The organism is Anaerobacillus sp. (assembly GCF_046314235.1).
Lineage (GTDB): Bacteria > Bacillota > Bacilli > Bacillales > Anaerobacillaceae > Anaerobacillus.
The window spans coordinates 57672-115342 of record NZ_JBKBWN010000005.1 but is presented as its reverse complement, the minus strand read 5'-3'; the positions used below and the strand labels follow the sequence as shown (position 1 = coordinate 115342).

At 36.2% G+C, this 57671-nt stretch carries 52 protein-coding genes and 2 pseudogenes (1 of these 54 only partly in view); 53 read left to right on the top strand and 1 reads right to left on the bottom strand.

Annotation, left to right across the window (positions count from 1 at the left end; translation table 11 throughout):
• The 32 genes and pseudogenes from ACK4M9_RS08510 to ACK4M9_RS08355 all read left to right on the top strand — a co-directional run.
• A protein-coding gene (locus ACK4M9_RS08510; protein ID WP_409849376.1) for a hypothetical protein crosses the window boundary here: on the top strand, nucleotides 1-252 show its 3' portion. 63 nt of this gene lie to the left of the window's left edge; only the last 252 of its 315 coding nucleotides appear in the window; its start codon lies off the left edge, out of view; its stop codon occupies nucleotides 250-252.
• A gap of 11 nt (nucleotides 253-263) precedes the next feature.
• Entirely contained in the window at nucleotides 264-1034 is a 771-nt protein-coding gene (locus ACK4M9_RS08505) for a FliA/WhiG family RNA polymerase sigma factor (RefSeq protein ID WP_409849374.1), read from the top strand.
• 49 nt (nucleotides 1035-1083) lie between these two features.
• Complete coding sequence (locus ACK4M9_RS08500) at nucleotides 1084-2463, top strand: flagellar assembly protein A (RefSeq protein ID WP_409849372.1); 1380 nt, start codon at nucleotides 1084-1086, stop codon at nucleotides 2461-2463.
• Nucleotides 2464-2512: 49 nt separating this feature from the next.
• Complete coding sequence (locus tag ACK4M9_RS08495) at nucleotides 2513-2836, top strand: hypothetical protein (protein ID WP_409849370.1); 324 nt, start codon at nucleotides 2513-2515, stop codon at nucleotides 2834-2836.
• Between the two features lie 181 nt (nucleotides 2837-3017).
• Complete coding sequence (locus ACK4M9_RS08490) at nucleotides 3018-3530, top strand: DUF6115 domain-containing protein (protein WP_409849368.1); 513 nt, start codon at nucleotides 3018-3020, stop codon at nucleotides 3528-3530.
• 161 nt (nucleotides 3531-3691) lie between these two features.
• Nucleotides 3692-4390, top strand: a complete 699-nt coding sequence (rpsB, locus tag ACK4M9_RS08485) for a 30S ribosomal protein S2 (protein ID WP_409849366.1) — start codon at nucleotides 3692-3694, stop codon at nucleotides 4388-4390.
• Between the two features lie 191 nt (nucleotides 4391-4581).
• Nucleotides 4582-5460 (top strand): translation elongation factor Ts, encoded by an 879-nt coding sequence (tsf, locus tag ACK4M9_RS08480; RefSeq protein WP_409849364.1) that lies wholly within the window; start codon nucleotides 4582-4584, stop codon nucleotides 5458-5460.
• Nucleotides 5461-5539: 79 nt separating this feature from the next.
• Complete coding sequence (pyrH, locus tag ACK4M9_RS08475; protein ID WP_409849362.1) at nucleotides 5540-6262, top strand: UMP kinase; 723 nt, start codon at nucleotides 5540-5542, stop codon at nucleotides 6260-6262.
• Nucleotides 6263-6264: 2 nt separating this feature from the next.
• Entirely contained in the window at nucleotides 6265-6822 is a 558-nt protein-coding gene (gene frr / locus ACK4M9_RS08470) for a ribosome recycling factor (protein WP_409849360.1), read from the top strand.
• Between the two features lie 209 nt (nucleotides 6823-7031).
• Nucleotides 7032-7796 carry an undecaprenyl pyrophosphate synthase gene (uppS, locus tag ACK4M9_RS08465; protein WP_409849358.1) on the top strand — a complete coding sequence of 255 codons (765 nt, stop codon included), beginning with the start codon at nucleotides 7032-7034 and terminating at the stop codon, nucleotides 7794-7796.
• A gap of 15 nt (nucleotides 7797-7811) precedes the next feature.
• The gene (locus ACK4M9_RS08460) at nucleotides 7812-8606 is read left to right on the top strand and encodes a phosphatidate cytidylyltransferase (protein ID WP_409849356.1); all 795 of its coding nucleotides are present in this window, start codon (nucleotides 7812-7814) and stop codon (nucleotides 8604-8606) included.
• A 51-nt stretch (nucleotides 8607-8657) separates the two neighbouring features.
• Nucleotides 8658-9809 (top strand): 1-deoxy-D-xylulose-5-phosphate reductoisomerase, encoded by a 1152-nt coding sequence (gene dxr / locus ACK4M9_RS08455; RefSeq protein WP_409849354.1) that lies wholly within the window; start codon nucleotides 8658-8660, stop codon nucleotides 9807-9809.
• 94 nt (nucleotides 9810-9903) lie between these two features.
• On the top strand, nucleotides 9904-11160 hold the full coding sequence (rseP, locus tag ACK4M9_RS08450) for an RIP metalloprotease RseP (RefSeq protein WP_409849352.1): 1257 nt from the start codon (nucleotides 9904-9906) through the stop codon (nucleotides 11158-11160).
• A 105-nt stretch (nucleotides 11161-11265) separates the two neighbouring features.
• Nucleotides 11266-12975 carry a proline--tRNA ligase gene (locus ACK4M9_RS08445; RefSeq protein WP_409849350.1) on the top strand — a complete coding sequence of 570 codons (1710 nt, stop codon included), beginning with the start codon at nucleotides 11266-11268 and terminating at the stop codon, nucleotides 12973-12975.
• 138 nt (nucleotides 12976-13113) lie between these two features.
• On the top strand, nucleotides 13114-17418 hold the full coding sequence (locus tag ACK4M9_RS08440) for a PolC-type DNA polymerase III (RefSeq protein ID WP_409849348.1): 4305 nt from the start codon (nucleotides 13114-13116) through the stop codon (nucleotides 17416-17418).
• Between the two features lie 310 nt (nucleotides 17419-17728).
• Nucleotides 17729-18199: a ribosome maturation factor RimP gene (gene rimP / locus ACK4M9_RS08435; protein WP_409849346.1), complete on the top strand. Its 471-nt coding sequence runs from the start codon at nucleotides 17729-17731 to the stop codon at nucleotides 18197-18199.
• A 133-nt stretch (nucleotides 18200-18332) separates the two neighbouring features.
• Nucleotides 18333-19463 (top strand): transcription termination factor NusA, encoded by a 1131-nt coding sequence (gene nusA / locus ACK4M9_RS08430; RefSeq protein ID WP_409849344.1) that lies wholly within the window; start codon nucleotides 18333-18335, stop codon nucleotides 19461-19463.
• 19 nt (nucleotides 19464-19482) lie between these two features.
• Complete coding sequence (rnpM, locus tag ACK4M9_RS08425) at nucleotides 19483-19758, top strand: RNase P modulator RnpM (protein WP_409849848.1); 276 nt, start codon at nucleotides 19483-19485, stop codon at nucleotides 19756-19758.
• On the top strand, nucleotides 19755-20054 hold the full coding sequence (locus ACK4M9_RS08420; protein ID WP_409849342.1) for a YlxQ family RNA-binding protein: 300 nt from the start codon (nucleotides 19755-19757) through the stop codon (nucleotides 20052-20054). The genes rnpM and ACK4M9_RS08420 overlap by 4 nt, the downstream gene beginning before the upstream one ends.
• Nucleotides 20055-20106: 52 nt before the next feature.
• Nucleotides 20107-22251, top strand: a complete 2145-nt coding sequence (infB, locus tag ACK4M9_RS08415; RefSeq protein ID WP_409849340.1) for a translation initiation factor IF-2 — start codon at nucleotides 20107-20109, stop codon at nucleotides 22249-22251.
• The gene (locus ACK4M9_RS08410; protein WP_409849338.1) at nucleotides 22248-22526 is read left to right on the top strand and encodes a DUF503 domain-containing protein; all 279 of its coding nucleotides are present in this window, start codon (nucleotides 22248-22250) and stop codon (nucleotides 22524-22526) included. The genes infB and ACK4M9_RS08410 overlap by 4 nt, the downstream gene beginning before the upstream one ends.
• Nucleotides 22527-22688: 162 nt before the next feature.
• Nucleotides 22689-23042: a 30S ribosome-binding factor RbfA gene (gene rbfA, locus ACK4M9_RS08405; protein WP_409849336.1), complete on the top strand. Its 354-nt coding sequence runs from the start codon at nucleotides 22689-22691 to the stop codon at nucleotides 23040-23042.
• A gap of 78 nt (nucleotides 23043-23120) precedes the next feature.
• Nucleotides 23121-24038, top strand: coding sequence for a tRNA pseudouridine(55) synthase TruB (truB, locus tag ACK4M9_RS08400; protein ID WP_409849846.1), 918 nt, complete (start codon nucleotides 23121-23123; stop codon nucleotides 24036-24038).
• A 38-nt stretch (nucleotides 24039-24076) separates the two neighbouring features.
• The gene (gene ribF / locus ACK4M9_RS08395) at nucleotides 24077-25039 is read left to right on the top strand and encodes a bifunctional riboflavin kinase/FAD synthetase (RefSeq protein ID WP_409849334.1); all 963 of its coding nucleotides are present in this window, start codon (nucleotides 24077-24079) and stop codon (nucleotides 25037-25039) included.
• A 111-nt stretch (nucleotides 25040-25150) separates the two neighbouring features.
• A complete protein-coding gene (gene rpsO, locus ACK4M9_RS08390) occupies nucleotides 25151-25420 on the top strand; it encodes a 30S ribosomal protein S15 (protein WP_129079326.1) in 270 nt (89 codons plus the stop codon).
• A 236-nt stretch (nucleotides 25421-25656) separates the two neighbouring features.
• Nucleotides 25657-27759, top strand: a complete 2103-nt coding sequence (locus ACK4M9_RS08385; RefSeq protein ID WP_409849332.1) for a polyribonucleotide nucleotidyltransferase — start codon at nucleotides 25657-25659, stop codon at nucleotides 27757-27759.
• Nucleotides 27760-27913: 154 nt separating this feature from the next.
• Entirely contained in the window at nucleotides 27914-28900 is a 987-nt protein-coding gene (locus ACK4M9_RS08380; RefSeq protein ID WP_409849330.1) for a polysaccharide deacetylase family protein, read from the top strand.
• 17 nt (nucleotides 28901-28917) lie between these two features.
• Entirely contained in the window at nucleotides 28918-30159 is a 1242-nt protein-coding gene (locus ACK4M9_RS08375) for a M16 family metallopeptidase (protein WP_409849328.1), read from the top strand.
• Between the two features lie 153 nt (nucleotides 30160-30312).
• A complete protein-coding gene (locus ACK4M9_RS08370; protein WP_409849326.1) occupies nucleotides 30313-30552 on the top strand; it encodes a YlmC/YmxH family sporulation protein in 240 nt (79 codons plus the stop codon).
• Nucleotides 30553-30765: 213 nt separating this feature from the next.
• Nucleotides 30766-31668 (top strand): dipicolinic acid synthetase subunit A, encoded by a 903-nt coding sequence (gene dpaA / locus ACK4M9_RS08365; RefSeq protein ID WP_409849324.1) that lies wholly within the window; start codon nucleotides 30766-30768, stop codon nucleotides 31666-31668.
• Nucleotides 31665-31931 (top strand): annotated as a pseudogene (locus tag ACK4M9_RS08360) (flavoprotein); the annotation flags it as partial. The gene dpaA and the pseudogene ACK4M9_RS08360, both read left to right, overlap by 4 nt.
• Nucleotides 31932-31996: 65 nt before the next feature.
• Nucleotides 31997-33508 carry a recombinase family protein gene (locus ACK4M9_RS08355; protein WP_409849322.1) on the top strand — a complete coding sequence of 504 codons (1512 nt, stop codon included), beginning with the start codon at nucleotides 31997-31999 and terminating at the stop codon, nucleotides 33506-33508.
• Between the two features lie 38 nt (nucleotides 33509-33546).
• On the opposite strand, the gene ACK4M9_RS08350 is transcribed toward ACK4M9_RS08355, so the two are convergent.
• Nucleotides 33547-34815, bottom strand: a complete 1269-nt coding sequence (locus tag ACK4M9_RS08350) for an L-lactate MFS transporter (RefSeq protein WP_409849844.1) — start codon at nucleotides 34813-34815, stop codon at nucleotides 33547-33549.
• Between the two features lie 365 nt (nucleotides 34816-35180).
• On the opposite strand from ACK4M9_RS08350, the gene ACK4M9_RS08345 reads away from it, so the two are divergent.
• The 21 genes and pseudogenes from ACK4M9_RS08345 to recA all read left to right on the top strand — a co-directional run bounded on the left by ACK4M9_RS08345 (nucleotide 35181) and on the right by recA (nucleotide 57626).
• The gene (locus ACK4M9_RS08345; protein ID WP_409849320.1) at nucleotides 35181-35378 is read left to right on the top strand and encodes a hypothetical protein; all 198 of its coding nucleotides are present in this window, start codon (nucleotides 35181-35183) and stop codon (nucleotides 35376-35378) included.
• 43 nt (nucleotides 35379-35421) lie between these two features.
• Nucleotides 35422-35766, top strand: a pseudogene (locus ACK4M9_RS08340) (dipicolinate synthase subunit B); the annotation flags it as partial.
• A 364-nt stretch (nucleotides 35767-36130) separates the two neighbouring features.
• The gene (locus ACK4M9_RS08335; protein ID WP_409849842.1) at nucleotides 36131-37174 is read left to right on the top strand and encodes an aspartate-semialdehyde dehydrogenase; all 1044 of its coding nucleotides are present in this window, start codon (nucleotides 36131-36133) and stop codon (nucleotides 37172-37174) included.
• A 374-nt stretch (nucleotides 37175-37548) separates the two neighbouring features.
• On the top strand, nucleotides 37549-38772 hold the full coding sequence (gene dapG / locus ACK4M9_RS08330; RefSeq protein ID WP_409849318.1) for an aspartate kinase: 1224 nt from the start codon (nucleotides 37549-37551) through the stop codon (nucleotides 38770-38772).
• Nucleotides 38773-38836: 64 nt separating this feature from the next.
• The gene (dapA, locus tag ACK4M9_RS08325) at nucleotides 38837-39715 is read left to right on the top strand and encodes a 4-hydroxy-tetrahydrodipicolinate synthase (RefSeq protein ID WP_409849316.1); all 879 of its coding nucleotides are present in this window, start codon (nucleotides 38837-38839) and stop codon (nucleotides 39713-39715) included.
• Nucleotides 39716-40027: 312 nt separating this feature from the next.
• The gene (locus ACK4M9_RS08320; protein WP_409849314.1) at nucleotides 40028-41701 is read left to right on the top strand and encodes a ribonuclease J; all 1674 of its coding nucleotides are present in this window, start codon (nucleotides 40028-40030) and stop codon (nucleotides 41699-41701) included.
• A 201-nt stretch (nucleotides 41702-41902) separates the two neighbouring features.
• Nucleotides 41903-42634, top strand: a complete 732-nt coding sequence (locus ACK4M9_RS08315) for a ClpP family protease (protein ID WP_409849313.1) — start codon at nucleotides 41903-41905, stop codon at nucleotides 42632-42634.
• The gene (locus tag ACK4M9_RS08310; RefSeq protein WP_409849311.1) at nucleotides 42631-42840 is read left to right on the top strand and encodes a YlzJ-like family protein; all 210 of its coding nucleotides are present in this window, start codon (nucleotides 42631-42633) and stop codon (nucleotides 42838-42840) included. The genes ACK4M9_RS08315 and ACK4M9_RS08310 overlap by 4 nt, the downstream gene beginning before the upstream one ends.
• Nucleotides 42841-43044: 204 nt before the next feature.
• On the top strand, nucleotides 43045-45363 hold the full coding sequence (locus ACK4M9_RS08305) for a DNA translocase FtsK (RefSeq protein ID WP_409849309.1): 2319 nt from the start codon (nucleotides 43045-43047) through the stop codon (nucleotides 45361-45363).
• Nucleotides 45364-45450: 87 nt separating this feature from the next.
• Nucleotides 45451-46173, top strand: coding sequence for a GntR family transcriptional regulator (locus ACK4M9_RS08300; RefSeq protein ID WP_409849840.1), 723 nt, complete (start codon nucleotides 45451-45453; stop codon nucleotides 46171-46173).
• A 172-nt stretch (nucleotides 46174-46345) separates the two neighbouring features.
• Nucleotides 46346-47623 carry an EF-P 5-aminopentanol modification-associated protein YfmF gene (yfmF, locus tag ACK4M9_RS08295; protein ID WP_409849307.1) on the top strand — a complete coding sequence of 426 codons (1278 nt, stop codon included), beginning with the start codon at nucleotides 46346-46348 and terminating at the stop codon, nucleotides 47621-47623.
• A 4-nt stretch (nucleotides 47624-47627) separates the two neighbouring features.
• Complete coding sequence (gene yfmH, locus ACK4M9_RS08290; protein WP_409849305.1) at nucleotides 47628-48911, top strand: EF-P 5-aminopentanol modification-associated protein YfmH; 1284 nt, start codon at nucleotides 47628-47630, stop codon at nucleotides 48909-48911.
• A 21-nt stretch (nucleotides 48912-48932) separates the two neighbouring features.
• Nucleotides 48933-49649 (top strand): elongation factor P 5-aminopentanone reductase, encoded by a 717-nt coding sequence (ymfI, locus tag ACK4M9_RS08285; protein ID WP_409849303.1) that lies wholly within the window; start codon nucleotides 48933-48935, stop codon nucleotides 49647-49649.
• A 96-nt stretch (nucleotides 49650-49745) separates the two neighbouring features.
• The gene (locus tag ACK4M9_RS08280) at nucleotides 49746-50003 is read left to right on the top strand and encodes a DUF3243 domain-containing protein (RefSeq protein ID WP_409849301.1); all 258 of its coding nucleotides are present in this window, start codon (nucleotides 49746-49748) and stop codon (nucleotides 50001-50003) included.
• A gap of 235 nt (nucleotides 50004-50238) precedes the next feature.
• Nucleotides 50239-51012, top strand: coding sequence for a DUF3388 domain-containing protein (locus ACK4M9_RS08275; protein WP_409849838.1), 774 nt, complete (start codon nucleotides 50239-50241; stop codon nucleotides 51010-51012).
• Between the two features lie 18 nt (nucleotides 51013-51030).
• A complete protein-coding gene (locus tag ACK4M9_RS08270) occupies nucleotides 51031-51897 on the top strand; it encodes a helix-turn-helix domain-containing protein (protein WP_409849299.1) in 867 nt (288 codons plus the stop codon).
• A gap of 172 nt (nucleotides 51898-52069) precedes the next feature.
• Entirely contained in the window at nucleotides 52070-52564 is a 495-nt protein-coding gene (locus tag ACK4M9_RS08265) for a YajQ family cyclic di-GMP-binding protein (RefSeq protein WP_409849298.1), read from the top strand.
• A gap of 118 nt (nucleotides 52565-52682) precedes the next feature.
• On the top strand, nucleotides 52683-53261 hold the full coding sequence (pgsA, locus tag ACK4M9_RS08260; RefSeq protein WP_409849296.1) for a CDP-diacylglycerol--glycerol-3-phosphate 3-phosphatidyltransferase: 579 nt from the start codon (nucleotides 52683-52685) through the stop codon (nucleotides 53259-53261).
• 13 nt (nucleotides 53262-53274) lie between these two features.
• Entirely contained in the window at nucleotides 53275-54510 is a 1236-nt protein-coding gene (locus tag ACK4M9_RS08255; protein WP_409849294.1) for a competence/damage-inducible protein A, read from the top strand.
• Nucleotides 54511-54523: 13 nt separating this feature from the next.
• Complete coding sequence (locus ACK4M9_RS08250; protein WP_409849292.1) at nucleotides 54524-56119, top strand: DEAD/DEAH box helicase; 1596 nt, start codon at nucleotides 54524-54526, stop codon at nucleotides 56117-56119.
• Between the two features lie 457 nt (nucleotides 56120-56576).
• Complete coding sequence (gene recA / locus ACK4M9_RS08245) at nucleotides 56577-57626, top strand: recombinase RecA (RefSeq protein ID WP_409849290.1); 1050 nt, start codon at nucleotides 56577-56579, stop codon at nucleotides 57624-57626.
• Nucleotides 57627-57671: the final 45 nt, after the last annotated feature.

Below are 57671 nucleotides of genomic sequence, written 5' to 3'. Positions count from 1 at the left end.
ATAGGATCTTTCTCAATGAACGGACTACCAACCTCTTTATTACGTGCTTGCCTTGCATTTTTGTTCTTTTATATTGTTTCATATTTTGTACGTTGGCTTTGGGCATTAGCTTCTAAGGATAATGCTCTAAAAACAAAAGAAAAATTAGATATAGAAGAAAGTGAACAAGGAGAAGCTAGAAAAGAGGAACAATATTCAGAAGCTGATATTGAAAAAACGAGTCAATATGTTAAAGATCTTATAAATAATTAAGGAGGATGAGAATGCCTCAAACAAAGGAAGTAGAAAGTCTAATTTGGAAAAAGTGGATTGAGCACCGAGATAATGAAGCTTGCGATGAACTTATTCGACTATATCTACCGCTTGTGGATTATCATGTACAAAGAATTTCAGTTGGATTACCACGTAATGTTAATAAAGAGGATTTAAAAAGCCATGCGCTAATAGGACTGTACGATGCTCTCGAAAAATTTGACTATTCTAGAGAACTCAAATTTGACACGTACGCTTCTTTTCGAATTAGAGGATCGATAATTGATGGTTTAAGGCAAGAAGATTGGCTGCCACGCTCATTAAGAGAACGTACAAAGAAGGTAGAGACAACTACTGAAAAATTAGAGCAAACATATGGACGTTATGTAACAGCCAAAGAAGTTGCAGATCAATTAGAGTTGACAGAAGATGAAGTCTTACAAGTGATGAGTGAAAGCTTTGTCGCAAACTTACTGTCAATAGATGAAAAGACGAGCGACTCAAATCGGGATGAAACGTTTAAAAGTACACTTATCGATAAAAGTACTTTAAATCCCGAAGAACAACTGGTGAAAAAAAACACCCACGAAGAGCTTGTACGAATCATCGAAAGTTTAAATGATAAAGAACAGCTTGTCATCAGTTTATTTTACTTTGAAGAATTAACTTTAACAGAAATTGGTCAAATCATGGGTCTTTCAACATCAAGAATATCACAAATTCATTCAAAAGCCCTTTTTCGACTGAAACAAGTGTTCACAAAAGGGAAGGCGCTAAAGTAAAATAGTGGGCTTCCCTTCTTGTTAGTTAATGGTGAGGAGATTTGATGAAATGATTCCAGTTGATGAAGTTTTCGCAATAAAAGTTGATAATGATAAAATGAAAGCTACAATTATCCAAAAAATGCGTCTAGATGAAGAGACTACTTTTACGGTTGAAGATATAATGTCTTTGATAAAAGAATATGGCATTATTTATGGGATAAAAGAAGAACTACTGTATAAAGTGTTAACAGACGAAAATGCTTTACCCTTAGTCATAGCCGAGGGCAACCGCCCTATTAATGGCGAAAATGGATTTTTAAAACCAATATTCCCAAACACAATGGAAGTTACTAATAAAGATGATCTTCGTAAAGTAGATCTAAAACAAGTTATTAACATACCTTCAGTGACACATGGGCAATTAATTGGTGAGAAAATATCCGCTACACAAGGAACCCCGGGTAAAAATATTTTTGGTGAGGAACTTCCAGCAAAACCTGGAAAAGACTTTCGTCTCCGGCCTGGTAAAAATACACGAATTGATGAAAGCGGTTTTAAGCTATATTCGACGATCGATGGACAAATGTCAGTAGAACCTAAGGTTATTCATGTTTACCCTCTTTATGAAGTTAATGGCGATCTAGACCTTAAAACAGGTAATATCAATTTTGTCGGTTGTGTGAATATCCGTGGGAATGTCCCAGCAGGGTTTGAAATCCATTCAAAAGGCGATATAAAAATCCATGGTACTGTAGAAAGTGCTGTACTAATTTCAGAAGGTTCTATTTTTGTTTCAGCGGGAATCGTCGGTCAGGGTAAAGGATTAATTAAGGCTAAAGGTGATCTTCATACATCATTTATTAATCAAGGTGTTGTCGAAGTAGAAGGGGATGTAAATGTTACCCAATCGATTTTACATAGCAAGGTACAGGCCGGGGGTAATGTGTATTGTCATAAAGGAAATGGCAATATCGTTGGAGGTAATATATCGGCCGCGAAAAATATTATCGTTAAAGACGTTGGTAATGCCCACAATACCAAGACAACTCTCTATTTAGGCGTAAATCAGGATTTAATGATGAAAGAAAAGATTTATAGTGAAAACTTACAAAAAGCTGAAGACGATATGAAAAAATTAACAAAACTACTAAGTAACTTGAATGAAAAAGAGAAAACGTCCGGTTTGGCAGCAAATGAAAAAATAATGAAGTTACGAGTACGCAATACTGTTATCTTAACGAATGAAACTATGCTACAAGCAAAAGAGAAATTAGAGGATTTCAAAGAGACTTTTACTGAATTTGGAAACTCGATGATTTCTATCGAAAAGCAAATTTTTCCTAACGTAGACGTACATTTTGGAAAGTACCGCAGAAAAATTAGCACGCCACATCAATATGTCAATATCTATTTAGAAAACGGGGAAATAATTATCGGCCATAAGTGATATAAACATGCACATACATATAATAAAAGTCTTATCTGGAGGCGATTATATGAGTTTAAAAGCGATCGAGTTGCAAGTGGCCATACCAAGAACCCAAATGGCTGGAAAAATTCAAGATCAATTACAGCAAAGGGGTCAGGTCGTCCAGGATCATCTAGCTAATGAACAGCAAAAAACCGATGAAAAAAATCGTAAGCAAGTGTTAGAAACGAATGAGACTGAAAAAAAGCGTCTCAACAATGACGATGAGAGCCAAAAACAAAATAGTTCCAACCATGAGAGGCATACTAATAAAAATGAAAAACAACAAAAAGAAGAGATAACTTTTGCAAAGCATCCTTATAAAGGTAACTTTGTTGATTTTTCAGGCTAGTTAGATCTCAGTGTGAGCATTTATTGCTCTAATGGTATTATTTCTCTATATTTAATTTATTAAATAATAAAATTGACAGGAATTGCCCAAAATTAGGTCAATTCCTTTGGTTTTATCTCGGGCCTTAATTGGTAATGTCTAGCTTGAGGCAGGGGCAAAAATCTCTATAAGGAGGGGTTTGATGACTTATTTAATAGCGATGAGCTTTATCTTGCACTTTATTTCATTCTTTCTTATTGTCATCTTAGTACAAAAGATTAACGGGAAGAATACGTTAGGAGAAACGAATGATCAGGAAAAGCTAAAGCGTGAAATCGAAGACCTTTTAGTAGCTTATACAGCAGAAATGAAAGAAGAAAATGACAAGCTTGTTAATAAAATTGTTTTCACACGAAAAACAAGTGATCAGAACCAAGCCAAAACGATAAAAGACTATGAGAGCCAACGACTTGAAATGACAACTAAAAAAGCACCGTTACCACCTTACCCCAAAAAAACAGAAGCAACAAGAGCAGAGGTGGTAGAGGAAGAGTTTGCGCCACCTATACTAGTAGAAAGTACAGATATAGTTGAACAGTCTTCCACTGCTCAAGTTTTATCATTAGCAACTCAAGGGTTCTCAGCCATAGAGATTGCACAACGTCTCGGCCTCGGTGCTGGTGAAGTAGAATTATTATTGAAATTTCGTAAATAACTAAACAACTACTTGCCATCAAAACATCATTATGGTATAGTAAATCTCGGTGTTAATCACACACGTTCGTTGATTTAAATGAAGGTGCTACGATGTAGTCTTATTTAAAGAGGATGCGAACGGAGGATAAAAAAAAACCATTTTAAAAGGAGGTGTGAAGAATGGGCGTAATCTCCATGAAACAATTACTAGAAGCAGGAGTTCACTTCGGTCACCAGACTCGTCGTTGGAATCCTAAAATGGACCGCTACATCTTCACCGAAAGAAACGGAATTTATATTATTGATCTTCAAAAGACGGTCAAAAAAGTTGAGGAAGCTTACTATTTCGTAAGAGACTTAGCTGCACAAGGTGGTAAAGTACTATTTGTTGGTACGAAAAAACAAGCACAAGATTCTGTAAAAGAAGAAGCGATCCGTTCTGGAATGTACTTCATTAACCAACGTTGGTTAGGTGGTACATTAACAAACTTCGAAACAATTCAAAAACGTATTTCTCGCTTAAAGCAATTAGAGAAAATGCAAGAAGATGGTACATTCGAAGTTCTTCCTAAAAAAGAAGTTATTATTCTTAAAAAGGAAATGGACCGTCTAGAAAAATTCTTAGGTGGAATTAAAGATATGAAAGGTATCCCTGATGCTTTATTCATTATCGATCCACGTAAAGAGCGTATTGCTATCGCTGAAGCGCGTAAATTAAATATTCCGATCGTTGCAATTGTAGATACAAACTGTGATCCGGATGAAATTGATTACGTAATTCCTGGAAATGACGATGCAATTCGTGCGGTAAAACTTCTTACTGCTAAAATGGCAGATGCAATTATCGAAGCTAACCAAGGCGAAGAAACATCTGCTTAATATGATAGAGCTCTAAAAAAGGGTGGTAAAGGGTTTTACCCTTTATCACCTTTTATACTATCAAATTTCATTTTATGATATTTGAAATATCAACAAATTAACCAAGTTAAAAACGAAAAAAAGTGTCAATACTAAGTGAATGGAACAAATTTGCTAAGTGTTAAGTTGTACATACTGAAGGAGGAAAAAGAATGGCAATTTCAGCAAGTATGGTAAAAGAACTGCGTGAAAGAACTGGCGCAGGAATGATGGATTGTAAAAAGGCATTAACAGAAACTGATGGTGATATGGAAAAAGCAATTGATCTTCTTCGTGAGAAGGGGATTGCAAAGGCAGCAAATAAAGCTGATCGTATCGCAGCTGAAGGTTTAACATTTGTAGAAGTTCAAGGTAATAAAGCTGTAATCGTTGAAATAAATTCAGAAACTGACTTTGTTTCAAAAAATGAAAACTTCAAAAACTTAGTGGCTAACGTTGCTAAAGTTGTTCTTGCTAACAGTCCTGTTGATGTAGAAGCAGCTTTGGCTTTAAGTCATGAAGGCGCTACTCTTGCAGAGTATATCAACACTCAAATCGCAAAAATCGGCGAAAAAATCTCTTTACGTCGCTTTGAAATTGTTGAAAAAACTGACGCTGATACTTTTGGGGCTTACCTACACATGGGTGGTAGAATTGGTGTCCTTTCAGTTTTAACAGGAACTCAAGATGAAGAACTTGCTAAGGACGTTGCGATGCATGTTGCGGCAATTAACCCGAAGTATGTTTCACGTGATGAAGTATCGCAAGAAGAAGTAATACGTGAGCGTGAAGTATTAACGCAACAAGCTCTAAACGAAGGGAAACCTGAAAATATTGTTGCTAAAATGGTTGAAGGTCGCTTAAGTAAATACTTCGAAGACATTTGCTTACTAGATCAGCCTTTCGTTAAAGATGGCGATCAAAAAGTTGGCAAGTATGTTAGCGCTAAAGGTGCTGCAGTGAAATCATTTACACGTTATGAAGTGGGCGAAGGTATGGAAAAACGTGAAGATAACTTTGCTGAGGAAGTAATGTCTCAAGTTAAAAAGTAAGCTATAATTGAGGGGCACTTAGTGTCCCTTTTTCCAAATAGCCAAAATGATAAATTCAATTAAAGCACTGGAGGTTAACATGGAAAAGCCTAAATATAAAAGAATCGTCCTTAAATTAAGCGGTGAGGCACTAGCTGGAGAAGTTGGATATGGGATTGATCCTACAGTCATTCAGTCAATCGCTCAGCAGATTAAAGAGATTGTAGCCCTTGAAGTAGAAGTTGCAATTATAGTCGGAGGCGGCAATATTTGGCGAGGAATGGCTGGTAGTGCCAAAGGGATGGATCGTGCAACTGCTGATTACATGGGTATGTTAGCGACCGTGATGAACTCATTAGCATTACAAGATAGCCTCGAAAATCTTGAAGTTCCAACAAGAGTTCAAACCTCTATTGAAATGAGACAAATTGCAGAACCGTACATAAGAAGAAGAGCGATTCGTCATCTAGAAAAAAGCCGTGTAGTTATTTTTGCTGGTGGTACTGGGAACCCTTATTTCTCTACAGATACTACTGCAGCGCTTCGAGCAGCTGAAATTGAAGCCGAGGTTATTTTAATGGCGAAAAACAAAGTTGATGGGGTTTATACAGCAGATCCATCTGTTGATGTAAACGCTAAAAAGTATGAAACATTAACTTATTTAGATGTGTTAAAGGAAGGCTTAGCTGTCATGGATTCAACGGCTTCCTCATTATGTATGGACAATGATATCCCACTTATTGTATTTTCAATTATGGAAGAAGGAAATATTAAACGTGCCGTATTAGGTGAAAATATTGGAACAATTGTTAGGGGGAATTAAGAATGAGTAAAGAAGTTATTAAAATGTCAGAAGAAAAAATGAACAAGGCAGTAGAGGCATTAAAGCGTGAACTTGTTACACTGCGAGCTGGTAGAGCAAACCCGGCAATCTTAGACAAGATACAAGTGGAGTACTATGGTGCAATCACTCCATTAAATCAATTAGCTTCGATAACTGTACCTGAAGCTAGGCTATTAGTCATTCAACCATTTGACAAAACGATTATTAATGATATCGATCGTGCGATTCAAAAGTCAGATTTAGGTTTAAGTCCTTCTAATGATGGAACTGTTATTAGAATAATGATTCCACCATTAACAGAAGAAAGACGTCGTGATCTTGTAAAATTAGTAAAAAAATATTCAGAAGAAGCTAAAGTAGCTATTCGAAATATTCGTCGCGATGTTAATGATGACCTAAAGAAAATGCAAAAAGACGGCGAATTGACGGAAGATGATCTACGTCGTAGTACAGACGAAGTTCAAAAAATTACTGATAAAGAAATTGTAAAAGTCGATGAAGTAGCAGTTGCTAAAGAAAAAGAAATCATGGAAGTGTAACTCCTTTCAAGGTAAAATAGAATAATGAATAGAACCCTCTATTTGCATAAGGGGGTTTTTTTATACGAAACATTGTGATGTGCTATTTTTTCATATACAATTGGTAAAGTGTGTAGTTTTGGTAAATAAGGTACTGGTATTCACAGTTTAAACTTCTCATTAGCAAGGCAAAAAAATAGAAACTATTGTTTATTGTGGGGGACATAAATATGCTTGAAAAGTTCTCAAACTGGAAAGCGAAATTGCAAAATAAAAAAGTAGAAACAAATAATATCGAAAACGTTCCAAAGCATGTAGCAATTATTATGGATGGTAATGGACGTTGGGCAAAAAGACGTGGTTTGCCAAGGATCGCAGGTCATCGTGAAGGTATGAATGTTATTAACAAAGTAGTTAAACAGGCGAACTTACTCGGTGTAGAAGTTTTAACTCTGTATGCTTTTTCTACAGAAAATTGGAAGAGGCCAAAAAATGAAGTAGACTTTTTAATGAGATTACCTGAGCGCTATTTAAGTGTCGAATTACCAAAGCTTGTCGAAGAAAATGTTAGAGTCCGTTTAATGGGGTGTAAAGATAGCCTTCCTTCCCATACAATTGCTGCAGTAGATGATGCAATAGAAAAAACTAAGCATAATACTGGTTTAGTACTTAATTTCGCTTTAAATTATGGAAGTCGTGATGAAATTGTCACTGCTATTCAAAACATTGCTCAAGAAGCAGTTAATGGTAATATTAAACCTAACGAAATAACAGATACAATTATTGCTCAGCATTTAATGACAAAAGAACTTCGTGATCCTGACTTGTTAATCCGTACAAGTGGTGAAATTCGTTTAAGTAATTTTATGCTATGGCAGCTTGCTTATACTGAATTTTGGTTCACAGATGTACTTTGGCCTGATTTCAATGAACAGCATTTCTTAGAGGCTATCAACATCTATCAACAACGAGCTCGACGCTATGGGGGTATTTAGAAAGGAGTCACTGCAATGAAAGAAAGAATTATTACTGGTGTAATAGGAGCAGCTATATTTATCCTATTAATTGTAATTGGGCAACTGCCATTTACATTAACGATTATTTTACTCGCATCTATTGCGTTAATTGAGCTATTAAGGATGAAAAAAATTGCCACAGGGTCAATCCTTGGACTAGTGGGTTTATTATTATTATGGACAATCGTAGTGCCTAATCAGTGGTTTGAACTAAATCTTCTGTCTTATTTATCGCGGACTGATTTAATCATTGCGTTTACTATTCTTTTTTTAGCTATTACCGTATTAACAAAAAACTCTATTACTTACGATGATATTGGATTCGTGATTTTGTCTGCTTTATATGTAGGCATGGGCTTTCGTTTTCTTATTGAAGCGAGACTATCGGAACATGGATTATCGCTAGTATTTTTAATTTTATTTTTAATTTGGGCAACAGATTCAGGGGCTTATTTTCTAGGAAGAGCGTTCGGAAAAAGAAAACTTTGGCCTGAAATTAGTCCGAAAAAAACAATCGAAGGCTCACTAGGTGGAACTTTTTGTGCACTAATTATCGGTCTTGTTTATCATTATTATGTACCGATTTTCGATAATATCATTACTGTAGTTATTATGATCGTTGTAGTTTCTATCGTTGGTCAGCTCGGTGATCTCGTTGAATCTGCCTTAAAACGACATTTTGCCGTTAAAGATTCTGGTAACGTTTTGCCAGGGCATGGTGGGATATTAGATCGTTTTGATAGTTTAATTTTTGTAATGCCTGTTCTATACTTATTACATTTTATATAACAATATACATATGTAGCAGAAAGTCTATTAAATGTTATGAGGAGTTTTTTTATGAAAAAAATAAGTTTGTTGGGAGCGACAGGTTCTATTGGAACGCAAACATTAGAAGTTATCAATAGTCATCCGGACAAGTTTAGTCTTGAAGCGATTTCGATCGGTAGAAATATTGAACTTGGTCTAAAACAAATTAATGAGTATAAACCAAGGCTTGTTTCCGTACAATTTAGAGAAGATTATGATAAACTTTTGAATAAGATTCCTGACAATGTAAAGTTAGTATATGGAGAAGTAGGTTTAGAAGAAGTAGCGGCGAATAATGATGCTGACATCTTAGTAAATGCAGTATTAGGAAGTGTTGGGCTTAAACCTACTTTATCAGCGATTAAAGCCGGTAAGACGATTGCGATTGCAAATAAAGAAACGCTGGTCACCGCTGGACATATTGTAACTGCCGAAGCGAACAAGTATAATGTCGAAGTACTACCTGTCGATAGTGAGCATTCAGCTATTTTTCAGTGTTTACAAGGAGAAAGTATACAAGAGGTAGAGAAATTAATCTTAACTGCCTCTGGAGGAAGTTTTCGAAATTTAGAACGATCGCAGTTAGAAAATGTCACTGTAGAAGATGCCTTAAATCATCCGAATTGGTCGATGGGTGCTAAAATAACAATAGATTCTGCCACGATGATGAATAAGGGGCTTGAAGTCATTGAAGCTCATTGGCTGTTTAACTTGCCTTATGAAAAAATAGAAGTATTATTGCACCAAGAAAGTATTATTCATTCTATGGTTGAATTTATTGATGGCAGTGTTATTGCACAACTAGGCACACCAGATATGAAAGTGCCGATTCAATATGCCTTAACGTATCCAAACCGAATTGAACTAAAAGAGAAAAAACGCCTGAAACTATGGGAAGTTGGTAAACTCCACTTTTCAAAGCCATCATTTGAACGTTATCGTTGTCTTAGTTTTGCTTTTGAGGCTGGGAAAAGTGGGGGGACAATGCCAACGGTATTAAATGCAGCAAATGAGGAAGCTGTATCGCTATTTCTGAATGGGGCCATTTCTTTCTTAGGAATTGAAGAAGCAATTGAGAGGGCACTTAACGAGCACAAAATCGTTAAACTTCCAACTCTTGAACAAATCGACGAAATTGACAAACAAACAAGAGATTTCGTTAAGAAAATTATGGTGAAATAAATTCAACATCGGTTGTTAGCTCTTAAAAAGTACACATAGTTTCATTTTGACGTTTCTAAAATGAAGCTAAATAACGTAAAAAGGTTGTGATTTGATGAATACATTTATTTCTATCATCATCATTTTTGGATTGCTCGTATTCATCCATGAGCTAGGACATTTAATTTTTGCGAAACGAGCGGGAATTTTATGTCGAGAATTTGCTATTGGGTTCGGGCCTAAGCTTTTTTCTTTTAAGAAAGCTGAGACAGTTTATACGATACGCCTATTGCCGTTAGGTGGATTTGTGAGGATGGCTGGGGAAGATCCTGAGATGATCGAAATTAAACCAGGTTTCCAAATAGGCTTAGGTTTTTTGGAAAATGGAAAAGTAAAAGATATTATTATTAACAATAAGTCAAAGCATCCAAATGCTAAAGTTATTACCGTTGAAAAGATTGATATCGAAAAACAGTTGTACATTCAAGGCTATGATGAAAATGATGACTTACAAACGTATTACATTGATGCTAAAGCAGATTACATTTACGATGAGCAACGAACGCAAATTGCCCCTTACAATCGTCAATTTGGTTCAAAAACGTTATCACAAAGGGCAGTTGCAATTTTTGCTGGTCCATTCATGAACTTTGCATTAGCTGCTGTTATCTTAATAACGTTTGCCTTAATACAAGGATTGCCTGTTGATAAACCAATTGTTGGTGATGTAATTCCAGATGGAGCTGCAATCGAGGCTGGACTTAAAAAAGGTGATTATGTTGTTTCTATTGATGGAAAGTCCTTAGAAACTTGGGGAGATTTAACGACTATCATTCAAGCAAGTCCAAATAAAGAGCTGCTCTTTAACGTTAAACGAAATAATGAAGTATTTGAGGTAGCTATTGTACCTGAAACAAGAACAGGTCCTAATGAGCAAACTGATGGCTTTATCGGCATATACCCACCAACCGAATTTTCATTGATAGGGTCTTTAATTTTTGGCTTTAAACAGACTTGGGAATATATAGTCCTTATTATTCAGAGTTTAGGAATGTTAGTTACCGGTCAATTTACGTTGGATCATTTATCTGGTCCAGTTGGCATTTACAACTATACAGGGCAAGCTGCCCAAATGGGGATTTTAGTCTTAATGCAATGGGCTGCAATTTTAAGTGTTAACTTGGGAATTATCAATCTGTTGCCACTCCCTGCTTTAGATGGCGGAAGACTAATGTTTATAGGATTAGAAGCTGTTCGAGGAAAACCTATCGATCCGCAAAAGGAAGGGATTGTTCATTTCGTTGGTTTTGCTTTATTAATGCTTTTGATGTTAGTTGTTACATGGAACGATATTAATAAATTCTTTTTATAATTCATTATCGTATCCTAGGAATACCCTGTTTAATCGAGATCATTTTTAGATGAGACTGGTTTAGTCGTCATACATTCAATAGAAAAATAATAGAGGTGTTAAGAAATGCGTCAAAATCATTATTTAAGTCCAACGCTTCGTGATATTCCTTCTGATGCAGAAGTAACAAGTCATCAATTAATGCTCCGTGCCGGACTAATTAGACAAACGGCATCTGGAGTATATTCTTTTTTGCCACTAGGGTTACGCGCCTTAAAGAAGGTTGAAAATATTGTCAGATCAGAAATGGACATGGCTGGTGCTCAAGAGGTTCTAATGCCAGCTATTCAGCCTGCTGAGCTCTGGCAAGAAAGTGGGCGCTGGGAAGCATACGGACCAGAATTAATGCGGTTCTTTGATCGACATAATCGTGAATTTGCCTTAGGTCCAACCCATGAAGAAGTAATTACTACTTTGGTAAGAGATGATGTGAAATCTTATAAAAAACTACCAATGACGTTATATCAAATCCAAACGAAGTTTAGAGATGAACGACGTCCGCGTTTTGGTGTCCTTAGATCACGTGAATTCATTATGAAAGATGCTTATTCTTTCGACACAAACCAAGAGGGATTAGATATTAGCTATGATAAAATGTACGATGCATATACAAACGTATTTACACGTTGTGGACTAGATTTCCGTGCTGTTGTAGCGGATTCGGGCGCTATGGGTGGGAAAGATACACATGAATTCATGGTGCTATCTAGCGTTGGTGAAGATACAATTGCTTATTCAGATGTTAGTAACTATGCGGCAAATATTGAAATTGCGCCTGTTATAGCTAACTATGAAAAAAGTAATGATCCAATGTTTGAAATCGAGAAATTTGCTACACCAAATCTAAAAACGATTGAAGAGCTTGAAACTTCATTAGCGATTAGTAAAGAAAGGCTAATTAAAGCAGTTCTGTTTATGGTGGATGAAAAGCCGGTTTTAGCGCTAGTTCGTGGTGATCACGACGTGAATGACGTGAAAATTAAGCACTTTTATGAGGCTAAAGTAGTTGAATTAGCATCACAAGAACAAACCTTACAATTTATGAACTGTGAGCCAGGGTTTATTGGCCCAATTGAAGTATCTACCAATGTTGAAGTCATAGCCGATTTTGCCGTTGAAACAATTGTAAATGGTGTTTGTGGCGCTAATGAAAAAGATATGCATCTTAAAAATGTAAATCCTGATCGAGATTTCTCTGTTAAAGCTTATATCGATCTTCGTTTTATTAAAGAAGGTGATTTATCACCAGATGGACAAGGTACGATTCGTTTTGCAGAGGGAATTGAAGTAGGTCATGTTTTTAAATTAGGAACAAGATATAGTGAAGCAATGGGAGCTTTATTCCTGGACGAAAATGGAAAAACACAACCAATGATCATGGGTTGTTATGGAATTGGTGTCACTAGAACAGTAGCAGCAGTGATTGAGCAACATCACGATGAAAGAGGAATTGTTTGGCCAAAAGCAGTTGCACCGTTTGATCTTCACCTGATTGCTGTTAACATGAAGGATAGCGAACAAAAAGGACTTTCGGAAGATTTATATAAATTACTTATGAGAGCTGGCTATGATGTTCTTTTTGATGATCGTGCAGAAAGACCAGGTGTTAAATTTACTGATGCAGATCTTATTGGCTTACCAATAAGAATTACTGTAGGTAAAAAAGCAATTGAAGGAATTGTAGAAGTGAAAATTCGTAAAACAGGTGAACTGATAGAAGTTCAGCAAGATCAATTAATTTCAACAATCGCTGATTTACTAGCAAACTTAAATTAATTCACAATGGTACCTTGCCTTTTGAGGTACCTTTTCCTTTATTTCTCCAAACAAAAAAAGCGCAATTTTGTTATAATGTCATAAGCATCTCATTTTAATTACTCAAATAGAATAAAACAAAGTAAAGGGGAGGATTATATGAGTGAAGAAAAGCAGATACGTGAAGAACGGTTTCAACTACTACTCCAACAAATCTTATTCCCAACTGACCTTTCGGAACAGTTTTTTAAGAATGGACTTATCCATAAACTAACAATCTATAAAAATGAAAAAAAATGGCAGTTTGATTTTCAATTAGAAAACCCATTGCCATTTCAAATCTTTCAGCTTTTCCATGAGCGTTTAGGACAAGCTTTTGGTCATATTGCTTTAGTCAAGTTTACACTTCGTTATTCTCAAGCGACTATCGATGAAACTATGATTGCTGACTATTGGTCGTTTATAATTGAAAACTTAGAAGGGTTTTCACCTTCGATTTTGCATTATTTAAAAGGGCAAACTCCAACTCTTCAAGGTCAAAAGCTCTTAATAGCCGTAAGAAATGAGACAGAAGCTACTGCACTTAGTAGAAAACTTAAAGACCCATTAAAAGAGGCATTTTTAAACCTGGGTTTTCCAAACTATCAAGTGGAACCAATGGTCAAAGAATCAAAGCAAGAGTTTCAACAATTCGTAAAACAAAAAGAACAAGAAGATCATTCGAAAATGGTAGCAGCTATGATTGAAAAACAAAAAATTGAAAGCAGAGCCGATAAAATTGCCGAGGCTAGTGGGTCACTAACAATTGGCTATCAAATAAAAGATGATATTGTACCAATTAGTTCTATTCAAGACGAAGAGAGAAAAATTGCGATTCAAGGTTATGTGTTTGATGCTGAGACGCGTGAGTTAAGAAGTGGTCGAACATTATTAACGTTTAAAATTACAGATTATACAGATTCTCTTTTAATTAAGATTTTTTCTAATGATAAAGAAGATGTGCCTCTGCTCCATGCAATTAAGAAGGGTATGTGGGTAAAAGTAAGAGGTGGCGTTCAATTTGATACATTTGTGCGCGATTTAGTCATGATGGCCAAAGACATTAATGAAGTTAAGCCGATCGAAAAACAAGATTTAGCACCAGAAAATGAAAAACGTGTTGAATTACATCTTCATACCCCAATGAGTCAAATGGATGCGATTACGCCTTGTAGCAAGATTATTGAACAAGCGAGTAAGTGGGGTCATAAAGCGATAGCGATTACAGATCATGGCGTTGTTCAGTCTTTTCCTGAAGCTTATGGTGCTGGAAAAAAGCATGGGATAAAAATACTGTATGGTCTTGAAGCAAATTTAGTTGATGATGGTGTTCCCATTGCTTATAATACTCAACATCGTAAACTAAGTGATGAAACATATATCGTTTTTGACGTCGAGACTACAGGTTTGTCTGCTGTTTACAATACGATTATCGAGTTAGCGGCTGTTAAAATTAAGAACGGTGAAATTGTTGATCGTTTTGAATCGTTTGCTAACCCTCATGAAAAGCTTACAAATTTGATCATCGACTTAACAGGCATAACCGATGATATGCTTGTTGACGCTCCTGAAATAGCGGATGTTCTAACAGACTTTAAAGCATGGATTGGCGATGATATCTTAGTTGCCCATAATGCTAGTTTTGATATGGGGTTTATTAATGCAGGCTTTCGTAAAATTGGCTTTTCTGATGCACAAAACCCAGTAATTGACACGTTAGAGTTAGCAAGATTTTTATACCCTGAGCTAAAAAATCACCGCTTAAATAACCTTTGTAAAAAGTTTGATATTGAGCTAGTAAGTCATCACCGAGCAATCTACGATGCTGAAGCGACAGGGTATTTAACTTGGAAATTGTTAAAAGATTGTTTTGAGCGCGAAATTGAATATCATGATCAATTAAATGACAATATGGGCAAAGGTGATTTTCATCGCTTACGTCCATCGCATTGCATTTTACTTGCTAAAACTCAAGTCGGATTAAAAAACTTATATAAATTAGTATCACTTTCACACTTGGAGTTTTTCTTTCGAACACCAAGAATTCCAAGATCACTATTAGAAAAATACCGAGAAGGAATTATTGTTGGTTCTGGTTGTGATAAAGGTGAAGTCTTTGAAGCAATGATGCAAAAATCTAGTGATGAAGTAGAGCAAGTAGCAAAATTTTATGATTATCTTGAAGTACAACCTCCGTCTAATTACGCACATTTAATTGAAAGAGAAATTGTCCGTGACGAATTGGCATTAAAAGATATTATTAAAAAGATCGTTGCACTTGGTGAAAAACTAGGCAAACCGGTTGTCGCAACTGGAAATGTCCATTATTTAACGAAAAATGATGCCATTTACCGTAAAATATTAATTGCCAGTCAAGGCGGAGCAAACCCGTTAAACAAACAAAAGTTACCGGAAGTTCACTTTCGTTCAACAGATGATATGTTAGAGTGCTTTCAATTTTTAGGTGAAGAGCGAGCAAAGGAAGTAGTGGTTACAAATACACAAAAAATCGCCGATGAAATCGAAGACGTTAAACCTATACCTGATGATCTTTATACACCGAAAATTGAAGGTGCAGATGAAGAAATTCGTAATATGAGCTATAACCGAGCTAGAAGTATCTATGGTGTAAACTTACCTGAAATTGTAGAAGCAAGACTAGAGAAAGAATTAAAAAGTATCATTGGGCACGGTTTCGCCGTAATTTATTTAATCTCTCATAAGCTAGTGAAAAAATCGTTAGATGATGGCTATCTGGTAGGGTCTCGTGGCTCGGTAGGTTCGTCTTTTGTTGCGACAATGACAGAGATAACCGAGGTAAATCCGTTACCACCACATTATGTTTGCCCCAATTGTCATCATTCGCACTTTTTTGTTGATGGTTCTGTAGGGTCTGGCTTTGACTTGCCAGATAAAGATTGTCCTGAATGTGGAACGAAATATGTGAAAGATGGACATGATATTCCGTTTGAAACGTTTCTAGGCTTTAAAGGAGATAAAGTACCTGATATCGATCTTAACTTTTCAGGGGATTATCAACCAAAAGCTCATAACTACACGAAGGAATTGTTTGGTGAAGAGTTTGTTTATAAGGCAGGTACCATTGGAACAGTTGCTGAAAAAACAGCCTACGGTTATGTAAAAGGCTATCAAAGTGATTATAATCTGCAAATGCGAGGCGCAGAAATAGATCGCCTTGTTTCTGGATGTACTGGAGTTAAAAGAACAACTGGTCAGCATCCTGGCGGGATTATTGTTGTTCCTGATTACATGGAAATCTATGATTTTTGCCCAATCCAATATCCAGCCGATGATAAAAATGCAGAATGGAAAACAACCCATTTTGATTTCCATTCAATTCATGATAATATGCTAAAACTAGATATACTTGGACACGATGACCCGACAGTAATTAGAATGCTTCAAGACTTAAGTGGAATTGATCCGAAAACAATACCAACAGATGACCCTGAAGTATTTAAATTATTTAGTGGTACAGAAGCTTTAGGTGTGACAGAAGAACAAATTATGTGTAAAACTGGCACCTATGGAATTCCTGAATTTGGAACGAAATTTGTAAGGCAAATGCTTGAAGAAACAAAACCTTCGTCGTTTAGTGAGTTAGTGCAGATCTCTGGTTTGTCACATGGAACTGATGTATGGCTTAATAATGCCAATGAACTAATTTATAATGGTACGTGTGTACTTAAAGAGGTAATTGGCTGTCGTGATGACATTATGGTGTATTTAATCTATAAAGGTCTAGAGCCATCTTTAGCTTTTAAAATTATGGAGAACGTTCGTAAAGGTAAAGGTTTACCGGAAGATTGGATCGATGAAATGAAGAAAAACAATGTTCCTGATTGGTATATAGGTTCATGTTTAAAAATTAAATACATGTTCCCAAAAGCTCATGCCGCGGCTTATGTTCTTATGGCTGTTCGGATTGCCTACTTTAAAGTGCATCACCCTATTTTATTTTACGCAGCTTACTTCACAGTAAGGGCAGATGATTTTGATTTAGATACGATGATAAGAGGATCGGCATCGATCAGAGCGAAGATTGATGAAATAACCGTAAAAGGTTTAGATGCTTCACCGAAGGAAAAGAACTTACTAACAGTATTAGAACTAGCGTTAGAAATGTGTGAACGAGGATTTTCTTTTAAGAAAGTAGATTTATATCAATCGAGTGCTACTGATTTTATCGTTGAAGGAAACACATTGTTACCACCGTTTAACGCCATGACAGGTGTTGGAACAAATGCAGCGCTTAACCTAGTTAAAGCGAGGGAACAAGGTGAGTTTTTATCGAAGGAAGACTTACAGCAGCGAAGTAAAATTACCAAAACGGTTTTAGAAAATTTAGATGATCACGGTTGTCTTGAGGGACTGCCAGCTTCTAACCAGTTATCACTGTTTTAGAGTCATTGCTTGTAACACTACCCAACTTGCATAAAATTTGGGATTATGTTATATTTTTGAGGTAATACTTAGAATAGGTGACACAAAAAGAGTGGGGAAACCCACTCTTTCGTTTTACTCTAAAAGGCTAGCGAGACTTTTTTCGCAGCATTTTGTTTGCTAATTTATATAGGGACAGTACCTAATAGTGACTATTTAGCAATTACTAGAACTTACATACAAGTAATTAACTCGTTTCATACTAGTGTTAAAAGATGTGATTATGAATGTTACATGTACAAGTTATGTTTGATCAAGGAGGGATAAAAAAGTGAGTAATAAGGTGACCACCACAGTAGAACAACTAGTAACACCTATAGTTAGTGAAATGCAACTTGAGCTTGTTGATGTTGAGTTTAAGAAAGAAGGTAAAAACTGGTTTCTACGCGTATACATTGACTCTGAAACTGGTGTAGATATTGAAGATTGCGGTACTGTTAGCGAACGGTTAAGTGAAATATTAGATGAAAAAGATCCGATACCGCAAGCCTATTTTTTAGAAGTTTCATCACCGGGTGCCGAGAGGCCACTAAAAAAACCGGCTGACGTCGAAAAAGCTGTAGGGAAAAATGTCTTTATTACATTATATGAGCCGATCCAAGGCGAGAAAGCCTTTGAAGGAAAATTAGTGTCTTTTGACGGCAATGAACTAACGTTGAGTACGAAACAAAAAACGAGGGTAGTCGAAGTTACCGTTCCTTACGAGAAAGTTGCAAGTGCTAGATTGGCTGTAGTTTTTTAGTACCAGTTATACAGCAAGTGAAAATTGAATTGAAATAATGAGCAAGCAAATTATTGCTACAGTTAGGAAAGGTACAATTGCTCTTACCTTAATTGTTTATGCTCTTCTAAATTGAAAGGGGGAGAAAAGTTCCATGAATACTGATTTTATGGATGCACTAACTACGTTAGAAAAAGAAAAAGGGATAGGGAAAGAAATCATTATTGAGGCCATTGAGGCAGCGCTAATATCTGGTTATAAACGTAATTTTAATCAAGCTCAAAATGTACGTGTCGACATTAATCGTGACAGTGGTAGTATTCGCGTGTTCGCAAGAAAACAAGTAGTAGAAGAGGTTTTTGACTCTAGATTAGAAATTTCTGAAGATGCCGCAAAGGCAATTAACCCACAATACGAAGCTGATGACATAGTTGAAATTGAAGTCACTCCTAAAGATTTTGGTCGAATTGCCGCTCAAACCGCCAAACAGGTTGTTACACAGCGCGTCCGTGAAGCAGAACGAGGTATTATCTACGCTGACTTTATTGACCGTGAAGAAGACATTATGACGGGGATTGTTCAACGACAAGATAGTCGTTTTATTTATGTAGACTTAGGGAAAGTAGAAGCTCTTTTGCCTTTAAGCGAACAAATGCCTAATGAGACATATAAGCATAACGATCGAATTAAAGCCTACATAACAAAAGTAGAAAAGACGACAAAGGGTCCGCAAATCTTAATCTCTAGAACTCATCCTGGTCTGCTAAAACGTTTGTTTGAATTAGAAGTCCCTGAAATATTTGACGGAACTGTTGAACTTAAATCCGTCGCACGTGAAGCTGGTGACCGCTCAAAGATTGCTGTTCATGCAGAAAATCCTGAAGTTGATCCAATCGGTTCATGTGTTGGGCCAAAAGGACAAAGAGTACAAACAATTGTTAATGAACTAAAAGGTGAAAAAATTGATATCGTTCGCTGGTCAGAAGATCCTGTAGAATATGTTGCTAATGCATTAAGTCCTGCAAAGGTTGTGCAAGTAAAAGTAAATGAAGCAGAAAAAATGACTCAAGTAATTGTTCCTGATTACCAGTTATCGTTGGCAATAGGGAAGAGGGGTCAAAATGCCCGTCTTGCAGCAAAGTTAACCGGGTGGAAAATAGACATAAAAAGTCAATCAGAGGCAGAAAATTTAGGTCTGTATAATCCAAATGAAGCTTTTGCTAGAGAATCTGAAGACCAAGTTGATGAACTTCAATATCAAGAAGGTCTAGAAGAATTAGAGTAATAAGGGAGTTGGAGCCATGATGAAGAGCCGTAAAGTTCCACTTCGCAAATGTGTTGTAACAAATGAAATGAAACCAAAAAAAGATTTAATTCGTATCGTACGAACCCCTGAAGGAGAAGTCGTCATTGACTTCACTGGTAAAAAATCTGGAAGAGGTGCTTACGTTAGTAATAGTAAGGAATGTTTTGAAGAAGCAAAAAAGAAAGATGTTTTTTCACGGCATTTAAATATTAAAGTGAGTTCAGAAATATATGACCAACTTATTAGTGATCGAACAAAAGGAGACTTATCATGAAGCAACCGCAATGGTATTCGCTCTTAGGTCTTGCTGCTAGAGCTAGAAAGCTCGTTTCTGGGGAAGAGCTCGTAATTAAAAGTATCCGCAAAAAAGAAGTCTATCTTGTCATAGTAGCGAATGATGCCTCTGAGTCAACAACAAAAAAGCTACAAGATAAATGCAATTTCTATAATGTAACATTGAAATTTGCTGCGGACCGCGGTCAACTGGGCTCAGCTATTGGCAAACATGAAAGAGTGGTTGTTGGTGTAATTGATCAGGGATTTGCTCAAAAGCTCCTTTCAATTCTTTAATAAAAGCTAAAATGCTGGTTGAACAAACTGATGTTCAAAGGGAGGAAAGCAAATGAGGAAGATGCGAGTATATGAATATGCAAAAGAAAAGAACATATCTAGTAAGGAAATCATTGAAAAATTAAAGTCACTAAACATCGAGGTAACAAATCATATGTCAGTCATCAATGAAGATGCAATAAAACAATTAGAGGGTGCCAAAAAAGAGGTTCCCAAAACAGAAGTAGCTAAGAAGGAAGTACCAAAAAAACCGCAACAATCAAATCCTAGTGCGGCCAAAACAGTTAACAACAAAGGTAAATTTGAGCAAAAGCCTAATAACAAAGGGAACAACTCAAAGAACAACAACGTAAAGCAAAATGATAAAAATCGTAACAATAAAAAGAACCAAAAAAGTCATAACAATAGGCCTCAAGTAGAAGAAAAAAAAGAGCCTATGCAAACACCATCTAAGATTACTTATTCAGGTTCCCTAACGGTAGGAGAACTAGCTAAATTGCTTTATAAAGAGCCATCAGAATTAATTAAAAAGTTATTGTTCTTAGGTGTAATGGCTACGATTAACCAAGAGTTAGATAAAGATTCAATCGAATTAATTGCTAGTGATTTTGGTGTTGAAGTGGAGGAAGAGATTGTTTTAGAAGCCACCGACTTCGAGCGCTATGAAGAAGACGATGATCCAAAGGATTTAAAAGAAAGACCGCCAGTTGTAACGATCATGGGTCACGTTGATCATGGTAAAACAACCCTTTTAGATTCAATTCGTCATACAAAAGTTACCGCTGGTGAAGCAGGTGGAATTACCCAACATATTGGTGCTTATCAAGTAGATATTAATGGTAAAAAAATTACGTTTCTAGATACTCCAGGACACGCAGCTTTTACAACGATGAGAGCTCGTGGAGCACAAGTAACAGATATTACAATTCTTGTTGTTGCTGCTGATGATGGTGTAATGCCGCAAACTGTTGAAGCAATTAATCATGCTAAAGCTGCTAAGGTTCCAATTATCGTTGCCGTTAATAAAATGGATAAGGAAGGCGCTAATCCTGATCGTGTAATGCAAGAGCTTACAGAACACGGTTTAGTTGCTGAAGCTTGGGGCGGGGATACTATTTTCGTTCATGTCTCAGCATTAAAAGGCGAAGGAATCGATGATCTGTTAGAAATGATTTTACTAGTATCTGAAGTTGAAGAATATAAAGCTAATCCGAAAGCGTATGCTCGTGGTACAGTGGTTGAAGCAGAGCTTGATAAAGGTCGAGGTGCAGTTGCAACACTACTAGTCCAATCTGGCACTTTACATGTTGGTGATCCAATCGTAGTAGGTAATACTTTCGGTCGTGTTAGAGCGATGGTTAACGACTTAGGCCGTCGTGTTAAAATTGCCGGTCCATCAGCGCCTGTAGAAATTACGGGTCTAAGTGATGTTCCACAAGCAGGCGATCAGTTTTTAGTTTTTAAAGATGAAAAAACAGCAAGATCAGTTGGAGAAGCTCGTGCATCTAAGCAACGTGATGCGGAACGCTCTGAAAGTAGCAAAGTAAGTCTTGAAGACTTATTTAACAAAATTCAACAAGGTGAAATAAAAGAAATTAACGTCATTATTAAAGGTGACGTCCAAGGTTCTGTTGAAGCGATGAGGGGTTCACTTGAAAAAATCGATGTTGAAGGTGTTAAAGTAAACATTATTCATACAGGTGTAGGTGCGATTACAGAGTCTGATATTATTTTAGCTAGTGCATCAAATGCGATCGTAATTGGCTTCAATGTAAGACCAGATGTCAATGCAAAACGTACGGCCGATAGTGAAAAAGTAGATATTCGTCTTCACCGCGTAATTTACAATGCAATTGATGAAATTGAAGCAGCAATGAAAGGGATGCTTGACCCTGAATTTGAAGAAAAGGTCATCGGTCAAGTAGAAGTTAGAACTACTTTCAAAGTTTCTAAAGTGGGTACAATTGCAGGATGTTACGTTACTGAAGGGAAAATCACTCGAGATTCTACAGTTCGCTTAATTCGCGATGGTGTCGTTATCTACGAAGGGAAAATTGACGCACTTAAACGTTTCAAAGATGATGCAAAAGAAGTGGCAACTAACTATGAGTGTGGAATAACCCTAGAAAAGTTCAATGATATTAAAGAAGGCGATGTCATTGAAGCTTATGTAATGGAAGAAATTAAACGTACATGATTGCTGTTGCAACATGTGAATGTTTAATTTATGATGCTCAATCATTGAAAGGAAAGCGAGCTGTCCTTAAGAGTATAATAACGCGTTTAAAGCAAAGGCTAAATATATCAGTTTCGGAAACCGACTTTCAAGATCTTTGGCAACGGACAGAAATAACGATTGTGACCGTGGCTAGTGATCGAGTAATCGCTGAAAAAGAATTAAATAAGGCTCTCGCAATGATTGATTCCACTCCGGAAATTGAGCGAACCATTACAAACTTTGAATGGTTTTGAACGTTAAGACGAAATACTTTTAAAATGAAGCTGTCTAGCTCTTAGGTCTTTCCCCTCGAGGGGAAAGATATTTGCGAGAAGCAAACGAAGTCGCTATGTCGCAGGACTTGGATAGGTCTTTGGCAACATATGGCGCTTGGGCATTTCAAACGAGGTGAGATTATGAGTGTTCGTGCAAATCGTGTTGGTGAACAAATAAAGAAAGAAATGACGGATATTCTCCAAAGAGAACTTAAAGATCCAAGAATTGGTTTTGTTACTATTACTGGAGTTGAAGTAACTGGAGATCTTCAGCAAGCTACGATCTTTATTACAGTGCTTGGTAATGAAGAACAAAAAGAATCTACATTACAAGGTCTTTCAAAAGCAACAGGGTTTATCCGCTCAGAAATTGGTAAAAGAATTCGACTGAGAAAAACACCTGAGCTGATTTTTAAATTTGATGAATCAACTGAGTATGGAAATAAAATTGCGACGCTTCTTGGAGAACTTAACAGGCAACAAGACCAGCAGTAGCAAGATGAAGGGGATAGTTTATGCTATCTCCTTTTCTCTATTAACTAAAAAAATTAAAAGTGGTGAAAATTAATGGAAATTCAAGGCATTCTTCCTTTGCATAAACCAAAAGCAATGACATCACATGACTGCGTTGCAAAGTTACGACGCATTTTAAAAACAAGAAAAATCGGTCATACCGGGACACTAGACCCAGATGTTACGGGAGTCTTGCCGATATGTATTGGGAGAGCAACAAAGGTTGCTCAATATATGTCTGATTACGCAAAGACATACGAGGGGGAAGTTACAATTGGCTACTCGACGACAACTGAAGACTTTACTGGAGAGTTACTTGAAAAGAAGAAAGTGGAGACTTTATTTTCTAGATTAGAAATTGAAGAAGTACTACAATCTTTTACAGGGGAGATTACCCAAACCCCACCGATGTATTCAGCAGTAAAGGTTAATGGTAAAAAATTATATGAATATGCTAGAGCAGGGGTAGAAGTAGCTAGACCCGAGCGTAAAGTGTTTATTCATGATTTGACGCTTCTAACTAATCCGGTAATCGTTGATGGTGATAAACTTAAATTCTCGTTTCGCGTTCATTGCAGTAAGGGAACCTATGTCCGGACTTTAGCTGTGGACATTGGAAAGAAATTAGGTTACCCTGCTCATATGTCCGCTTTAGTTCGGACGGCTTCTGGTCCGTTTAAGCTAGAAGATTGCCTGTCATTTGAGGAAATTGAAGAAAAAGTATCTTTAGGGGAACTACAAGGTAAATTGCTAAAAATTGAAGAGGCTTTATCTTTTTTTGTGAAAATCACTGTAGATGAAATCACAGCTACTCAAGTAATGAATGGCATGGTATTACCACTACCAAAGGGGATAGATGAAAATAAGTTTACCGTATATAATGGGGATGGTGAATGTATCGCTATTTACATAAAACACCCGACAAAAGTAGGTTTAATGAAACCTGAGAAAATTTTAAAAAATGATGTTTTAGGTTAGACAAAGAAGTGGTATTACATAAAATTGAGGTGGAAACATTGGAAACGATCATTTTGTCACACCCTCATCAGCTAAGGAAAGAAAACTTAAAAGAAACTGTGGTCGCTTTAGGTTTCTTTGATGGTGTTCATTTAGGTCACAAGCAGGTAATTTCGACTGCCAAACAATTGGCCAAGCAAAAAGAGATGCAGTGCGCAGTCATGACATTTAGTCCACATCCAAAAGAAGTATTGCGTGCCGACCAAGGGCCTTTAGATTATTTGAGCCCAATGCCAGAAAAAATAAAGCTCATTAGTCAATTAGAGGTAGATATCCTTTATGTCATCGAATTTACGCGAGAGTTTGCTAATCTAACCCCGCAACAGTTTGTAGATGATTACTTAATTGGCTTGAATGTAAAACATGTAGTAGCCGGTTTTGATTACAGTTATGGTAAGTTAGGGAAGGGAACAATGGAGACACTCCCGTTTCATTCTAGAAATGCTTTTACTCAAACTACAATCTCAAAAGTAGAAAAAGATCATGAGAAGATTAGTTCTACCAATATCCGCAAACTTTTAGAAAAGGGGAAGGTGGCACAAATCCCCCCAGTTTTAGGGAGATATTATGAGGTTGTAGGAATTGTTGTTCACGGTGAAAAACGTGGCCGCACAATCGGTTTTCCAACGGCAAATATTAACACAGACCGCTATTTACTACCGATAATTGGAGTTTATGCTGTTTGTGTAAAAGTGAAAGGCCGAACATATGAAGGGGTTTGTAATATAGGTTACAAACCAACATTTCATGGTGAGAACAAGTCGTTTAAATCAGTTGAAATTCACTTATTTGATTTTGATCAAGACATATATGATGAAGAAGTAGCAATACAGTGGATTGAGTGGATTAGAAGTGAAAAGAAGTTTGATTCTATTGAACAATTAATTAGTCAAATTCAAGAAGATAAAGCGAAAGCAAAACTAATTTTAAATAAATTAAACATGTGTTCTTGCAATTGTTAGCAAAACAATGTATTCTTATTACTGTACGTTTGTACAAAACCATTGCTTGGCAATATCGCTTCACCGACGTTTGCTAGGGAATTGGGGATTATGAAAAGGAGGTGAATTAGGATGGCATTAACTCAAGAGCGTAAAAATGAAATCATTGAAACGTTTAAAGTGCACGATACTGACACTGGATCTCCAGAAGTTCAGATCGCTATCCTAACGGAGCAAATTAATACGTTAAACGGCCATTTACGTACACACAAGAAGGATCATCACTCACGTCGTGGTCTTTTAAAGATGGTTGGACAACGTCGTAACTTACTTACGTACTTACGTAATAAGGATGTTACACGTTATCGTAACCTGGTTGACAAGCTTGGTTTACGTAGATAGTAAAGACACGAAAGCGGGATTCTTCCCGCTTTTTTGTTAGATTTCTTTAATGGAAAATATTAATAATTTTTCACTTTTCATTGATGAAAAAAACACTTTTTAATTTACATATTTAAGGAAACAATAAAGGTATAATTAATTATCATTTGTTAAATAAAAGTAAAACGAAGGTTTTGCTGTTTTTGGCAAAAATAATTCATTCAAAATTAAGGTAAACGAGAGGAGTACTCGTACAAATGGAACATGGAACAAAAAAGTTTTCAATTGATTGGGCAGGTCGAGAATTAACGTTTGAAATTGGCGAGTTTGCAAAACAAGCCAATGGAGCTGTAATGGTAAGGTATGGAGAAACGGCGGTTTTAGCAACTGTAACAGCTTCTAAATCGCCAAAACCATTGAATTTCTTTCCACTTACGGTGAATTATGAAGAGCGTCTTTATGCAGCTGGGAAAATCCCTGGTGGCTTTATTAAGCGAGAGGGACGTCCGAGTGAAAATGCTATTCTTACGAGTAGACTTATTGATAGACCAATACGTCCACTATTCCCTGATGGGTTTCGTAACGAAGTACAAGTGATTAGTATCGTCATGAGTATTGACCAAAACTGTTCACCTGAAATGGCCGCTATGGTAGGCTCATCACTAGCTTTATCGATTTCTGATATTCCATTTGATGGTCCTATCGCTGGTGTAACTGTAGGGCGAATTGACGGGCAGTTTTTCATTAACCCAACAACAGAGCAATTAGAGCAAAGTGATATTCATTTAGTTGTTGCTGGTACTAAAGATGGCATTAACATGGTAGAGGCAGGTAGTGAAGAAGTATCTGAAGAGGTAATGTTAGAGGCGATTATGTATGGTCACGAAGAAATTAAGCGCCTAGTTGCTTTCCAAGAAGAAATTATCGCTCAACTTGGTACGATCGAAAAATCAGAAATCATTCTTCACACACTGGACGCGGATCTTGAAGCTTTAGTTCGTGAATTTGCCGATACTGAGTTGAGACAAGCTGTACAAGTTCAAGAAAAGCACGCGAGACAAGCTGCTATTGACGCTGTTATGGAAAAAGCAGTGGCACATTTCGAACAAAATGAAGAAACTGATTTAGGTGAAGTAAAAGAAATACTTCATAAAATTGTAAAAGAAGAAGTTAGACGTTTAATTACAAAGGAAAAAATTCGTCCAGATGGACGTGCTAAAGATGAGATTCGTCCGCTTACTTCGAAGATTGATATTTTACCTAGGACACATGGGTCTGGTTTATTTACGAGAGGACAAACTCAAGCACTTAGTATTTGTACCCTTGGAGCTCTAGGCGATGTTCAAATTCTTGATGGACTAGGCATTGAAGAATCAAAACGTTTTATGCATCACTATAACTTCCCATTATTTAGTGTTGGTGAAACAGGACCGATTCGTGGACCAGGACGTCGAGAAATTGGTCATGGGGCTCTTGGTGAGCGTGCCTTAGAACCAATTATTCCATCTGAGAAAACTTTCCCTTACACAATTCGTCTTGTTTCGGAAGTTTTAGAATCTAATGGTTCTACCTCTCAGGCAAGTATATGTGCTAGTACGCTAGCTATGATGGCTGCTGGAGTCCCAATAAAAGCTCCTGTTGCAGGTATTGCTATGGGTCTTATCGCTGAAGGTGAAGACTATACGGTATTAACTGATATTCAAGGTATGGAAGACCACCTAGGTGACATGGACTTTAAAGTGGCTGGTACGAAAGATGGTATTACTGCACTGCAAATGGACATAAAAATTTCTGGGATTAATCGAGCTATTTTAGAAGAAGCGTTAGAACAAGCTAGACAAGGCCGTCTGCATATTTTGGATAATATGCTTGAGGCGATTAGCGAGCCTAAAGAAGAGCTTTCTCAGTATGCGCCAAAGATCTTAATCCTGAAAATTAATCCTGATAAAATTCGCGATGTAATTGGACCAAGCGGGAAAATAATTAACAAGATTATTGAAGAAACTGGGGTAAAAATTGATATCGAACAAGATGGTACTGTCTTTATCGGTTCGATTAATCAAGAGATGAATGCTAAAGCTAAACAAATTATTGAAGATATCGTCCGTGAAGTTCAAGTAGGCGAAACGTATCTTGGAACAGTTAAACGAATTGAAAAGTTTGGTGCTTTTGTTGAGATCTTTAAAGGTAAAGATGGACTTGTCCACATCTCACAACTTAGTGAAGAGCGTGTGAATAAAGTAGAAGATGTTATTGCGATTGGTGATCAAATTCTAGTTAAGGTTACAGAAGTTGATAACCAAGGCAGAGTAAACTTGTCACGGAAAGCTGTTCTTAAAGAACAGAAGCAGGAAAGCTAAGAAAGAGGCTGGGGCTTTAGCCAGTCTCTTTTTCTCTATTATTAATTAAAAATTGTAAATATCATGTGATAGCAGTAAAGTTACATTCTCCATTTTAGATTTGTTCTACCTCGTCCACCTAATGCATAGTTTTTAGTAAAAGGGGGGACAGTTAATGATGAAGAAATTTATTTTACAAATTTGTACTTTTTTTATTATAATTATTTTGTCTATTGGTTCAATTCAAAATCCTTATACTTCTAATTACATTGATGATCTAAAGAGGGAGAGTATCGCAGTATCGACCTTTAATGATCCTATTTTTATAGAGCTTGAACAATTTGCCCAAAAACAAAACCAACCACCAATAAATGCTGTCGTTGATAAAGTTTGGAAAGCTGTCCCAGGCTTAAACGGTTTAGAAGTGAATATTGAAGCATCATATGAGAGAATGCGAAAAGATGGGCAATTTTCGAAAAAAAGAGTAGTATATAAGCAAGTGCCACCAGAAGTTCATTTAAGTGATCTACCACCTTCACCTATCTATCGTGGAAACTCAGAAAAACCAATGGTTTCGTTACTTGTTAATGTTGCTTGGGGAAATGAATATTTACCATCCATGCTAAAAATAATGCAGGCTTACAATGTGAAAACTACATTTTTCTTAGATGGATCCTGGACGAAAAAAAATCCTACGTTAGCGAAAATGATTGTAGATGAGGGACATGAAATTGGAAATCATGGGTACTCTCACCCAGATATGAAAAAGTTGTCCAAGGGCAGAATTAGTGAAGAAATACAGAAAACGAATGAAGTTATCAAAGCTACGTTAGATGTTTCACCTGTTTGGTTTGCACCCCCTAGCGGAAGCTTTCGCCAGGATGTTGTTGACATTGCTAAAAGTATGGATATGTACACAATTCTTTGGACTGTTGATACAGTAGATTGGCGAGATCCAGAACCGATGGCAATGGTGGGGCGAGTATTACAAAAAGTGGAACCAGGGGCAATGATTTTAATGCATCCAACAGCCAGTAGTACGGGTGGATTAGAGCAGCTTATTATAGGGTTAAAAGAAAAGGGATATCAAATTAGTACAGTTACTAATCTCCTTAGTGAGGAGAGGATTGGTGTTCCGAGTGAGACTCTTGAGTCATATTGAATAGGAGGAAAATTAGATTGATACAAAAGTTTGAAACTCCCAACGGTTTAAGGATCGTCTTAGAGAAAATACCGACAGTTAGGTCTGTTTCAATTGGTATATGGATTGGAACGGGTTCTCGATTTGAGTCTACAGCAGTAAACGGTGTCTCTCATTTTTTAGAGCATATGTTTTTTAAAGGAACGGAAAAACGCTCAGCCCAGGAAATCGCTGAGGCGTTTGATGGGATCGGCGGTCAAGTAAATGCGTTTACCTCAAAAGAATATACTTGTTACTATGCCAAAGTTTTAGATGATCATGCTCAAATTGCTCTAGACGTTTTATCTGATATGTTTTTTAACTCCCGCTTTGAAGCTAATGAACTAGAGAAGGAAAAAAATGTTGTTCTTGAAGAAATAAAAATGTACGAGGATGCACCGGATGATATTGTTCACGATCTATTAGCACAAGCCAGCTTCGGTTCTCATTCTCTTGGTTATCCGATTTTAGGAACGCAACAAACGTTAAAATCTTTTTCCGATAAAACATTAAGAGACTATATGAATGACCAGTATACTGCGGAAAACGTAGTTATTTCTGTGGCTGGAAATGTCGATGAAGATTTTATTCAACAAGTAGAGACGATATTTAGAGATGTTGAAAAAAGTAAGCAAAACCGCGAATATGTTACACCAGCCTTCTTAGCCGAAAAATTAGTTCGGAAAAAAGAGACAGAACAAGCTCACCTTTGCTTAGGTTTTAATGGTTTAGCAATTGGACATGAAGATATTTATAGTCTTGTCCTTTTAAATAATATATTAGGTGGAAGTATGAGTAGTCGATTATTCCAAGAGGTGAGGGAAAAGAGAGGGCTTGCGTATTCCGTATTCTCTTATCATTCTTCCTATCATGACAATGGGATGTTAACGGTATACAGTGGTACTGCGCCTCATCAACTTGACGAGTTATATGAGACAATTATGACAACCTTAGATGGTATTGGCAAAAACGGTATTACGGAAAAAGAGCTAACAAAAGGAAAAGAGCAATTAAAAGGTAATTTGATGCTAAGTCTAGAAAGTACAAATAGTCGTATGAGTCGAAACGGAAAAAATGAACTTCTCCTTAAAAACCATCGCTCTTTGGATCAAATGATTGAAGAAATCAATAGTGTCTCGATTACAAATGTAAACAGACTAAGTTCTGACTTATTCAGTAAAGCGTATTCTGTAGCACTAATCAGTCCTGATGGGAAGCTTCCAAGCAGTATGAAGCAATAGTTATATGTAAAGCAGAGAGCGCTCCAAGCTAGACAACTTTTAAAGTTCAAAAAGTTATACTTTCTTATCTTTAAAAAAATACCAGCCTTGGTTGGTATTTTTTTTTATTGTCCACATAAAAATGAAGTAATAAACACCAAGGGGGGAACGATATTGAAATTAAGTGAAATTAGTGGCAAAGAAATTATCGATTATGATAAGGGAGAACGGCTAGGTGTATTAGGACAAACTGATCTTGTCATTGATGAGGAGACAGGGAAAATCGAATCGTTTATAATTCCCTCAATGAAATGGTTTGGCTTAGGTAAAAAAGAAAAAGAAGTAACTGTCTACTGGCGGCAAATTATTAAGATCGGAGCAGATATGATCATAATAGATGTAGACAAAGAATAACCACTTAGCTTTGAGGTCGTACAAAATGTACGGCTTTTTTTTATACTAAACTTAAAAATTTTCACCCACTTCTAAATTCTAATATTCTCATAAACCATGCTTTCACCATTCACCGATTTGTGCGTTTATACATAAGATGATTTTGAATTAATTAGGAGAATTCCCCTGTGGAACGTTTAAAGGCGAATCGACAGTGAGAAAGGGGGAGGAGCAATGTTAACAGGGAAACATGTTGCGATTATTGGTGGAGATGCAAGACAACTAGAAGTAATTCGCAAATTAATTGAGCTTGATGCCAAAATATCATTAATAGGTTTTGATCAACTTGATGAGGGGTTCGCAGGCGCTACTAAAGTTCAGCTTGATCAAGTTGATTTCAGTACAGTAGAAGCTATAATGCTTCCGGTAAGTGGAACTAGTTCAGAAGGAGAGGTAGAAACAATATTTTCAAATGAAAAAATTGTTTTAACTAATGACCACTTAAAAGCAACCTCAAAGCAATGTACTGTTTATTCAGGGATAAGCAATCAATATTTGAAAACAATCGTCCATTCTTCAAATCGAAAACTTGTTGAGTTATTTGAAAGAAATGATGTTGCTATTTATAACTCAATCCCAACAATGGAAGGAACGTTAATGATGGTGATACAAAATACCGATATTACCATTCATCGTTCAAATGTAGTTATCGTAGGTTTTGGGAGAGTAGGAATGTCGGTGGCAAGAGCGTTTCATGGATTAGGTGCGAATGTCAAAGTGGCAGCACGTGAAAGTGAACTTTTAGCTAGGGTTTATGAAATGGGCTTTCAACCAATTGAATTATCTCTTCTTGCAAATGAAGTTCATAATACTGATGTTTGCATTAACACAATTCCTGCGAAAGTGTTAACGGGAAATATCTTATCAAAAATGCCGACACGTTCCTTAATTATTGATTTAGCATCTAAGCCAGGGGGCACCGATTTTCGTTATGCGGAAAAGAGAGGCATTAAAGCAATGCTTGCTCCCGGGTTGCCAGGGATTGTTGCCCCAAAAACAGCAGGTCAGATTATCGCCAATGTTCTTTCCAAATTGCTGCTTGAAGAACAAAACACCATTGAGGAGGAACAAAAATGAATTTAAAGGGAAAACATATCGGTTTCGGATTAACTGGATCTCATTGTACGTATAGTGCCGTTATTCCGGAAATGAAAAAGTTAATTGACGCAGGAGCAAAAGTAACACCGTTTGTATCACATACTGTAAAGACAACTGATACAAAGTTTGGTGATAGTGAAGATTGGCTAACACAAATACAGGAAATTACCGACGAGGAAATTGTCGATTCGATCGTAAAAGCAGAACCATTTGGACCAAAGACACCGTTAGACTGTATAGTTGGTAAAACCACCGCATAGATTTAGAGTGTTAGAATAAAATAGCTGAAAACATGAGGTGGTTGCTAATGTTAAAATTTACGAACAAGTTAGAGCGTGTGAAACAAATAGCAATGTATCTTCGAAAATCAAGGCAAGATGAGGGGCTTGAAACAGAAGCAACACTTGCCAATCATCGCAAAATATTAAAAAAAATAGCTCAAGATTATAATTGGATATATGAAATTTATGAAGAAGTTGCCAGCTCGATAGATATGGACATAAGAACAGAGCTAACGAGAATGCTAAAAGAAGTAGAAAAGGGTTCATATGATGCGGTTTTAGTCATGGATGTAGATCGTTTGTCAAGGAGTGTTAAAGACTCAGCGATTATTAAAGCAATTTTTGCAGAAAACGATGTTTTAATCATCACTGCTGACCTACAAGTAATTGATTTGAATGAAGACAATGATAGCTTAGTAAGTGATTTTATGGATGTTCTATCGAGCTTTGAGTATAAACAGATTAGAAAAAGAATGATGCGAGGAAAACGGGCAGGTGCCGAAAAAGGTGAGTGGAATAATGGTGTTCCCCCTTTTGGATATAAAGTTGATAAAGCGAATAAAACGCTAATTATTGTTGAAGAACAAGCGGCAGTTATAAATTTAATATTTGGTTGGATTATTGAAAGAAAAGGAATTAAATGGATTGCAACTGAATTATATCGACTAGGAATTAAGACCAATAATCAGCGAACATTTTCAGAGGTTGCAATACGTAGGTTAATTCGTAACGAAACATATAAAGGATATTTAATCAGACATCGTATTAAATGGAATGGTAAGAAAAAAGAATTCCATCCTCAAGAAAACTGGGTCATTGTAAAAGATGCGTTTCCGGCAATTGTTAGTGAAGAAGTATGGGATGAAGCGAATGAAGCGATAAATGAAAGATCAAAAGAAGCTATGAAAACAAGAGCTAGAACATTTGGTCTCACAGGATTAGTCAAGTGTGGTTATTGTGGCTATACTCTCTCAATGATGAGAAGAAAAGACCGAAAAACGGATCTAATAGTTAGAGGATGTCACCGTAGATGCCCGACTGGAAAGGTATGTAAAAATAGCAGCATATCTTATTATTCGGTAATCAATGCAGTTGTAAACGAGATTAAAAGTTACGAAGCAAAATTAAAAGATGAAATCTTAAAAATAAACATACAAAGCAGTAAGTGTTATGAAAGGAAAAAAGCAAAAAAAATAACTATTAATAATCAGTTGAAAAAAGTGGAAAAAGCAATCAACCAAGTTGATATTGCCTTTGAAGAAGCGGTAATTACTGTTGATGAATATAAAAAAAAGCGCTATAATTTTATCGCACAAAAAAACAATCTTATTATAGAAAAGAAAAAAACAGATCAAGTGATGGTAAATAGTAATGATGAAAAAAAGGAAACATTAACGCAATTAAATATTTTTTTAAATGAGCACCATACATTAAGTCACAAACAGATGAATAGTCGTTTAAGATCACTAATAAAAAAAATAGAGCTGTTTAATAATCAAAAAGAAAGTAAACCGAGAATAAAAATATTTTTTGTATAAAAAAGTAACCCCAAATGGCTCACCATCTGGGGTTTTTATTATGCTACATTACTTTGTTCTTCAAGTTGTTGTTGTTGTTTTTGTATTTTTAGAATATCGATTCGTAAGAAGATAGAAATAACTAAAGCTAAACTAATTAAAGCCAAAAACACATAAAATACTGGGATATAGCTTCCTGTTGAAGTCTTAATAAAACTAACTAGCATTGGTCCAATAATACCACCGATAGACCAAGTAGTTAATAAATAGCCATGGATTGCACCTAGTTGTTTTGTTCCGAATAAGTCACCAATAAATGCTGGTAGATTAGAAAATCCACCACCGTAACAGCTAACTACTAGTAATATTAACAATTGGAATATGATAATACTTGAAATTAACGGTAAAGTGGCAAACGCAACAATCTGAATAGCAAAAAAGATTAAGAATACGTTATGACGTCCAATATAATCTGACGCTGCAGCCCAAAATAGTCGACCACCACCATTAAAGATGCCCATAATACCAACTAATGTTGCAGCCGCAGCTGCTGATAGACCTACGACATCCTGAGCCATTGGTGATGCTACTGAAATCATCATAAGACCAGCACTTACGTTTATTAACATCATTGACCAAAGCATCCAAAAATGCTTTGTTTTAACAGCTTCATTCGCATTTAATTGACGTAAGTCTTTTTTAATTACTTTTTTACCACTTTCCACTGCTTTAGCCATGCTTTCAGGCATCCAGCCTTCCACTGGTTTAGCAATATAAGAAGCACCTAATACCATTAATGTGAAATAAATTGCACCTAAAATATAAAAAGTATTGGTAATATTAACTGTTGCAATTAAATATTCGGCAAGTGGAGCTGTTGCTAATGCTCCTGTACCAAATCCTAATACTGCCATTCCTGTAGCTAGACCTCTTCGGTCAGGGAACCATTTAACAAGCGTAGAAACGGGTGAAATATAACCAATTCCTAATCCCATACCACTCAATAGCCCATACGTCAGTAAGAACATGACTGAAGAATCAAGTGCAACTGCAACTCCAGAACCAGCTTGTCCTAACCCGAATAAAATAGCTGCAACGATCGCTGATTTTCGAGGACCGTTCTTCTCAACAAACTTTCCAAATAATGCCGCAGACATACCTGCAAGACCCATCATAATCGTAAAAGCTAAAGTAACATTTGTTTCAGACCAACCAATCGTTTCAACTAAAGGTCTTTTGTATACGCTATATGCATAAGCTGCACCAATTGAAAGATGGATAGCAATAGCAGATAAAGCAATAAACCAACGATTTTTTGTAGCTTTCATATTTTCCTTCATTAAAGTATCTCCTTTTATAGAAATTTAGAATTTTCCGTTAGAACAGTGACACAAAAAACATTATAACAGACACATATATAAATATAATACATAAATAAAAATATAGATATTGGTAGTTATCACTAATTTTATTGTATTTTTACATTTGAAATATGTATAGAAGTCCAAAAAAATCATCAATTAAGTACTTTTTAGATTGGAATTGTGACAAATTTATGATAAATGATAAAGAATGAAAATTAAGGATAAATTTGTATTTTAACGTGTTTCTTCATATTTAATTAATGTAAAAAAACTAATCTGTTTCAAAAAAAATCCTAAGCTGTTTAATTTAACATATAGGACAATCACTTGTGAATAAAACTAAAATTAAGAAAGGAGTGATGATTATTAGTGAGCAGCAAAGTAATAAGTCGGAGAAGAAAAGTCTAAGAAACAAAACTAAAATAACTAGTGAGAGAAAACTTATAGTTGAAGTTGCTAGTGAGTTGAATGAAAAAAAGGCAGTGGAACATTTTTATAAAGTAATAAAAAGTGAACAAAGTAATTGATGAGGCAGAAGCCTTTTTTCGGTAGCTTTTATACGCAACACACGATTGTATGGTCATTGCACCGTTAACAGGGAATTCAGCCAGTAAGTTCGCTAATGCGCTAACTGATTCGCCTGTTTTAATGGCAGCAAAAGCAACATTACGGAATTTAAATCCAGTTGTTCTAGGGATTAGTACGAACGATGCTTTAGGACTGAACGGAATGAATATTATGAAGTTGATGGCTACTAAAAATATTTATTTTATTCCTTACGGCCAAGATGATCCGTTTAAAAAACCCAATTCTCTTGTTGCCAGAATGAGCGCACTGCAGGATACAGTAGAAGCCGCAATTCAAGGAAGACAATTCCAGCCGGTTCTAGTTGAGAGGTATAAAGATCAATCTTAAACTACCAATCTAGAAATTCACCCCGTTTTCAATTGCCGAAGATTATGATAAGATATTATCCATATGTATGGGGAATCACAGAACTTTTTAATGATAATTGTTAACAAAGCTTTCAGTTAGTTGAATCGTTTCAAATGGCTGTGTAAAACATCGTATGAAACCAGTTTTTTAGCGATGAATAGTTAAAAATTGTTTTCTATGATATGAGTGTGGCGTATTCCTCTTGCAACGATTGATTAGACAAATCAAGCACTCCCTTCTCTATCGAGAGATAGGTTAACAATTTGATTGTAGAATAAGTTAATTTTTGGCTTAAATGAGTTAGGATTTTCTAAATATTAAGGAGGAATCTTTCATAATGGCAATGGAAACAGGATTTCATGTAGCGGTAGTTGGAGCAACAGGGGCAGTAGGAGCGCAAATGTTAAAAACATTAGCAGAACGTAATTTTCCTATTTCAAAACTTACATTACTCTCATCAAAACGTTCAGCAGGGAAAATAATAACATTTAAAGATGAGGATTATGTTATTCAAGAAGCCACGCCTGAGAGCTTTGAAGGTGTTCAGCTAGCATTATTTAGTGCGGGAGGCTCTGTTTCAAAGGTGTTAGCTCCTGAGGCTGTAAAAAGGGGAGCTATTGTTGTAGATAATACGAGTGCTTTTCGAATGGAAGCTGAAATACCGTTAGTTGTTCCAGAAGTTAATGAAGCCGACTTACACAAACATACTGGTATTATCGCTAATCCAAATTGTTCAACAATACAAATGGTGGTGGCATTAGAGCCAATTCGCAAAAAGTATGGGCTGAAAAAAGTAATTGTATCAACCTATCAAGCGGTAAGTGGTGCCGGTGCAAACGCAATTAAAGAGATGAAGGATCAAACAGCAGCTATTTTGAAAGGTGAAGAGTTTACACCAGAAATTTTACCGTGTGGCTCTGATAATAAACATTATCAAATTGCGTTTAATGCAATTCCGCAAATAGATAAATTTCAAGACAATGGTTTTACTTTTGAAGAAATGAAAATGATAAATGAAACCAAAAAAATTATGAATTTACCCCAGTTACACGTAGCTGCAACTTGTGTGCGAATTCCTGTTGAGACTGGTCATTCAGAATCTGTATTTTTTGAAACTGAAAAAATTGGTTTATCTGTTTCTGAGATGAAGACAATGTTAAAAGACGCGCCAGGTATTGTCTTAGAAGATGATATTAATGAGCAAATCTATCCGATGGCAGTTAATTCAGTAGATAAAAATGATGTTTTTGTCGGAAGAATTCGTCAAGATCTTGATAATCAAAACGGTTTTCATATGTGGGTTGTTTCTGACAATCTATTAAAAGGAGCAGCATGGAATTCAGTTCAAATCTCAGAGAGTTTAGTGAAGTTAGGATTATTAAAATAAGTTTAAATAAAATAACAAACAACAATTTTAATAGTTAGAAAAAGGCTGACATTAAAAGTGCGCAAGTAGCCCTTCATCAAGAGATTGATGATCATCGATAAACAATTGTTTATCTAATGGGAGGAACTAGGTCCTTTTGAGTTGGCCTATTCCTAATTAAACATTGATGATTTCCGCTCTCAATTCTGAATGAAAATGTCGGTTGACTTCCTTCGCTTCGTTGTTCTCCAGTTCCTGTACAAGAGGGAAACGATAGAAAACTTGACCCAATTTTTTCGCAGAAAAAGTATTTTTTTGAGTTAGTAATTTTCATTTGAAAATATATACGCATTTTTTTATTTGATGAAATATATGTGTACAAAAAGAGGTGTAATATGAAGGTCATCGTTCAAAAATTTGGTGGAACTTCATTAAAAGATGAAGAAGCTAGATTACAGGCAGCTGAGCATGTTTTAGCTGCTGTAACAGAAGGCTATAAAGTAGTAGTGGTAGTCTCTGCAATTGGTAGAAAAGGAGATCCTTATGCTACAGATACTCTTCTCAATTTAGTTGGCGGTACGGTAAATACACATGTCGCTAAACGTGAACTTGATTTACTAATGTCGTGCGGAGAATTAATATCTTCAATTGTTTTTACGAATTTACTTGCCAGTCGAAAATTAAAGGCCATGGCTATGACTGGAGCGCAAGCGGGTTTTAGAACGAACGAAGACTATTCAAATGCAAAGATTATTGAAATGAAATGTGAGAACCTATTAGAGAAATTAAAAGACCATGATTGCGTAGTTGTTACTGGTTTTCAAGGCATGTCTGAAAACGGAGAACTTACAACGTTGGGAAGAGGAGGCAGTGATACTTCCGCTACAGCGATAGGGGCAGCTATCCAAGCAGAGTGGGTTGATATTTTTACTGACGTTGAAGGACTTATGACTGCAGATCCCCGTATTGTTAGTGACGCTAAGCCTATTTCCGCAGTAACCTATAATGAAATTTGTAACATGGCTTATCAAGGTGCAAAGGTAATTCACCCACGCGCAGTAGAAATTGCCATGAATGCCAAAGTACCGATTAGAATACGCTCTACATTTTCTAATTTGGAAGGAACGCTAGTTACTAGTGGAACTGGAAAAAAAGCTGGAATGGATATTGAAGAGAGATTAATTACAGGAATTGCTTATGTATCAAATGTGACACAAATAAAAGTGTTGGCTAAAGAAGGAGAATACAATCTTCAGTCTCAAGTTTTTAAAGCGATGGCTAACCAAGGAATCAGTGTTGATTTCATAAATATCAATCTCATGGGTGTTGTGTATACAATTGCTGATGAGAATACAAATAAAGCCATAGAACTACTACAAGAAATGGGCTATGAGCCAATTGTTACAAGAAATTGTGCGAAAGTATCAGCAATTGGTGCTGGCATGACAGGTGTCCCTGGAGTAACAGCAAAAATAGTTGGTAGTTTAGCTGAAGAGAATATTGCAATATTACAATCGGCAGATTCTCATACAACAATTTGGGTATTAGTAAAAGAAGAGGATAAAGTAAAAGCTGTAAATGCACTTCACAAGATCTTTAAACTAGATCAGATTCATTAAGAAAATTTGAATGGCTATCTTTTAAGTAAATCTTTTTATTATTCTTATTGTGTTTACTGAAAGGGTGAAAGACGTGAATTTTGGGCAAGTGATTACTGCGATGGTTACACCTTTTGATCTTAATGGCCAAATTGATTATGCTAAAACTACAGAGTTAATTGAACACTTAATAAACAATAGTACAGATGCTTTAGTCGTAGCTGGTACTACAGGTGAATCTCCAACACTATCTTCGAAAGAGAAGCTCGCCTTGTTTGAACATACAGTAAAAGTTGTTGCCGGTCGAATTCCTGTCATTGCAGGAACAGGAAGCAATAGTACAGCAAGTTCAATGGAATTAACAAAACAAGCGGAAAGTGTTGGTGTCGATGCGATCATGCTTGTAGCACCATACTATAATAAACCCTCACAAAAGGGAATGTATGAACACTTTAAAGCGATTGCTGGGGTCACAAGCTTACCCGTAATGCTTTACAATATCCCAGGGCGCTCAACGGTCAATATGACTGTTGAATTAGTGAGAGAACTATCAAAAATTGAAAATATTGTCGCCATGAAAGAAGCGAGTGGCAATCTTGACCAAATTACTGCTATTATTTCGGAAACAGCAGATGATTTTCTCGTTTATAGTGGCGATGATACATTGACATTACCTGTTCTTGCAGTTGGTGGTAATGGTGTAGTATCTGTTGCTGCTCATATCATTGGGAACGATCTTAAACAAATGGTTACGGCATTTTCAGCCGGAGATATTGAGGTAGCTGCAAAGCTACACCAAAAGCTCTTGCCAATCGTAAAGGCTTTATTTGTAACACCGAATCCAAGTCCCGTAAAAGCTGCACTTCAACTAAAAGGCCTAGATGTTGGTGGAGTTAGATTACCACTGTTGCCATTAACTGAAATTGAGAAGCAGCAATTAACTGAAATTATCGGAAATGAATAATAATCGCGGCTGTCCCAAAAGCAAAGATCAGTGAACTCGTCTACTAGAAATAGATTGTGTACAAAGATACACTCCTTCTATATGAAGTAGCAAGTCGAGGTGCGCTGACACTTGTGGGACAGTCCTTTTTTTACTTTCCATATTTACATACAACTGAGTAATAAATAAAGATTTTTTTCCATTTCTAGATAAATGTTCTTGTCCTTCGTTTGAAAGATAAGTTATACTACAAACAAGTGATTAGTTCGGGGCTATTTTTAGGAACTGCAAATTGTATCGATATAACTGGAAAATTTAATATGGGAGGAATAAATGACATTGGCTAAGCAAGTTACTGAAAAAATACGTGTTTTTGCCTTGGGCGGCGTTGGAGAAATAGGGAAAAACATGTATGTAGTAGAGGTAGACAATGATCTCTTAGTGATCGATTCGGGACTGATGTTTCCTGATGATGATATGCTTGGGGTTGATATTGTAATACCTGATATTTCATATTTAGAGGAAAATCGTGAACGAGTAAAAGGAATAATTGTAACGCACGGCCATGAAGACCATATCGGTGCTATTCCTTATGTTATTAGAAAGCTAAATGTTCCAATTTACGGAACGAAATTGACGCTTGGAATTATTAAGGCAAAGTTAGTAGAACATGCTTTAGAAAAGGGTGTTGATTTAAGGCTTATTGATTGTCAATCGAAAATTTTGATAGGTACGACAACAGTAAATTTCTTTAGGACTAATCACAGCATTCCGGATTCTGTTGGCGTATGTATTGAAACAACTCAAGGGTCTATCGTTCATACAGGTGATTTCAAGTTTGATCAAAATCCAGTTGATGGTGTATATTCAGATATTGGTAAAATGGCCTCTATAGGTGAAAAAGGCGTGTTATGTTTACTTTCTGATAGTACTAATGCCGAACGACCTGGAGTTTCCGTGTCAGAGAGTGTAGTCGGACAAGGCATAAAAGAAGCATTTTACGAGGCGAAAGGGAGAATTATTGTCGCAACCTTTGCTTCAAATATACACCGCATCCAACAAGTTATCAGTGCAGCAGCTGAGGTAAATCGTAAGGTGACCATCTCAGGACGTAGCATGGTAAAGATTGTTTCAATTGCTATGGAGTTAGGCTATTTACATGTTGCAGATAATACGCTAATTAAATTGGAAGATATTGATAAATACACTGACGACGAGATCACAATTTTGACTACAGGTAGCCAAGGGGAACCGATGTCAGCTCTTTCAAGGATGGCTAAAGGAGCTCATCGACAAATTGCTATTAAACCTTCGGATACAATTATAATATCAGCAACACCTATTCCAGGTAATGAAAAATCAGTGACAAAGATTGTTGACCTGCTTTATCGTACTGGAGCGGAAGTGATTTTCGGACAAAAAAATGTTCACACAACAGGACATGGTTGTCAAGAAGAACTAAAGCTGATGCTTAATTTAATGAAACCAAACTACTTTATCCCGATCCATGGTGAATTCAGAATGCAACATACGCACAGTAAAATTGCAAAATCTTGCGGTGTTAACGAAGCTCATATCTACTTAATTGATAAAGGTGACGTAGTCGAATTCACGAATGGTGAAGGTAAAATGAGTGGGAAAGTTCCTTCAGGAAATATTCTCATTGATGGAATAGGTGTTGGCGATGTAGGAAATATTGTCCTCCGTGACCGACGTCTATTATCAAAGGATGGCATTTTAGTTGTAGTTGTAACATTAAATAAAACAAATAATGCGATCGTCTCGGGCCCTGATATTATCTCAAGAGGTTTTGTTTACGTAAGAGAAAGCGAAAAACTATTAGACGAGTCAAGCGTACTAGTTACAGAAACCTTAAAAAAATGTATGGTAGAAAACGTTAATGAATGGTCATCATTAAAAAGTAATATAAGGGATGTTCTTAGCAAATTTCTTTTTGAACGAACTCGTCGTAGACCAATGATTTTACCTATCATTATGGAAGTATAATTAATAAATTATCGTGTATGATAAATGAAGTGAATACTAGTACTAATAAAAGTAAAAAGGTTGCTAAGCGTTCATAGCTTTAGCAACCTTTTTAATTTAATCGATTTTTAAAAAGGAATTAGATGAAAACCAAGACTATATTCATAATTACTAACCACAATTACCATACTACTAATAGCTTACATTAAGAGGAGGATATTTATGGATTACCAAAAAGCAGAAACACAACCAGAAGAACAAAAGGAAAAGCAATCAAGTATCGTAGAGAAAATACAGCAACTCGGCCAAACTAATGTACCACAAATGGAGCAATCTAATATACATGTAGTAACAATCATTGGACAAATTGAAGGGCATATGCAATTACCGCCTCAAAATAAAACAACAAAGTATGAACATATTATTCCGCAACTAGTTGCGGCAGAACAAAATTCAAAGCTTGAAGGCATGTTGGTTATTTTAAATACAGTCGGCGGTGATGTTGAGGCAGGGCTTGCAATAGCCGAGATGATTGCTTCGATGTCAAAACCAACCGTAACCCTCGTTTTAGGTGGGGGGCATTCGATAGGTGTACCAATTGCCGTTGCCTCAAACTATAGTTACATAGCAGAAACAGCAACAATGACTATTCACCCTGTCCGATTAACAGGACTAGTAATAGGAGTGCCCCAAACATTTGAATACTTGGACAAAATGCAAGAAAGGGTTATTAAGTTCGTTACGAGACATTCAGCGATTACAGATGAAAAATTTAAAGAGCTAATGTTTTCAAAAGGTAATTTAACACGAGATATTGGAACAAATGTTGTTGGCCCAGATGCTGTTGAGTATGGAATGATAAATGAAGTCGGCGGTATTGGTAAAGCGATCACAAAGCTTAATGAGCTTATTGAGCAGAGAAGAAACTCACAAGGTGGGGATTTGGTCCAATGATCCTTTATACAACTGTTCCAGAAGAATTAATATTTCCTCAAGAAAATACGGGGGCACAACAAGTTATTGTTGATATTAAGGAAGGTCAATTGGTATTAGAACAAGTATCTAATCAAGAATTTAAAGTTGTTCGGTTAATAAGTTCTGATCCAAACGCATATTTAAATGAAAATTACACTCCCGGAAAAATGATATCTTTATTTTAGTTACTGGAATTCCCTAGTCTTTACTTTAGAAACTATGGTATAATAATCATACTAAAGAAAGAACTAGCAAATTACAAACATAGAAGCAGCCGTTTCTTCTACGGCTGCTTCTTCATTCGTGACGTCCTATCCAACAATAACATTTGTGGAAATTATTTGGATGATTATAGTTTTTTTCTAATAGATACTTATAGAGGTGAGACTATGGCTACAAGAAAAAAACAAAAAAAAACGGAGTGGAAAAGACAGCTTAGTTTTGAACTTATTGGTCTGTTTCTTATTGTCTTAGCTTCTGTGGCATTTGCAAGATTAGGAAGTGTTGGACAAGGGTTAACCCATTTATTTCGCTTCTTTTTAGGGGAGTGGCATGTAGCGTTAACAATTGGTCTGTTTTTTATCTCGCTCTATTTAATGATAAAAAGACAAATACCTCAATTTTTATCTAGAAGACTAGTTGGAGTCTATTTACTCGTATTCGCTATTGTTCTCCTAAGTCATATTCGGTTATTTGACTTATTTTCAAAGCAAGGTGAATTTATTGATGGCTCGGTAATTCGCAATACTTGGGAATTATATTGGCTCCAAATACAAGGAGATACAGCAATTAATGACTTAGGCGGTGGGATGGTTGGTGCAATAGGGTTTGCAATTACACACTTCTTGTTCGCGGCAAGTGGAACCGTCGTTTTTTACCTATTTATTATCATTACTGCGATCATTTTAATTACTGGTAGATCTTTTACTGATCTTATTTTAAGTTTTATTACTCAGGTCGGGAACGTATTTACCAATATTTATAATAGGCTAAACCAATATCTTATGAATGCTAAGCAACAATTTGTTACTAAATGGGAACAAAAAAAACAGCGGCAGAAACAAAAAGATTCGCTTGTTATTGTTAGTGGACAAACCAATATCGAACCTCAAAATGAAAATAGTAGTGACCCGGAACCGATTATTTATGACTTTGCTAGTAAAGTGAACGAACAAACAAATCTAAAGGATAGTCAGCTGGCTAAAACCAAAGAGGAAGAAGAGTTAATTGAAATTAATATTGAACCTGCTGGGGTTTTAGCGGTTGAAGCTAATGAGAATTATTTAGTACCAACATTAGAGTTATTATCTAATCCGAAGAAGAACAATCAATTTCAAGAACGACAACATATTTCCGCAAATGCGAAGAAGTTAGAACAAACGTTAGAAAGCTTTGGTGTCAAAGCAAAGGTATCAAAAGTTCATTTAGGTCCTGCGGTTACAAAGTATGAAGTTTATCCTAGTATCGGTGTTAAAGTTAGTAAGATTGTTAATTTAGCAGATGATTTAGCATTAGCACTAGCAGCAAAAGATATTCGTATTGAGGCACCAATACCAGGTAAATCTGCCATTGGGATAGAAGTTCCAAATCAAGAAGTAGCGATTGTTATGCTTAAAGAGGTTTTAGAAGCTACTAGTTCATTTCCAGATGCCTCAAAGTTACTAATTGGTCTTGGTAGAGACATTTCTGGTGATCCTGTTTTAGCTGAATTAAATAAGATGCCACATTTACTTGTGGCAGGGGCAACAGGGAGTGGGAAAAGCGTATGTATTAATGGAATAATCGTCAGTATTTTGATGAGAGCTAAGCCTCATGAGGTAAAATTGATGATGATCGACCCCAAAATGGTCGAACTTAATGTCTATAATGGAATTCCCCATTTACTAGCTCCTGTTGTAACAGAGCCAAAGAAAGCTTCACAAGCGTTGAAAAAAGTTGTCAATGAAATGGAGCGACGTTATGAGCATTTTGCTCACACAGGAACAAGAAATATTGAAGGGTATAATACGTTAATAAAAAACCAAAATGAAAAAGGTGAGGCAAAACAAGCGACACTTCCCTACATAGTTGTGATCGTGGACGAGCTTGCTGATTTAATGATGGTTGCCTCGAGCGATGTCGAAGATAGTATTACTAGACTCGCACAAATGGCAAGGGCAGCGGGAATTCATTTAATTATTGCCACACAACGACCTTCAGTAGATGTTATTACTGGTGTCATTAAAGCGAATATTCCTTCTAGGATTGCCTTTGGTGTCTCATCGCAAACAGACTCGCGAACAATACTGGACATGGGTGGAGCTGAAAAATTATTAGGTAGAGGTGATATGCTATTTTTACCTGTAGGTGCTTCAAAGCCAGTTCGTGTCCAAGGAGCATTTCTATCTGATGATGAAGTTGAAAATGTTGTTAATTTCGTTATTGCTCAACAAAAGGCGCAGTATCAAGAGGAAATGTTAACTAAAGATGAAGATGTCGTTACTGGAGAAGTTGCTGATGAACTATACGAATCAGCTGTCGATCTAGTCATTGAGATGAATACCGCATCGGTCTCTATGCTGCAACGAAGATTTAGAATTGGTTATACACGAGCTGCTCGTTTAATTGATGAAATGGAAGCAAGAGGAATTGTCGGGCCGTATGAAGGAAGTAAACCTCGGGAAGTGTTGGTGGCCAAAAAAGCAGAAGAAGATGTGTCCAACGCCTAACCAAGGGTTAAATATTATGATAAACGTAATTCTATGAGATGACCAATATAGGTTTCATTAAAGTGATTTACGGTTACAGGAGGAACAATTGTGATTAAATCTGACCATAGACCATTGTACTTACAAGTTATTGATAAACTTAAAAGTGATATTGACGCAGGCTTTTATGAAGCTGGCGCGCGCCTTCCTTCCGAATTTGAACTTTCAAAGCAATTAGGAATAAGTCGGGCGACTCTTCGAGAAGCTTTGAGACTGCTTGAAGATGAGGGAGTCATTACGAGAAGGCACGGTGTTGGAACATTTATTTGTAGTAAACCGCTATTTTCATCTGGAATAGAGGAACTTTTTAGCGTAACGGAAATGATTAAACGAGGTAACCAAAAGCCGGGTTCAATCTTTTTATCTTCAAATGTGCTTCCAGCTACTTGTGACGATTATGAAAAATTTCAGCTAGAGGAATTTGACGATTTAATCGTTGTCGAACGTGTGCGGACAGCTGACGGTGAACCTGTTGTTTATTGTTTAGACAAAATTCCCAAGCCATATTTACCTAATTACACTTCCCATGATGGGCAATCGATTTTTGAAAGGCTAGAGAAAGAAGGAACAACAATTTCCTATGCAATCACACAAATTGAACCAATCGGGTACCATGAAAAAGTATCAGAAATACTCCATTGTGATCCTGAAACGTCGTTATTAGTATTAAAGCAAATGCATTATGATGATCGTGAAAGGCGAATCCTTTATTCCATAAATTACTTTCGCTCAGACAAATTTAAGTTTCATGTACTTAGGAAACGTGTATAAACTACTATTAGAGATCCAATTCATACGGGTCTCTTTTTTGACATTTAGAAAGAATAGCTGTGTTTCAAGCGCTAAAGCAAATAAAAAACAGAGTTCAACGCCTTAGTTTTCTAGAGAGTTAGGGTATAATTAAAACAATGATTACACAAAATTGGAAAAAGGAGTGAGCAAAATGAGTACGAAAATTGAAACTCGGATAGTTAATGGGATTAACCTCCATACGATCGAAACAGACAAATTTAAAACGAATACGATTGTATTACATATTCGAGCACCTCTGTCAAAAGAAACTGTGACAAAAAGAGCCCTTATACCTTATATTCTTCAAAACGGGACAGAAAGCTTCTCGACGAGACAGGAACTAAGAAGCCATTTAGATGAATTATATGGCGCGACACTCAACGTCGATGTCAGCAAAAAAGGAGAAAATCAAATCCTGTCATTTCGTATGGATGTTGCTAATGAGAACTATTTGAAAGATAAAACACCATTGCTAGAAGAAACGATCAAACTGTTATCCGAGATCATCCTTAAGCCTGCCTTAGAAAATGGTCTTTTTCAGTCAACGATTGTTGCTAATGAAAAACGAAATTTAAAGCAAAGAATTCAGTCGATATTTGATGATAAAATTCGCTATGCAAATATGCGGATAACAGAAGAAATGTGTAAAGAAGAACCTTATGGACTTTCGGTCTGGGGCTATGAAGAAGAAATTGATGCTGTAACTCCAGAACTATTATTTGAACAATATCAAAAAATGCTTCAAAATGATGAAATTGATTTATATATTGTCGGTGATGTTGGAATAGAGAAAATCAATCATCTTGTAACTAAGTATTTTTCTTTTCAAAATGATCGTCAAGTGTTGAGGATTGAACACAAGCAAGAGGAAAAACAAGTTGCTGAAGAAAAGGTAATATTTGAGGAACAAGATATAAAACAAGGCAAATTACACATTGGCTTTCGCACAAATGTAACCTTCAATGATGAAGACTATTTTGCGATGCAAATGTTTAACGGATTATTTGGAGGTTTTTCACATTCAAAACTGTTTATGAATGTTCGCGAAAAAGCTAGTTTAGCCTATTATGCATCCTCTCGCTTTGAAAGTCATAAAGGAATTTTAATGGTTATGTCCGGAATTGAATTTAAGAATTATGAACAGGCAGTTTCAATTATTAAAGACCAGCTAAAAAGCATGCAAAATGGCGAGTTTACAGATAGTGAAATCTCGCAGACGAAAGCTGTTATTAAAAATCAAATTCTCGAAACGGTTGATGTTGCAAAAGGCTATGTGGAGTTACTTTATCATAATGCAGTTGCCGACAAATCTCGACAAATTGAAGATTGGCTAGATGGGATTGAGAGCGTCACGAAAGACGATATTGTTAAAGTGGGGCAAAAAGTCTATTTAGATACGATCTATTTTCTAAAAGGAAAGGAGGAGTAATTTTATGGAGAAAATCATTTTTGAACAGTTAAATGAAACGTTATATCATGAAACTCTTAATAATGGACTTGAAGTTTATATCTTACCGAAACAGGGATTTAATAAAACCTATGCGACGTTCACAACAAAGTATGGTTCTGTCGACAACCATTTTATTCCGCTTGGCAAAAAAGAGCCTTTGAAGGTTCCCGATGGAATAGCACATTTTTTAGAACATAAAATGTTTGAGGAAGAAGACGGTGACGTTTTTCAGCTATTTAGCAAACAAGGGGCTTCAGCTAACGCATTTACAAGCTTTACAAGAACGGCATATTTATTTTCAAGTACATCAGAAGTAGAAAAAAATTTAGAGACACTTTTAAATTTTGTTCAGCACCCTTATTTTACCGAGGAAAGTGTAGAAAAAGAAAAGGGCATTATTGGCCAAGAAATTACAATGTATGACGATAATCCGGATTGGCGTGTCTACTTTGGCGTCATTGAAAATATGTATCAAAATCATCCTGTAAAAATTGATATTGCCGGAACAATTGAATCAATTGATAAAATTACAAAAGATTTACTTTATACATGTTATGAAACGTTCTACCATCCGAAAAACATGGTTTTATTTATTACAGGTTCCATAAAGCCAGAGGAAATCATGCAACAGGTGAAAGAAAATCAAGGGAAGAAAACGTTCAAAGAAATGGAAAAAATTGAAAGGATTTTTGATGAGGAACCAAGAGCAGTAGCGAAAAAGAAAGAAGTTTTAAAGATGTCTGTGCATACACCAAAATGTTTAGTTGCTTTTAAAGAAAAAGGACAATCAAAACAAGGTAAAGAACTGTTGAAACATGAATTAAGTATAAATGTTCTTCTCGATCTAATGCTCGGGCAAAGCTCAGCAAATTACGAGAAACTATATAACGAAGGATTAATCGATGACTCATTTTCATTTGACTACTCTGCTGAGAAAGGCTTTGGGTTTTCAATTATTGGTGGTGATACAAAGGATCCAGACCGATTAGTCGAGACTCTTGAAGAAATGATTGCATCATTTATCCAAGGGTCGTTAGATGATCAAGCTGTAAGTCGTGCCATTAAGAAAAAGATAGGCGCTTTCATGAGGGCAGTTAATTCTCCAGAGTATATCGCCAACCAATTCACTCGCTACCAATTTAATCAAATGAACCTATTTGATGTTGTTAGTACATTAGAAAGTATTACAAAGGAATATTTAGTTGAAAAGGCTAAGGAGCATTTTGATCCAGAAATGTTTACTGTTTGCCAGGTTCTACCGAAATAAATAGAAGGTTGAGGAGAAACTGTGAAGTATGCATTAATTACAGGTGCAAGTGGGGGAATTGGGCGTCAAATAGCCAAGTCTTTAGCAAGTGAAGGTTTCAGTCTCTATTTGCATTATCATAAAAATGAACAAAGTATTGATGAATTAAGAAAAGAGTTGTCACATACAGAAACATGGAAAGTGAAAGCTGATTTGGCAACGAAAACTGGGGTTAGAAATATTCTTGATGCGATAAATACACCAATCGATGTGTTAATTTTAAATAGTGGTAATAGTTATGTTGGCTTACTGACAGATATGAGAGATACTGAAATTGAAGAAATGCTTCAACTTCATCTTACAAGCTCAATTCTTCTCACGAAAGCACTATTACCGACGATGGTTCAAAAGAAAACAGGTAATATTGTTGCGATTTCATCGATTTGGGGTTTAACAGGTGCTTCATGTGAAGTAATGTACTCTACTGTAAAGGGTGGCTTAAATACATTTGTTAAAGCGTTAGCGAAAGAAGTTGCTCCTAGTGGTATCAGAGTAAACGGTGTAGCGCCGGGAGTAATTGCTACGAATATGCTAGCGGGCTTTTCTAGGGATGAAATAGAAATATTATGTGAGGATATCCCTATGGGAAGATTGGGCGAACCTAAAGAGGTTGCTGAACTAGTAACATTTTTGATTTCGAATAAATCTGCCTATCTTAATGGACAAATTATTAGTATAAATGGTGCATGGTATTGTTAACTAATTTTTCTTAGTGGTGAAACATCTTAATCAGTGCATATTTTAGTCGCTGGTTTGACAAAATAACTCTGAAGTACATTACAAGGAGGGACAACAATGTCAGTATTAGATAACTGGGAACAATGGAAAGGTTTTTTAGGGGAACGCCTACAACAAGCTGAACAAGAAGGCATGAACCAACAAGTTGTAAATGATGTTGCTTATCAAGTAGGAGAGTACTTGGCGCAACAAGTTGATCCTAAAAATGAACAAGAACGTGTATTAGCAGACCTTTGGAAAGTTGCTTCAGAAGAAGAGCAACATGCTATTGCTAATATGATGGTGAAGTTAGTGAAAAATAGCCAAGGTATGTAGTATGTTAAGGGTGTTGCAACCGCAACACCCATTTTTTATGGATTACAACTTGAAAAAAGGCTCCTTGTTTGCTTAACTTTAGAATTTTCCTACATTTAAAATAGAGCAATTAAAAACAATAAATCACTTTCTTTCATGAAAAAAATGAATTATAGTAGAAGCTAAGCAAGTAATAATATTACTTGACATTTGCCTGCAAATGAATCTGCTAAATTATCGTGAAAGGAGTTGAATGATGCTGAAAAAAGAGTGGTATTTAGAATATCAAATACATAAAAATCGTCCAGGCTTATTAGGAGACATTGCATCACTTCTCGGTATGTTATCGATAAATATAGTTACGATTAATGGTGTCGATCATATGAGACGTGGAATGCTAATTTTGAGTGAAGATGATGAACAAATTCAGCGGTTGACGACGATACTAAACACGATGGATAATATTTCGGTGACCAAGATTAGAGAACCAAAACTTCGTGATCGTCTTGCTGTAAGACACGGTCATTTTATTGAACGAGATGGAGATGAAAAGAAAATTTTCCGCTTTGTTCGTGATGAGTTAGGTATTCTTGTTGATTTTATGGCGGAGCTTTTTAAAAAAGACGGCCATAAACTAATCGGGATACGCGGCATGCCTCGAGTTGGGAAAACGGAATCGATAGTTGCTGCTAGCGTTTGTGCAAATAAACGTTGGTCATTTATCTCTTCTACACTTCTTAGGCAAACAATTCGAAGTCAACTTGCAGATGATGAATTATCAGAAAATAATATTTATATAATTGATGGGATTGTAACAACAATGCGGGCAACGGAAAAGCACCGAATGCTTGTAAATGATGTTATGCGGCTTAGTTCAACAAAGGTAATAGAACACCCGGATATTTTTGTGCGAGAAACAGAGTATACATTAGAGGACTTTGATTACATAATAGAGTTAAGAAACAATCATGATGAAACAATTACTTATGAAGTCATAGACCCAGGTTTTTCTTCATTTGATATTAGTTAAAGTTGGTAGGTGGTAGTATTGTCAGAATTAGGGCTTCGGCTAAAAAATGCAAGGGAAGAAAAAAAGATCACGTTAGAAGAGCTTCAAAATATAACGAAGATTCAAAAGCGCTATTTACAAGCAATTGAAGAGGGGAAATTAGAGATGCTCCCTGGGAAGTTTTATGCTCGTGCTTTTGTAAGAAGTTATTCTGAAGCTGTAGGAATTGACCCAGAACAACTGTTTGTTGAGCATGCGAATGAACTGCCGGCTGCACCAAAGAGCTCAGCAGAAATTCCACCAAGAGTTAAGTCGCGAAAAACAGTGGCGACAAAGAAAACGCAAAGGGTTTTGGCCCTTCTTCCATCAGTCCTCGCCATTGTTTTTCTACTTACTATTGGTGTAGGATTATGGTACTTTTTTCAAGAAAATGAACCACTTGATGAGGCAATTCCGAAAAATCAAGTTGAATCACCTGTTACAGGTGGGAGAGATGATGTAGCCCTCAAACAAGAAGGTGAAGAAGAAGAAGTTGACCAGGAAGATGAAGTGGAAGAAGTCGAAATGGAAGTAGAAGTTCCCCAACAAGAATTTATATTTGTAGAAACAAAAGGAAAAGAAACGATTTATCAACTTGAAAATGCAACTGAATTCTTGTTTAAGATAGAATTACAAGGAAAGAGTTATGTCGGGATTGATAATCGTAAAGGAAAGACGTTTTATGCTGACAACGTTGACGCTGGAAAAGTACTTAACTTTGATTTCTCCGAAGAAGAAATAATTCATTTTAATTTTGGGGCATCTGATAATGTCGCTTTATTTGTTAACGATGAGTTATTTGAATTTCCACAGGAAATTGTTCACCAAAAAGTAACGTTTCAATTTCAAAAAGACACACCTCAATAAATGGTTACCTTCAACGAGAGTCATCACTGTGATGGCTCTTTTTAAGATATAATCGATACAACAGTAAGTAATACTCCAAATCAAAGGGAAATGTTATAATTAATGCTAATATTACACATCGAACTAGGAATATGTTAAAATTATATTTATGTTTAATGGGAGGATGATGATTATGGCAAAAGAGCATTCTTTTGACATCGTTTCAGAGGTTAATATGCAAGAAGTGGATAATGCAATTTTACAAGCAGTGAAAGAAATTAAAACACGTTATGATTTTAAGGCATCTAAAAGCTCGATCGAACGTACTGGTGATCACCAAATTACGATTGTTTCAGACGATGAATATAAACTTGAAAGTGTCATTGATATCTTACAAATGAAATTTATTAAAAGAGGTTTGTCGCAAAAAGTCATGGATTTTGGGAAAATTGAAAAAGCTTCTGGTGGGACAGTAAGACAAGTGATTTCTTTAGTTGCCGGTATAAGTACAGAGCGTGCTAAAAAAATAACGATCGCAATTCGTGACTCGAAATTAAAGGTAAAAGCACAAATACAAAATGATCAAGTTCGTGTCACTGCCAAAAGTATTGATGATTTGCAAGCGATTATTCAGTTAATTAAGCAATTGGACTTAGATTTTCCGGTTCAATATGTGAATATGAGGTAATTTTACTTACATAACTTTATTTTTTGCTGTATTGCTTTAGAAGTGCCTTGCACTTTACTAAAATAAAAAGTATAAACTTTTTGCGCCCTGCGCTTTTCTATTGATATGGAGGATACCTGTGAACATACCGAATAAAATTACAATTTCACGAATTATTCTAATTCCCCTGTTTATGTTTTTTTTACTAGCGCCACTGAACTTTGGTGACCTTTTAATAGTCGGACATGAATTACCTTGGGCTCATTTATTAGGTGCATTACTTTTTATCCTCGCAGCTAGTACGGATTGGCTTGACGGGTACTATGCTAGAAAATATAACTTAGTTACAAACTTTGGGAAATTTATTGATCCACTGGCTGATAAGTTATTAATGACAGCTGCTTTAATTGCTCTTGTTCAATTAGGACTACTATACGCTTGGATCGCTATTATCATTATTAGTAGAGAATTTGCTGTAACCGGAATTCGATTAGTAGCAGCGGCCGACGGGCAGGTTATTGCAGCTAGTAATTTAGGGAAATGGAAAACAGTATTTCAAATCATTGCTGTTTCTGCATTAATGCTTCATAACTTACCATTTGCGATTATTGGGTTTCCTTTTGCGACCATTACGGTTTGGATCGCCACAATATTAACCATCGTTTCAGGTTGGGATTATTTTGTGAAAAATAAACATATTATCCTGAAATCGAAGTAACGGAGGGATTCTATTGAATGCAGAAATTATCGCAATTGGCTCTGAGCTATTATTAGGACAAATAACAAATACAAATGCCCAATTTCTTTCAAAGGAACTTGCTGGCATCGGTATAAATGTTTATTACCATACCGTTGTTGGTGACAATAGTGATAGGCTAAGAGAAGTTATTCACAATGCAAAACAACGTTCTAACTTAATCATTTTTACTGGTGGGCTCGGTCCAACAAAGGATGATCTGACAAAAGAGACAATCGCCGCGGCGGTAGGACGTTCTTTAATTATCGATAATGACGCATTATTAAATATTGAGGCTTATTTTAAACGGCGCAATCGTGTGATGTCTAAAAATAATTGTAAACAAGCGTTAGTTATCGAAGGCTCTCATGTCCTTGCAAATGAACAAGGGATGGCTCCTGGGATGGCATTTAACGAAGATGGTATATATTTTTTACTTTTACCAGGACCACCAAAAGAAATGAAGCCAATGTTTATGACATATGGTTTACCTTTTTTGTTTTCAAAGCTTGATAAAACAGCACAAATAACTTCTAGAGTATTGAACTTTTATGGAATTGGTGAGTCGCAATTAGAAACAGAACTTCTTGATTTAATTGAAGCACAATCGAATCCGACAATCGCTCCTTTGGCGAAAGATGGAGAAGTTACGATTCGCTTAACTGTAAAGCATGAAAGTAGATCCGAAGGTCTGAATTTATTAGATCAATTAGAGAAGCGAATATTGGAAAGAGTAGGGATGTTTTTCTATGGTTATGACGACACTACTTTATCTAAAGAAGTAGCGAGGATCTTGAACGAACAAAAGCTAACACTCGCAGCTGCCGAGAGTATTACTGGGGGCTTATTTTCAAGTGAATTAACGATAAACCCGGGTACTTCTGCCATTTTTAAAGGTGGAATTATTTGTTACAGTAATGAAGCAAAACAAGCCCTTCTTCATGTTCCAAAGGAGATTATTGAAGAGTTTGGCGCTGTAAGTGGAGAGTGCGCGAAGTATTTGGCTGAAAACGTGAAAGAACTTTTAAATGCGCAAGTCGGTATTAGTTTTACCGGAGTAGCGGGACCAACGCAAATCGAGGATAAAGAGATAGGGACAGTTTACATAGCAATCTCAAAGGCTGGAGAAGAAACATGCATTTATCCTCTAAAACTTGCAGGGACTAGGGAACAAATTCAAGCAAGGTCAGTTAAATACGGCTTGTACTATTTATTGAAACAATTTTCTTAAAGGGGCAAAAACAATGTATTTTGATGATTTTCAAATATCGAATGATATAAAAAAAGCAATAAAAGAGATGGGTTTTGAAGCACCATCACCAATACAAGAAAAAGTAATTCCAGTCATTCTTGAAGGTGGGGATGTAATTGGACAAGCACAAACAGGAACAGGGAAAACTGCTGCATTTGGGATTCCTTTACTTGATAAAGTTTCCAATGCACCTTATGTGCAATCAATTATTCTAACACCTACTAGAGAACTAGCAATTCAAGTAGCTGGCGAATTACAAAAGTTATCAAAATTTAAACGTACTCGTACGTTACCAATTTATGGTGGGCAATCGATTGGACATCAAATTCGTGCACTGAAACAAGGTGTCCATGTTGTGATTGGTACACCCGGACGTGTATTAGACCATCTCCGTCGTAAAACGTTAAAATTAGATAAAGTTCATACAGTTGTTTTAGACGAGGCAGATGAAATGCTAGACATGGGCTTTGTCGAAGACATTGAAATGATCTTAAAAGAAGTAAATGGTGAGCGCCAGACTCTACTATTTTCAGCTACAATGCCACATGAGATTGTTAAGTTGTCGCGTAAATACATGAACCAACCGCAGATTGTTTCAATTAATAAAGGTGAAGTAACGGCGCCATTGATTGATCAAGTATATTTCAAAGTATTAGAGAAAAACAAATTAGATTCTCTATGTAGAATTATTGATAGTGAAGAAATTGATTTGGGTATCCTATTTTGTCGCACAAAAAAAGGTGTAGCTGAATTAGCAGAAGCTCTTCAAGCTAGGGGATATATGGCTGATGGCCTTCATGGAGACTTGACACAAATGCAACGCGACAGTGTAATGAAGAAGTTCCGTGAGTCTACCATTGAATTTTTAATTGCTACAGATGTTGCAGCGCGCGGAATTGATGTCGATAATGTTACTCACGTCATTAATTACGATATTCCTCAAGATCCGGAAAGTTATGTCCACCGCATCGGTCGAACAGGACGTGCAGGTAGAAAAGGATTAGCTTTAACATTAGTGACGCCACGGGAAATGAAACATTTACGTTCGATTGAATCGGAAATTAAGATGGCTATTCCTTCTCAGGATATTCCGACAATTGAGGATGTGGTTGAAAAGCAACAAGAATTGTGGAAACAACAGCTTATTTCAATTATTGAAGCGAATGAAGAGCTCTCATTTTTTGAGCCACTAGTTAACGAAATGCTTAGCAAGTATTCAGCTGAAAAAGTTACAAGTGCGCTTATGAAGGTTGCCTTCCATCGCGAGTTTAATGTCGAAGATGATAGCTACAACTTTGGTGATACCGGTGCTGCTAAAGGAATGGTTCGTTTCTTTATCAATGTCGGTAGAAACGTCCAATTAACACCGAAAATAATTATTGATGAAGTATCTGAGCTTGTTGGCATTCCAACCAAATCGCTGGGTAGAATAGACATTTTTGAAAACTTTACGTTTATTGAGGTTCCTGAAGAAGTAGCTCCTTTCGTCTATGAAGCATTACGCTACTCGCGGTTAAACGGCGCTAGGGTCAACTTAGAGCCAGCAAAGCCAAGACCAAAAAGAGAAAAGAATTTTAATCGACCCTAATAAAAAAACAAGAGGCTGACTCCTCTAGATAAAGTCGTTGACCGTGAGAACAATTTTTTCTATCTCATTAAACTTACTTTATACTATAGGTTGTTAGTCTCTTGTTTTTTTGTTTGAAAACTTTTTTTGGGATCGAACTATTATCAACAATTCATTAGGACATGAAAACAATTTTCTAGAAGATACCGCTGGATTTCCTTGAACGAGCCTCTAAAAATCTTTAGAGTTATACAGCGAAGCGAAAGGTAATCAAGCGACTTTTCATTGAAGTTGGTGGCGCTTGGTTTTCTCTGTTATATAGGTTTCGATGTGATCTAAAAATAAAAAAAATAAAAAAAGACGAATAAATGTTCGGAAAACTATTGGCAAATCTCAAAAAACAAGTTATGATATTGATATAGGTTTTTGATTAGATAAATAATTATATTTTAAGATAGATACAAGGAGAGATGAAACAATGGGTGATCGTAAAGCAGCATTAGATATGGCGTTACGCCAAATCGAGAAACAATTTGGAAAAGGTTCAATTATGAAGTTAGGTGAACAAGCCGGACAAAGGGTTTCTACAACTTCTAGTGGATCATTAGCATTAGATATTGCTCTAGGAGTAGGTGGCTATCCTAAAGGAAGAATTATCGAAATTTACGGTCCAGAATCTTCGGGTAAAACAACAGTGGCGCTTCATGCGATTGCCGAAGTACAACGCCAAGGTGGACAAGCAGCATTTATTGATGCAGAGCATGCACTAGATCCTATCTATGCTCAAAAGCTAGGTGTAAATATTGATGAGTTACTATTATCACAACCTGATACTGGGGAACAGGCGTTAGAAATAGCCGAAGCGTTGGTTCGTAGTGGCGCAGTAGATATTCTTGTTATTGACTCAGTAGCAGCTCTTGTACCAAAAGCTGAGATCGAAGGTGAAATGGGTGATAGTCACGTTGGTCTTCAAGCGCGTTTAATGTCACAAGCGTTAAGAAAGCTTTCTGGTGCAATTAATAAATCAAAAATTATAGCGATCTTTATTAACCAAATTCGTGAAAAAGTAGGGGTAATGTTTGGAAACCCTGAAGTGACACCAGGTGGACGTGCTCTAAAATTCTATTCGTCAGTTCGTTTAGAGGTTCGTAGAGCAGAAGTTCTGAAGCAAGGAAATGACATGGTTGGTAACAAAACAAAAATAAAAGTCGTAAAGAATAAAGTTGCGCCACCATTTAAACAAGCAGAAGTTGATATTATGTACGGAGAAGGGATTTCTCGAGAAGGTTCTATCTTAGATATTGGATCAGAACTAGACATTGTTTTAAAAAGTGGTGCTTGGTATTCATATAATGAAGAGCGTTTAGGGCAAGGTCGAGAAAATGCTAAGCAATTTTTAAAAGAAAATCCGGATTTAACAACGGCAATTGAGACAAAAATCCGTGAACATTATGGATTAAACGGTGAGATTAAGGTCGATGCGCCAACTGATGATGAATTTGATGATTTACCATTAGATTTAAAATAACAATAATTAAGAATGACTCAAGCTAAACCCTACTTCTTTTCATTG

Bases quoted from the DNA above. Each gene is read 5' to 3' on its own strand.
- yfmF (WP_409849307.1), top strand. From the start codon at position 46,346: ATGAGTACGAAAATTGAAACTCGGATAGTTAATGGGATTAACCTCCAT.
- ACK4M9_RS08420 (WP_409849342.1), top strand. From the start codon at position 19,755: ATGAAGCAACCGCAATGGTATTCGCTCTTAGGTCTTGCTGCTAGAGCT.
- ACK4M9_RS08410 (WP_409849338.1), top strand. From the start codon at position 22,248: ATGATTGCTGTTGCAACATGTGAATGTTTAATTTATGATGCTCAATCA.
- dpaA (WP_409849324.1), top strand. From the start codon at position 30,766: ATGTTAACAGGGAAACATGTTGCGATTATTGGTGGAGATGCAAGACAA.
- ACK4M9_RS08350 (WP_409849844.1), bottom strand. From the start codon at position 34,815: ATGAAAGCTACAAAAAATCGTTGGTTTATTGCTTTATCTGCTATTGCT.
- ACK4M9_RS08280 (WP_409849301.1), top strand. From the start codon at position 49,746: ATGTCAGTATTAGATAACTGGGAACAATGGAAAGGTTTTTTAGGGGAA.
- rseP (WP_409849352.1), top strand. From the start codon at position 9,904: ATGAATACATTTATTTCTATCATCATCATTTTTGGATTGCTCGTATTC.
- frr (WP_409849360.1), top strand. From the start codon at position 6,265: ATGAGTAAAGAAGTTATTAAAATGTCAGAAGAAAAAATGAACAAGGCA.
- ACK4M9_RS08355 (WP_409849322.1), top strand. From the start codon at position 31,997: ATGTTAAAATTTACGAACAAGTTAGAGCGTGTGAAACAAATAGCAATG.
- ACK4M9_RS08445 (WP_409849350.1), top strand. From the start codon at position 11,266: ATGCGTCAAAATCATTATTTAAGTCCAACGCTTCGTGATATTCCTTCT.
- rbfA (WP_409849336.1), top strand. From the start codon at position 22,689: ATGAGTGTTCGTGCAAATCGTGTTGGTGAACAAATAAAGAAAGAAATG.
- ACK4M9_RS08335 (WP_409849842.1), top strand. From the start codon at position 36,131: ATGGAAACAGGATTTCATGTAGCGGTAGTTGGAGCAACAGGGGCAGTA.
- rpsB (WP_409849366.1), top strand. From the start codon at position 3,692: ATGGGCGTAATCTCCATGAAACAATTACTAGAAGCAGGAGTTCACTTC.
- rpsO (WP_129079326.1), top strand. From the start codon at position 25,151: ATGGCATTAACTCAAGAGCGTAAAAATGAAATCATTGAAACGTTTAAA.
- infB (WP_409849340.1), top strand. From the start codon at position 20,107: ATGAGGAAGATGCGAGTATATGAATATGCAAAAGAAAAGAACATATCT.
- ACK4M9_RS08380 (WP_409849330.1), top strand. From the start codon at position 27,914: ATGATGAAGAAATTTATTTTACAAATTTGTACTTTTTTTATTATAATT.
- ACK4M9_RS08460 (WP_409849356.1), top strand. From the start codon at position 7,812: ATGAAAGAAAGAATTATTACTGGTGTAATAGGAGCAGCTATATTTATC.
- ACK4M9_RS08490 (WP_409849368.1), top strand. From the start codon at position 3,018: ATGACTTATTTAATAGCGATGAGCTTTATCTTGCACTTTATTTCATTC.
- dapG (WP_409849318.1), top strand. From the start codon at position 37,549: ATGAAGGTCATCGTTCAAAAATTTGGTGGAACTTCATTAAAAGATGAA.
- ACK4M9_RS08495 (WP_409849370.1), top strand. From the start codon at position 2,513: ATGAGTTTAAAAGCGATCGAGTTGCAAGTGGCCATACCAAGAACCCAA.
- pyrH (WP_409849362.1), top strand. From the start codon at position 5,540: ATGGAAAAGCCTAAATATAAAAGAATCGTCCTTAAATTAAGCGGTGAG.
- ACK4M9_RS08385 (WP_409849332.1), top strand. From the start codon at position 25,657: ATGGAACATGGAACAAAAAAGTTTTCAATTGATTGGGCAGGTCGAGAA.
- yfmH (WP_409849305.1), top strand. From the start codon at position 47,628: ATGGAGAAAATCATTTTTGAACAGTTAAATGAAACGTTATATCATGAA.
- ACK4M9_RS08275 (WP_409849838.1), top strand. From the start codon at position 50,239: ATGCTGAAAAAAGAGTGGTATTTAGAATATCAAATACATAAAAATCGT.
- ACK4M9_RS08315 (WP_409849313.1), top strand. From the start codon at position 41,903: ATGGATTACCAAAAAGCAGAAACACAACCAGAAGAACAAAAGGAAAAG.
- nusA (WP_409849344.1), top strand. From the start codon at position 18,333: ATGAATACTGATTTTATGGATGCACTAACTACGTTAGAAAAAGAAAAA.
- ACK4M9_RS08500 (WP_409849372.1), top strand. From the start codon at position 1,084: ATGATTCCAGTTGATGAAGTTTTCGCAATAAAAGTTGATAATGATAAA.
- ACK4M9_RS08310 (WP_409849311.1), top strand. From the start codon at position 42,631: ATGATCCTTTATACAACTGTTCCAGAAGAATTAATATTTCCTCAAGAA.
- ACK4M9_RS08250 (WP_409849292.1), top strand. From the start codon at position 54,524: ATGTATTTTGATGATTTTCAAATATCGAATGATATAAAAAAAGCAATA.
- ACK4M9_RS08505 (WP_409849374.1), top strand. From the start codon at position 264: ATGCCTCAAACAAAGGAAGTAGAAAGTCTAATTTGGAAAAAGTGGATT.
- recA (WP_409849290.1), top strand. From the start codon at position 56,577: ATGGGTGATCGTAAAGCAGCATTAGATATGGCGTTACGCCAAATCGAG.
- tsf (WP_409849364.1), top strand. From the start codon at position 4,582: ATGGCAATTTCAGCAAGTATGGTAAAAGAACTGCGTGAAAGAACTGGC.
- ACK4M9_RS08305 (WP_409849309.1), top strand. From the start codon at position 43,045: ATGGCTACAAGAAAAAAACAAAAAAAAACGGAGTGGAAAAGACAGCTT.
- ACK4M9_RS08265 (WP_409849298.1), top strand. From the start codon at position 52,070: ATGGCAAAAGAGCATTCTTTTGACATCGTTTCAGAGGTTAATATGCAA.
- ACK4M9_RS08320 (WP_409849314.1), top strand. From the start codon at position 40,028: ATGACATTGGCTAAGCAAGTTACTGAAAAAATACGTGTTTTTGCCTTG.
- uppS (WP_409849358.1), top strand. From the start codon at position 7,032: ATGCTTGAAAAGTTCTCAAACTGGAAAGCGAAATTGCAAAATAAAAAA.
- rnpM (WP_409849848.1), top strand. From the start codon at position 19,483: ATGAAGAGCCGTAAAGTTCCACTTCGCAAATGTGTTGTAACAAATGAA.
- ACK4M9_RS08440 (WP_409849348.1), top strand. From the start codon at position 13,114: ATGAGTGAAGAAAAGCAGATACGTGAAGAACGGTTTCAACTACTACTC.
- dxr (WP_409849354.1), top strand. From the start codon at position 8,658: ATGAAAAAAATAAGTTTGTTGGGAGCGACAGGTTCTATTGGAACGCAA.